General features: G+C 47.6%; 51 protein-coding genes (2 of these 51 cut by a window edge). 3 read left to right on the top strand and 48 right to left on the bottom strand.

Going from position 1 to position 57,671, the window contains the following annotated elements:
• Nucleotides 1–192, bottom strand: the beginning of a protein-coding gene (gene ftsE, locus BN3772_RS00760; protein ID WP_039877506.1) for a cell division ATP-binding protein FtsE. The gene continues 495 nt to the left of window position 1, outside the view; only the first 192 of its 687 coding nucleotides appear in the window; the start codon lies at nt 190–192; its stop codon lies off the left edge, out of view.
• A 352-nt stretch (nt 193–544) separates the two neighbouring features.
• Here ftsE and BN3772_RS00755 point away from each other — a divergent pair, with 352 nt between their 5' ends.
• The gene (locus BN3772_RS00755; protein WP_042195605.1) at nt 545–1,975 is read left to right on the top strand and encodes a VanW family protein; all 1,431 of its coding nucleotides are present in this window, start codon (nt 545–547) and stop codon (nt 1,973–1,975) included.
• Nucleotides 1,976–2,101: 126 nt separating this feature from the next.
• Here BN3772_RS00755 and BN3772_RS00750 read toward each other — a convergent pair whose 3' ends face one another.
• The 8 genes from BN3772_RS00750 to BN3772_RS00715 form a co-directional block, all read right to left on the bottom strand.
• Nucleotides 2,102–2,704 (bottom strand): DL-endopeptidase inhibitor IseA family protein, encoded by a 603-nt coding sequence (locus BN3772_RS00750; RefSeq protein ID WP_052380319.1) that lies wholly within the window; start codon nt 2,702–2,704, stop codon nt 2,102–2,104.
• 229 nt (nt 2,705–2,933) lie between these two features.
• Nucleotides 2,934–3,533 carry a type 4a pilus biogenesis protein PilO gene (locus tag BN3772_RS00745; RefSeq protein WP_042195603.1) on the bottom strand — a complete coding sequence of 200 codons (600 nt, stop codon included), beginning with the start codon at nt 3,531–3,533 and terminating at the stop codon, nt 2,934–2,936.
• The gene (gene pilM, locus BN3772_RS00740) at nt 3,520–5,163 is read right to left on the bottom strand and encodes a pilus assembly protein PilM (protein ID WP_042195600.1); all 1,644 of its coding nucleotides are present in this window, start codon (nt 5,161–5,163) and stop codon (nt 3,520–3,522) included. Before pilM ends, BN3772_RS00745 begins: the two co-directional genes overlap by 14 nt.
• 15 nt (nt 5,164–5,178) lie before the next feature.
• Nucleotides 5,179–5,928, bottom strand: coding sequence for a prepilin peptidase (locus BN3772_RS00735; RefSeq protein WP_042195597.1), 750 nt, complete (start codon nt 5,926–5,928; stop codon nt 5,179–5,181).
• Between the two features lie 118 nt (nt 5,929–6,046).
• On the bottom strand, nt 6,047–6,523 hold the full coding sequence (locus tag BN3772_RS00730; RefSeq protein ID WP_042195594.1) for a prepilin-type N-terminal cleavage/methylation domain-containing protein: 477 nt from the start codon (nt 6,521–6,523) through the stop codon (nt 6,047–6,049).
• 191 nt (nt 6,524–6,714) lie between these two features.
• Nucleotides 6,715–7,920, bottom strand: coding sequence for a type II secretion system F family protein (locus BN3772_RS00725; protein WP_042195592.1), 1,206 nt, complete (start codon nt 7,918–7,920; stop codon nt 6,715–6,717).
• Complete coding sequence (locus BN3772_RS00720; protein ID WP_280114370.1) at nt 7,920–8,969, bottom strand: type IV pilus twitching motility protein PilT; 1,050 nt, start codon at nt 8,967–8,969, stop codon at nt 7,920–7,922. Before BN3772_RS00720 ends, BN3772_RS00725 begins: the two co-directional genes overlap by 1 nt.
• Before the next feature lie 19 nt (nt 8,970–8,988).
• Nucleotides 8,989–10,653 (bottom strand): GspE/PulE family protein, encoded by a 1,665-nt coding sequence (locus BN3772_RS00715; protein WP_042195589.1) that lies wholly within the window; start codon nt 10,651–10,653, stop codon nt 8,989–8,991.
• A 308-nt stretch (nt 10,654–10,961) separates the two neighbouring features.
• Here BN3772_RS00715 and BN3772_RS00710 point away from each other — a divergent pair, with 308 nt between their 5' ends.
• Nucleotides 10,962–14,069, top strand: coding sequence for a collagen-binding domain-containing protein (locus BN3772_RS00710; RefSeq protein WP_052380318.1), 3,108 nt, complete (start codon nt 10,962–10,964; stop codon nt 14,067–14,069).
• Nucleotides 14,070–14,137: 68 nt separating this feature from the next.
• Here the strand turns inward: BN3772_RS00710 and BN3772_RS00705 are convergent, their stop codons facing one another.
• Genes BN3772_RS00705 through BN3772_RS00695 form a run of 3 tightly spaced genes read right to left on the bottom strand, consistent with a single transcriptional unit; the run spans nt 14,138 to nt 17,039 of the window.
• On the bottom strand, nt 14,138–15,994 hold the full coding sequence (locus tag BN3772_RS00705; protein WP_042195586.1) for a hypothetical protein: 1,857 nt from the start codon (nt 15,992–15,994) through the stop codon (nt 14,138–14,140).
• 12 nt (nt 15,995–16,006) lie between these two features.
• On the bottom strand, nt 16,007–16,513 hold the full coding sequence (locus BN3772_RS00700; RefSeq protein ID WP_042195583.1) for a prepilin-type N-terminal cleavage/methylation domain-containing protein: 507 nt from the start codon (nt 16,511–16,513) through the stop codon (nt 16,007–16,009).
• Nucleotides 16,497–17,039, bottom strand: a complete 543-nt coding sequence (locus BN3772_RS00695) for a type IV pilus modification PilV family protein (protein ID WP_042195580.1) — start codon at nt 17,037–17,039, stop codon at nt 16,497–16,499. The genes BN3772_RS00700 and BN3772_RS00695 overlap by 17 nt, the downstream gene beginning before the upstream one ends.
• A 189-nt stretch (nt 17,040–17,228) precedes the next feature.
• Here BN3772_RS00695 and BN3772_RS00690 point away from each other — a divergent pair, with 189 nt between their 5' ends.
• Nucleotides 17,229–18,038 carry an alpha/beta hydrolase gene (locus BN3772_RS00690; protein ID WP_042195579.1) on the top strand — a complete coding sequence of 270 codons (810 nt, stop codon included), beginning with the start codon at nt 17,229–17,231 and terminating at the stop codon, nt 18,036–18,038.
• Between the two features lie 183 nt (nt 18,039–18,221).
• Here the strand turns inward: BN3772_RS00690 and argH are convergent, their stop codons facing one another.
• The 36 genes from argH to BN3772_RS00510 form a co-directional block, all read right to left on the bottom strand.
• A complete protein-coding gene (gene argH / locus BN3772_RS00685; protein WP_042195577.1) occupies nt 18,222–19,637 on the bottom strand; it encodes an argininosuccinate lyase in 1,416 nt (471 codons plus the stop codon).
• A gap of 88 nt (nt 19,638–19,725) precedes the next feature.
• Nucleotides 19,726–20,961 (bottom strand): argininosuccinate synthase, encoded by a 1,236-nt coding sequence (locus BN3772_RS00680; RefSeq protein ID WP_042181237.1) that lies wholly within the window; start codon nt 20,959–20,961, stop codon nt 19,726–19,728.
• 485 nt (nt 20,962–21,446) lie between these two features.
• Nucleotides 21,447–22,415 (bottom strand): ornithine carbamoyltransferase, encoded by a 969-nt coding sequence (gene argF, locus BN3772_RS00675; protein WP_042195574.1) that lies wholly within the window; start codon nt 22,413–22,415, stop codon nt 21,447–21,449.
• On the bottom strand, nt 22,412–23,698 hold the full coding sequence (locus BN3772_RS00670) for an aspartate aminotransferase family protein (RefSeq protein ID WP_086074325.1): 1,287 nt from the start codon (nt 23,696–23,698) through the stop codon (nt 22,412–22,414). The genes argF and BN3772_RS00670 overlap by 4 nt, the downstream gene beginning before the upstream one ends.
• Before the next feature lie 102 nt (nt 23,699–23,800).
• The gene (gene argB / locus BN3772_RS00665) at nt 23,801–24,604 is read right to left on the bottom strand and encodes an acetylglutamate kinase (RefSeq protein ID WP_042195572.1); all 804 of its coding nucleotides are present in this window, start codon (nt 24,602–24,604) and stop codon (nt 23,801–23,803) included.
• A gap of 39 nt (nt 24,605–24,643) precedes the next feature.
• Entirely contained in the window at nt 24,644–25,876 is a 1,233-nt protein-coding gene (gene argJ / locus BN3772_RS00660; RefSeq protein ID WP_042195569.1) for a bifunctional ornithine acetyltransferase/N-acetylglutamate synthase, read from the bottom strand.
• A gap of 21 nt (nt 25,877–25,897) precedes the next feature.
• Nucleotides 25,898–26,953: an N-acetyl-gamma-glutamyl-phosphate reductase gene (gene argC, locus BN3772_RS00655; protein WP_042195565.1), complete on the bottom strand. Its 1,056-nt coding sequence runs from the start codon at nt 26,951–26,953 to the stop codon at nt 25,898–25,900.
• Between the two features lie 152 nt (nt 26,954–27,105).
• Nucleotides 27,106–27,990, bottom strand: coding sequence for a YitT family protein (locus tag BN3772_RS00650; RefSeq protein WP_042181247.1), 885 nt, complete (start codon nt 27,988–27,990; stop codon nt 27,106–27,108).
• A 52-nt stretch (nt 27,991–28,042) separates the two neighbouring features.
• A protein-coding gene (gene prfB, locus BN3772_RS00645) for a peptide chain release factor 2 (RefSeq protein ID WP_157643516.1) occupies nt 28,043–29,156 on the bottom strand; the annotation gives its coding sequence in 2 pieces (ribosomal slippage) (nt 28,043–29,083 and nt 29,085–29,156; 1,113 coding nt in all).
• Nucleotides 29,157–29,612: 456 nt separating this feature from the next.
• Nucleotides 29,613–32,120, bottom strand: a complete 2,508-nt coding sequence (gene secA, locus BN3772_RS00640; RefSeq protein ID WP_042195560.1) for a preprotein translocase subunit SecA — start codon at nt 32,118–32,120, stop codon at nt 29,613–29,615.
• A 296-nt stretch (nt 32,121–32,416) separates the two neighbouring features.
• Nucleotides 32,417–32,968 carry a ribosome hibernation-promoting factor, HPF/YfiA family gene (hpf, locus tag BN3772_RS00635; RefSeq protein ID WP_042181253.1) on the bottom strand — a complete coding sequence of 184 codons (552 nt, stop codon included), beginning with the start codon at nt 32,966–32,968 and terminating at the stop codon, nt 32,417–32,419.
• 249 nt (nt 32,969–33,217) lie between these two features.
• Nucleotides 33,218–34,633: an S-layer homology domain-containing protein gene (locus BN3772_RS00630; protein ID WP_052380317.1), complete on the bottom strand. Its 1,416-nt coding sequence runs from the start codon at nt 34,631–34,633 to the stop codon at nt 33,218–33,220.
• A gap of 509 nt (nt 34,634–35,142) precedes the next feature.
• Complete coding sequence (locus tag BN3772_RS00625) at nt 35,143–35,340, bottom strand: cold shock domain-containing protein (RefSeq protein ID WP_019915069.1); 198 nt, start codon at nt 35,338–35,340, stop codon at nt 35,143–35,145.
• A 313-nt stretch (nt 35,341–35,653) separates the two neighbouring features.
• Nucleotides 35,654–36,727, bottom strand: coding sequence for an acyltransferase (locus tag BN3772_RS00620; protein ID WP_042195557.1), 1,074 nt, complete (start codon nt 36,725–36,727; stop codon nt 35,654–35,656).
• Nucleotides 36,724–37,818: an NAD-dependent epimerase/dehydratase family protein gene (locus BN3772_RS00615; RefSeq protein WP_042195555.1), complete on the bottom strand. Its 1,095-nt coding sequence runs from the start codon at nt 37,816–37,818 to the stop codon at nt 36,724–36,726. Before BN3772_RS00615 ends, BN3772_RS00620 begins: the two co-directional genes overlap by 4 nt.
• Nucleotides 37,819–37,829: 11 nt before the next feature.
• On the bottom strand, nt 37,830–38,555 hold the full coding sequence (locus tag BN3772_RS00610) for an IspD/TarI family cytidylyltransferase (RefSeq protein ID WP_042195553.1): 726 nt from the start codon (nt 38,553–38,555) through the stop codon (nt 37,830–37,832).
• Nucleotides 38,556–38,581: 26 nt separating this feature from the next.
• Nucleotides 38,582–39,448 carry a LicD family protein gene (locus BN3772_RS00605; RefSeq protein WP_042195551.1) on the bottom strand — a complete coding sequence of 289 codons (867 nt, stop codon included), beginning with the start codon at nt 39,446–39,448 and terminating at the stop codon, nt 38,582–38,584.
• A 34-nt stretch (nt 39,449–39,482) separates the two neighbouring features.
• On the bottom strand, nt 39,483–40,775 hold the full coding sequence (locus BN3772_RS00600; protein WP_042195549.1) for a polysaccharide pyruvyl transferase family protein: 1,293 nt from the start codon (nt 40,773–40,775) through the stop codon (nt 39,483–39,485).
• 17 nt (nt 40,776–40,792) lie between these two features.
• A complete protein-coding gene (locus BN3772_RS00595; protein ID WP_052380316.1) occupies nt 40,793–41,734 on the bottom strand; it encodes a LicD family protein in 942 nt (313 codons plus the stop codon).
• A 4-nt stretch (nt 41,735–41,738) separates the two neighbouring features.
• On the bottom strand, nt 41,739–43,214 hold the full coding sequence (locus BN3772_RS00590) for a CDP-glycerol glycerophosphotransferase family protein (RefSeq protein ID WP_052380315.1): 1,476 nt from the start codon (nt 43,212–43,214) through the stop codon (nt 41,739–41,741).
• A gap of 277 nt (nt 43,215–43,491) precedes the next feature.
• On the bottom strand, nt 43,492–43,827 hold the full coding sequence (gene fliT / locus BN3772_RS00585; protein ID WP_042195547.1) for a flagellar protein FliT: 336 nt from the start codon (nt 43,825–43,827) through the stop codon (nt 43,492–43,494).
• Nucleotides 43,817–44,209, bottom strand: coding sequence for a flagellar export chaperone FliS (gene fliS, locus BN3772_RS00580; RefSeq protein ID WP_042195545.1), 393 nt, complete (start codon nt 44,207–44,209; stop codon nt 43,817–43,819). The genes fliT and fliS overlap by 11 nt, the downstream gene beginning before the upstream one ends.
• A gap of 34 nt (nt 44,210–44,243) precedes the next feature.
• Complete coding sequence (gene fliD, locus BN3772_RS00575) at nt 44,244–45,722, bottom strand: flagellar filament capping protein FliD (protein ID WP_244444644.1); 1,479 nt, start codon at nt 45,720–45,722, stop codon at nt 44,244–44,246.
• 20 nt (nt 45,723–45,742) lie between these two features.
• Nucleotides 45,743–46,132 (bottom strand): flagellar protein FlaG, encoded by a 390-nt coding sequence (locus BN3772_RS00570; protein ID WP_042195543.1) that lies wholly within the window; start codon nt 46,130–46,132, stop codon nt 45,743–45,745.
• Between the two features lie 159 nt (nt 46,133–46,291).
• Nucleotides 46,292–48,178 (bottom strand): glycosyltransferase, encoded by a 1,887-nt coding sequence (locus BN3772_RS00565; RefSeq protein ID WP_042195540.1) that lies wholly within the window; start codon nt 48,176–48,178, stop codon nt 46,292–46,294.
• Nucleotides 48,179–48,382: 204 nt separating this feature from the next.
• On the bottom strand, nt 48,383–49,285 hold the full coding sequence (hag, locus tag BN3772_RS00560; RefSeq protein WP_042195538.1) for a flagellin Hag: 903 nt from the start codon (nt 49,283–49,285) through the stop codon (nt 48,383–48,385).
• Between the two features lie 265 nt (nt 49,286–49,550).
• On the bottom strand, nt 49,551–49,793 hold the full coding sequence (gene csrA / locus BN3772_RS00555; RefSeq protein WP_042195662.1) for a carbon storage regulator CsrA: 243 nt from the start codon (nt 49,791–49,793) through the stop codon (nt 49,551–49,553).
• Nucleotide 49,794: 1 nt separating this feature from the next.
• Nucleotides 49,795–50,241 (bottom strand): flagellar assembly protein FliW, encoded by a 447-nt coding sequence (gene fliW, locus BN3772_RS00550; RefSeq protein ID WP_042195536.1) that lies wholly within the window; start codon nt 50,239–50,241, stop codon nt 49,795–49,797.
• 89 nt (nt 50,242–50,330) lie between these two features.
• Entirely contained in the window at nt 50,331–50,894 is a 564-nt protein-coding gene (locus BN3772_RS00545; RefSeq protein ID WP_042195534.1) for a DUF6470 family protein, read from the bottom strand.
• Between the two features lie 18 nt (nt 50,895–50,912).
• Nucleotides 50,913–51,830 (bottom strand): flagellar hook-associated protein FlgL, encoded by a 918-nt coding sequence (gene flgL, locus BN3772_RS00540; protein WP_042195532.1) that lies wholly within the window; start codon nt 51,828–51,830, stop codon nt 50,913–50,915.
• A 15-nt stretch (nt 51,831–51,845) separates the two neighbouring features.
• Entirely contained in the window at nt 51,846–53,441 is a 1,596-nt protein-coding gene (gene flgK / locus BN3772_RS00535; protein ID WP_042195530.1) for a flagellar hook-associated protein FlgK, read from the bottom strand.
• 54 nt (nt 53,442–53,495) lie between these two features.
• Complete coding sequence (locus BN3772_RS00530) at nt 53,496–53,996, bottom strand: flagellar protein FlgN (RefSeq protein WP_042195528.1); 501 nt, start codon at nt 53,994–53,996, stop codon at nt 53,496–53,498.
• A gap of 12 nt (nt 53,997–54,008) precedes the next feature.
• Nucleotides 54,009–54,296: a flagellar biosynthesis anti-sigma factor FlgM gene (gene flgM, locus BN3772_RS00525; RefSeq protein WP_042195525.1), complete on the bottom strand. Its 288-nt coding sequence runs from the start codon at nt 54,294–54,296 to the stop codon at nt 54,009–54,011.
• A gap of 106 nt (nt 54,297–54,402) precedes the next feature.
• On the bottom strand, nt 54,403–54,813 hold the full coding sequence (locus tag BN3772_RS00520) for a TIGR03826 family flagellar region protein (RefSeq protein ID WP_042195523.1): 411 nt from the start codon (nt 54,811–54,813) through the stop codon (nt 54,403–54,405).
• 205 nt (nt 54,814–55,018) lie between these two features.
• Nucleotides 55,019–55,888, bottom strand: a complete 870-nt coding sequence (locus tag BN3772_RS00515; RefSeq protein ID WP_042195521.1) for a ComF family protein — start codon at nt 55,886–55,888, stop codon at nt 55,019–55,021.
• Nucleotides 55,885–57,671 carry the 3' portion of a helicase-related protein gene (locus BN3772_RS00510; RefSeq protein WP_042195518.1) on the bottom strand. It continues 208 nt past the right edge of the window, so 1,787 of the gene's 1,995 nt are visible here — the last part of the coding sequence; the start codon falls outside the window, past its right edge — the gene reads right to left on this strand; it ends in the stop codon at nt 55,885–55,887. The genes BN3772_RS00515 and BN3772_RS00510 overlap by 4 nt, the downstream gene beginning before the upstream one ends.

Below are 57,671 nucleotides of genomic sequence, written 5' to 3'. Positions count from 1 at the left end.
GAACCCGCCTACTGATATCTGGCCTTTCGTCGGTGTTTCTTCTCTATAAATTAATTTCATGAATGTTGATTTTCCTGCGCCGGACGGTCCGACGACATACACGAATTCGTTACGGTCAATCTTGACGGATATCCCCTGAAGGGCATTGGTCCCGTTGGGGTACGTCTTCCATACATCCTGCATTTCGATCAAAATTATCACTTCCCGATTTTGTCATATTCCGCCGGCCGGCCGTCAGGTCAGGCACCAAACCGCAGAAGCTTCCATCAACTGCCCAAATACCACAGGCGTATCTATTGTAACAAATCTGTAACCGTTTGAGTACCCGAAAGTTTTACCCGGTCCGCTCATATACATAGAACAGGCCCTGTATTTCACTGGCTGCTGTTCATTCTGTAATACATTCGTGATTCCCGCAAAAAAATCCTGCCTGGACCAGCTCCCACGTTTATATATCGGCTGGACATTGCAATCCGTAAGCTTTTAACCCCGGCCTGCGCTGCTCCCTGCACGCAAATCTGCCGCTTTCGAAGGAGACTATCTGATGAAAAAAGCACATATCGTCCTCACCGCAGCCATCTCGCTGCTGCTGGCCGCTTCACTGCTGGCCGGCGGGCTTCATCTATATGGAGGACAGCACACCCTCCCGAAGGATACACGGCTGGCAGGCTGGGATATCGGTGAAATGGAGATTGCCGAGGTCCGCAGCGGCCTGGCCGCCCGGATTGACGCCCTTGAAGCCATTCCGCTCGTACTAAAAGCAGGCGCTAACACCGAACTGACCGTCACCCTGAAGCAGGCCGGAGCGGATTATGAAGCTGAACAATTCCTTCAGGGGCTGCAGCGCTTAACGGAAGGGCGGATGCTCGACCGGGCACAGGCCCGCCGCAGCTTCGCCGCCGGCTGGGAGCTCGGTATCCATCTGGATATAGCCCGGCTGCAGTCGAGCCTAAGCACCGCATGGGAAATTGAATCCTTCGGCATCCCGGTTGATGCCACCCGGCGTATTACCGAAGATGACCGGGTGGTCTATACAGCAGAGACCACCTCGTACGAAGTGGACTGGCACGGGCTGGAACTTGTCCTGCGGGCGGCACTGCCGGTAAAGCTTGCCGATCCGGCTGCCTTGCAGGGCAACAAGATTACTCTGGAGGTACCCTTGACTGTAAAAGAGCCTTCCATAACCTTAAAAGCGCTGAAGGATCAGGGAATTGAACGAAAAATCATGCAGTTCAGCACCTCACTAGGTTTAAGCGGGCCGGGGCGTACCCACAATGTAGACGCTGCCGCTAAAGCTGTGAACGGAACGATACTGCCGCCGGATGCTGTCTTTGATTACGGTAAAGCGATTGAAAAAGCCCAGCAGGAATCGGGGCTGCGCGAAGCGCCGGTCATCGTGAACGGCAAGCTGCAGCCCGGTACAGGCGGCGGTATTTGCCAGGTGTCCAGTACGCTCTATAATGCGGCAATCAGAGCCGGCCTGGAAATTGTCGAGCGGCGCAATCACTCCCTGCCCGTCAGCTATTTGCCAAAGGGGCAGGATGCTACGTTTGCCCAAGGCTATATTAATTTCCGGTTCCGCAATAATACGGGCAAGTACCTGATTATCAAGGCCGCTGTTGAAGGCCGGACCTTAACCATTAAGCTGTTTGGTACCTTCCCCAAAAATGTTTATTATAGCGTCCAATCCCAGACGGTTGAAATCCTGCAGCCTGCAGCGAGATATGTTAGCGATTCCTCGCTGCCCCGCGGAGGCACACGCGTTATCCAGAGCGGGAAGGCCGGGTATGTAGTAGAGACCTATATTACACGTTATGTAGACGGTAAGGCACTTGAAAAGAAACAGCTCTCCCGTGATATTTATCCGGCACAAAAGCAGGTAATCGCAATTAACCGGGGCGGTATGAGCAACGCAGTCCAGCCAGAGCCTGTAAAGAAGCCGCTTGTAGAGGACGGCGTACGCAGCAATGAGTGAACGGCTGTCTGTTCCTGTGCAGCAGACCCCCTTCTGTTCACCGCAAAAGACGGCCGGAATTCAATCCGGCCGTCTTTTTGCTGTGAAGCAGCTATGAAGCTTTGTCCCTTCATCCCTATAGTTTCATTAGAACAAGGTGTCCGGTGACATATCAATTCTCCAGTAGCCGTTTACTTTTTTCAGCTTGACCACAACATCGGCATTCTCTCCCTGTCCGCTTCCCTGAGGCACACTTAGCTCGAATACAGCTGTAGTTGCTGTTTTGGAAACCATCTTTGCAGTCGCTTTATCGAACTGGAGATGATTGCCCACGTCTGCGTTAACCTGAGCCATTCTGCCTTTCATTTCAAGAAACTGCGTCTGCGCATAAAAGGCTGCGGCGTTGTGCGTAAATCCTCTTTTTATATAATTCATCAGCTGCTGCTTGGTTCCGAGGTCACTGGTAAGATAGCGGTATTCCAGTCCGTTATAATCAAACTTCTCAGACCCGTAGGTATTGCCCGCGCCGCTGGCATATGTGTACAGCTTCTTGGCGTGGACGAGCAGCGGAATAATGCTTCGCTCTGTAAGATTGTTAATGGTAGCGGGACCTTCTTTTCCCGGCAATGATGCTGCTACTGTCTTAACTGCCGTGCTTCCTGTAACCGGCGCAGCCGCCAGGGCTCCGCTTCCCGCGGATACCAGACCGAGCGAAAGTGCCAGTGAACCGATCAACCATTTCTTTTTCATGTGAAAAGCCTCCTTATTCATCTTTTTCTGCTTATTCGGGTAGAACGAAACTGCTGCTGTTGCTGTAAAGGATACTTTATAACTTACGATAGCCTGTAAGCTAAAATACCCAATCTGCAGCCGGCTGAAAACGGATTGGCAGCTTCGCGGCGCACAAAAAAACTCCGTCCTCCCTGAGAAGGAAGACGAAGCTTTAATAGTGCCTGTAACAACCTGAATGATCTACTGATTACTCTGCCGCTTCAGCCTCGTAATAGGCTGTAAATGCCACATTGGCTGTCAGGATGCTGCCGGGATTCTGTGCAGTCGGAAATTCATACGGCTGCTGGAAGGCGAAAGAATCCACGGTGATCAGTCTCGGCATCTTGTTCAGCTGCTTCAGCCATTCATTAATCTCGATATAGCCGCCTTCAACAATAGCTGTCATTTTAATCTCCCGTAGTCCGGCCGAAGCGGCTGCTGTTTCGCCCGTCCAGGTTCCCGCGGTACTTGATCCGGTCAGGGAAAAGCCGATGTCCTTCAAGCGGGCATGAGAGCTGTCACCGATTGCCTTCAGGTCGCTGATCAGCGCTTCGCTTCCGTCACCTTGCGGAATAGCAGCCAGTGCCGTCTCTTCGTCTGCGCTCAGGCTATCTCCGGCGCCCTTGAGTTCATTAATTTTGTTCTGAAGCGCCGATCCCTCCCGTTCCAGCAGTGAGAGTTCACTGTTCTGCACAGCGATATCGCTGCTTACCGGGCGGACCGCCAGCATATAAAAGGCAAAAAGAATTAAAAACAGAATGAGTATTCCCATCACAATCGGCGAGCGGTACTTATTAATCTGTTCCATTGCTGTCCGCTCCCCCCTCCGCAGCAGCCTGCGCTTCCGCTGCTTGCTGATCAGCAGCTGCTGGTGCTGTATTCACCCGGTATACGGCTGAATAATTCATCAGATTAGATAAGCTTCCGGCTGCACCTGAGCTTGCTGAGCCTTCGGATAACTTCTCAATGACCGCTTCACGGGCAAACGGCATTCCCCGCAGCGAAGTCAGGTATACTCCGCTGTGCTCCATATCTGTAAAGTTCACAGTCAGCAGCAGATCCCCGCGGAAAGAATAGCTGATTTCCCGGATTACAGCGGCATACGGCAGCTTCGACTTCAGTTCATTAAGCAAGGCAGCGGCATTTACCCGGCTGGCTGACAAAGCTTCAATAATCGCCGTCCTGTCAAAGCTGCCGCTACCGGCTCCGCTGCTGTTCAGGCTGGCCAGTTCAAGCTGCAGGTTAGCATTCTGATCCTGAACTGCCTGAATCCTTGTGCTCTGATCCGCATACTCTCCGCGCACTGAAGTATACAAAATACCGGTCCCGGCTACGCCAAGCACCCACACCGCGGCAAGCGTCACTGCAACATAAGGGAATACGATCGTCTCGCGGTCCTCACGCGGCAGCAGGTTAATGTTGCGCAGCTTGGGATCACGCAGCGCCGCTCCGGCAGCTACCCGGTAATCATTGAGACTGTTGTCCGGCCGTACACCGGCAGCGAACTGGTCAACGGCAATCGGGGCAATGGCCAGCTCCGGCAGCGCCGCCTGCAGCTCCTGCTGCAGCTGGCTGCGCATATCGGGTGCGCCTGTAATCAGCAGCTCCGTAATCCGTGTAGTGCCGTCATGCAGGCTGTACTGGTAAAAGCTCAGCATACGCGAGATCTCCGCTGTAATCTCCACGATCTGTTCAGCCGACAAATGGTCCTGTGAGGCAGCAGAGGCGGCAGCTTCCGCCTCTGCCTCTGCTGCAAACGGAATTTCTTTGCTCAAATTGAAGGGCAGCGGCTGTGCCTGGGCCAGATCCACCAGATTAATCGTCCGCATAAACACCGGATTTCCGTTACGGAACATATAGATATCAAGCAGCGACTGCTCCAGATGAATTAGCATCGTCTCGTTAAAAGCATGTCCATAGCCTGCCACGATGCTGCGGGCCAGAGCGGTTGCCGAAACCTCAACGCTTTTTATTTTCAGCCCGGCATCTTCAAGTACATCCACGTAATCCTGGACAACCTTGCGCGGTGCGGCAAATATAATCAGTTGGCTCTCGTTCTCCTCCTGTCCGGTAACCACGTAATCGTACACCGGATTCTCAAAAGGGAGATGCAGGCTGGTCTCGACCTCCAGCTTCACCAGCTGGTCAATCTGCTTCTCTACCGTGCTTGGAATCGTCATCTTGCGGATGATCATCTGTGAAGGGGGGATTGACAGGTTAACTGCACTGCCGCGCAGCCCCTTCGTTTTCACCCATTGTCTCAGCCGGTCCAGCAGCGCCTCGCTGTCAGCCACCTGGTTCTCAACGATCATGCCCGGAAGCAGCGGCATGAATCTTTTTTTGTGGACCTGTTTGCCCTGATTGTTCTTGAAGCTGATATAGCGGATGCCCGTCTGCTCAATGGAGACACCGGCCGCTTTGTTACCTATTCCAAACATGCTATAAAGTTCCTCCTAACGGATGAGCGCGAGATAACCGCTGATAAGTTGTGAACCGTAAGAGAAAGCGATTAGTGAGCCTGCCGCCAGCCAAGGTCCGAACGGAATCGGCTGTCTGCGTTTCACCTTGCCGAGCAGTATCAGCGTACCGCCGGCAAGGCTTCCCAGTGTGCAGGCAATCAGAAAGGCCAGAATCACATTAGGAAAGCCGATTACCCAGCCCAGCAGCGCGAACAGCTTCACATCTCCCATGCCCATCCCCCCTAGCAGGGCTAGCAGCAGAATAATGAGACCGCCTGCCGAGCCTCCCAGCAGTTGAGACCATAGCGGACCTTCCGGAAACAGGATCACCAGCACCAGAAGCAGCGGCAGGAAAAACAGCAGCACCTTATTCGGGATCAGCATGTATTTCAGGTCAGCTACCGTTACGATGACCGCGAGGCTGACGAGCACAAACCCGGTAATGCCTTGCCCGGATAGGCCATACTGCAGGTATACCCACAGGAATAACAGCCCTGTCGCCATTTCACCAAGCATATACAGCGGCGACACCTTCGCCCCGCAGTGCCGGCACCTGCCCCAGGACAGAAGGTAACTTGCCACCGGCAGCAGATCCCGCGCTGTCAGCCGCGTCCCGCAGCTGGTACAATGCGACGGCGGCCGCACCAGCGACTCTCCCGCCGGCACCCGCAGCGCCACTACATTATAGAAGGAGCCCAGAATCAGCCCGACAAGCGTGATGTATCCTGCGATAACAATGGTCATGGGGTGATGGTTCCTGTTCTGTGGATTTTAAAAAAGGAATCGGGAATTCCGATTCCTTTAGAATAGTAAAATTCCATTATACTAGAATCAATTCCTATGCTAAGCTCAACACCTTCAGCTATCTCTTAACCTTGAGAATTTGATCTGGAGTAAATGTACCTGTTGTAGCATTTGCAGCTGATGAAATAGGTGCAATAGTTACTCCAGTCAGGGCACCAGTTGCATCAAAGGTTACTGTTCCTCCTGTAATTGCGTCTTTTGTACTTGGTAAGTAAATAGGGCTTTCAAGATAACCTTTATTTTGAAGTGTGTCTGCAGTTGCCTTCGGTCCAATAGTAATCGTCATACCTCCAGCTTCTGCAAAAACTCCACCCTTTTCATTAATCACATATAGTCTAGCAGCATCATAAATCTGTCTTGCCGTAGCCACATCAGAATCCTTTTTGGAATTATCTATAACATTACTAATCAACGGAACCGCAATTACTGCAATTACCCCCAAAATCACAATAACCGCCAATAACTCAATCAGCGTAAACCCTTTTTCCTCTTTACCCGCCTTGCCCAGCTTTTTACGAATCGCCTGTGCTAACATTCTTTTTCCCCCTCATAATTAATTGATGATATTGAATAAGACCGATACTCCGTTATCTGTGTAATTCCCCGTTGTCCTGTTGCTGTCATCCAAGTGTACTTGTCCTATTCCAGCAGGTTCTGGAGACTGCCTCTGCTCCCGGTTCACCTGCTTGGCGTCACCCCTCTCAATCTATGCAAGGAGCACCAGGCTCACATGTTGCTATACAGGCTGAACATCGGCAGCATAATCGCTGCCACAATGACACCGACCACACCGGCCAAAAAAGCGATCAGTAGTGGCTCAAGCAGTGATTTCAACCGGTCCACCGTGTTCTCGACATCCATCTCATAAAAATCTGCTACTTTTGACAGCATCTCATCAAGCGCTCCGGTCTCCTCACCAATTGCAATCATCTGTGTGACCAGCGGCGGGAATACCCACGCTTTCTTAAGCGGCTCTGAGAGCGGCTTTCCTTGTCTGAGGGAGTCAGCGGAACTGCGGATATATCCGCCTATCACCTTATTGCCTGCTACCTCTTCCAAGATAGACAACGCCTGCAGAATCGGTACCGAGCTGGCGTATAAAGATGCAAAGGTACGTGTGAACTGGGCAATTGAGCCCTTTTGATTCAGCTTGCCGAACACAGGAATCTTGAGCTTTGCATAATCAAGTGCGTATGCACCCTGCTCCGTGCGCTTAGCAACCTGGAAACCAACCACAATAAGAATAATGGCGATTAGCCAGAAATACCATTGTCCTTGAATGCTTTTACTGAGGGCCAATACCAGCCTGGTTATCGCCGGAAGCTCAGCGTCCATCGATTCAAACATCGTCACAAACTGCGGCACAATCGCCCACAGCAAGTACACAACAGCGGCAAGTGCCATTATACCAACCGTAACCGGATAGGTCAGGGCAGATTTGATTTTCTCAGAAGTGACATGCCGCTTCTCAAAATAAACAGCCAGCCGCTCAAGCGTCCCTTCCAGATCACCGGACTCTTCCCCTGCACGGATCATACTGATGAACAGCGGCGGAAAAATCTTTTTGTGATCCTGAATCGCCTGTGACAACGCAATACCGCGCAGCAGGCTGGAATTCACATCATTCAGCGCTTTGCTCAGCGCCTTACTCTCAGTCTGCTCTGCCAGAATTCGTGTAGCGCCAACTATCGAGACGCCTGCACGCATCAAGGTAGCGAACTGGCGGCAATAAATAATGAAATCAATCGTCTTAACCGGGTTACCAATATAAATCTCCATCGACAGAATAGAGGATTTCTGTTCAGCCAGCGAAAATACAGTAAGCCCCCGCTTGCGCAGCTCCTCCATCGCCGATCCTTTATCTGAAGCTGTCAGCTTGCCTTTGAGCTGCTTCCCGGCGCTTGTCCGGACCTGGTATTCAAACTGCGGCATCAGTTAGTCACCTCCGTGAGGTAACCTCTGGCTGCCTCTGGTTGAATCAGCCCCAGCTGCAATTGCTCGCGTATATTCATCTCCAGCGTATGCATCCCGAGCGCGCGGCTGGTCTGCATCACATTTTTGAGCTGGTGGGTCTTCTCGGTCCGGATCAGGTTAGCCACCGCCGGTGTGTTGATCAGCAGCTCGGTAGCGCATAGGCGCCCTTTACCGCCAGCCCGCGGGAATAAACGCTGCGACAGGACTGCCAGCAGCACTGAAGCCAGCTGCGAACGAATCTGCCCCTGCTGATGCCCCGGAAATGTGTCGATGATCCGGTCAATTGTCTGCGGTGCATCGGTTGTATGCAGCGTAGCCATAACCAGATGTCCCGTTTCAGCTGCAGTAACTGCGGCGGAGATCGTCTCCAAATCGCGCATTTCCCCGACCAGAATAACATCCGGGTCCTGGCGGAGGACCGCCCTTAACCCGCTGGCAAAACTTCCGGTATCACTGCCCACCTCACGCTGATCAATCAGGCAGGTTCCGTGGGTATGCAGAAACTCTATCGGATCTTCCAGTGTAACGATATGCTTGCTGGCTGTCCGGTTAATATAATTCAGCATAGCGGCAAGCGTTGAAGATTTTCCGCTGCCTGTAGGTCCTGTTACCAGAATCAGGCCTTGGGGCTTCATTGCCAGACCGGACAGCACCCCAGGAAGGGACAGCTGCTCCATGCTGGGAATCTGAGCCGGTATAGACCGCGCCGCAATACTCACCTCACCGCGCTGCCGGTACACGTTCACACGGTATCTTACTCCATCGTCCAGAGGATAAGAGAAATCAAATTCCCCTTTATTACGGAACTCCAAGCTTCTCTCGCTGCCAAGCAGCATATCAGCCATGTGAGCTGACTCCTCAGAGCTGATCCGTTCACCTTCCAGCGGCTGCAGCTTGCCGTCAATCCGCATAACCGGAGGAGAGCCTACCGAAATGTGCAGGTCCGAAGCCTTGGAAGCAAAGGCCATATATAACAATTGATCAATATCCCATGAAAAGGCTGGCACTTTTGTCTCCCCCTAAACTCTAATGCGAAACTGTCTCGCGCATAACCTCCTGCAGGGTAGTTATACCTCTGGAGACCTTGAGGAATCCATCCTCCATCAAATGCACCATTCCTTGAGCTTTACCGGCTGCACGCAGCTCCTCAATAGATGCGGAATCGGTAATCATCTGACGCAGATGGTCGTTAATGGTCAATACCTCATGAATCGCAATCCGGCCTTTATATCCGGTATTATTACAGCTGCCGCAGCCATGGCCCCGGTAAATAACCCTGTCAGGCAGACCGTAACGGCGCAGCATGATCGACTCCTGCTCGGTTGGTGTATGCTCTTCACGGCAATCCGGGCAGATTTTGCGGACGAGCCGCTGTGCCACTACTCCAAGCAGGGAGGAAGCAATCAGGTAGGGCTCCACACCCATATCCCGCAGCCGCAAAATCGTGCTTACCGCATCATTCGTATGAAGCGTGGACAATACCAGATGCCCGGTAAGCGAGGCCCGCACGGCAATCTCAGCGGTATCGGTATCGCGGATCTCTCCCACCATGACAATGTTCGGGTCCTGCCGGAGAATCGAGCGCAGGCCAGCGGCAAAGGTCAGTCCAATTGCCGGATTCACGTGCACCTGATTAACTCCTTCCAGCTGGTACTCTACCGGATCTTCGATTGTAATAATATTGGCGCTCTCGGTATTCAGCTGATTAAGGGCCGCATACAGCGTGGTAGATTTACCGCTGCCAGTAGGACCGGTAATCAGGATAATGCCGTAAGGCTTGCTGATCATGTCCTGAAAAGCTCCGGCGTTCCAGTCGCTGAATCCGAGACTCTCGACTGTCTTCACCCCGGTGCTCAGATCGAGCAGCCGGAGAACAATTTTCTCACCGTGCATCGTCGGCAGCGAGGATACGCGGATGTCGACCATTTTGTAATCAAACTGCATCTTGATCCGGCCGTCCTGCGGCAGGCGCCGCTCGGCTATATTAAGCTTAGCCATAATCTTAAGTCTCGCCGTGATGAACCCCTGCATCTGCTTCGGGATAATCCGCTCCGTGCGCAATGTTCCGTCGATCCGGAAGCGGATGGACAGGTTATTTTCACCCGGGTCCACATGGATATCCGACGCTCTGAGCGAAACCGCCTGCTGAATCATCTGGTTCACAAGCCGGACAATCGGCGAATCCTCATCCGTAATCTCCGTTTCTTCAATCTCTTCCTGTGTCGGCAGCTCGACCATCATCTGACTCATCGAATCGCGCATGCCATAGTGGCGGGCAATTGCCCGGGTGAGCTCGTCCCGGCTGGAAATCGCAGGCTCAATGCGGAAGCCGGTGCTCATGCGCAGATCCTCAATCGCAAAATAATCAAGCGGATCAGCCATAGCAACCATCAGCTTACCGCCCTCTTTCATGAACGGAAGTACCTGATAACGTTTGGCCATGCTCTCAGGAATGATCTGAGTGATAGCCGGATCTATCTGATATTTGAACAGGCTGACGTGGGGAATTCCAAGCTGAAACTCAAGAACCTCAATAAGCTGCTGCTCGGTAATATAGCCCTGGGTAATCAGCAGATCGCCCAGCTTGCGCTTGGATTTACGCTGTTCAACCAGCGCCTCTTCAAGCTGCTCCTGAGAGATAATCCCGTTTTCTACAAGCAGGTCTCCCAGCCTCTTCTTCATGATGGCCATCTCTTTTTCACTCCAGAGCGCTAAATTTTGTCGTAGGCAGCCTCTCCCGGACCAGTCCGGCAGTCCTGCTTAATTCAACCTATGTATATTGTAAGAATATTTAAATTTTAATAGTTATTTAGACTCATAAACCAGCAGAATACGCATATCTTTTAATTGCCTATCTACTAAATATGTCCTAGAATGATATATAGCATAGATTGGTACTTTTTACAACGAAAACCCCCTACAGGGAATTCCAATATATGAAACAATGCATTTACTTTTGACAGGAAGCATGATTATATATCGGCCAGGGAGCGATGATGATGAAGCGTATCAAGAAGAAAAGGTTGTATTTTGTTTCAGGCTTGGCCCTGGTGATGCTGCTTGTACTGCCTGTGTGGAAGCTGATGACTTATGTGGTCGCTGATCAGACTATCGGTTATGTTGTAAAGGCTAATATGACATTGAACCGCACAATCACAAATGAAAATGGAACGATAGTTACTGAAAATGACAATCTCCAGATCAACAAGAATATTGTTCTTAATTACACCATTACACCTCTGGCTGTACCGGACAGCAATACTGCGGGAATCCAGCAGCAGGCTGTCACGAATCTTGTGTTCACTGAGAAGCTTCCGCCAAATCTTAATATTCAGGATACTTCCCTCCCCGCCGGCTTTACTAAAACCGGTAATCTTTCTACCGGGTATACTTTAACCGGAACTCTCCCGGATCTTACTTATTCATGGAATCAGTCCAAACAGGCCTTTGTTGCAAATGCTGATACTGGACAGACCAGTAAAGTTATCAGCTTCTCTGTGCCCGCTCAAGTAACTAATACGGGAAGCTATATTTTTAATAAGGCTGGTTTGAATTTTAATGATATTCACAGCTCAGTAACAGCGACACCGTCGCCTTCTCCGGCAGCGGCCTTCAACCCGGATGTCTCCTCCACCGGATCACTGCTTGGTGTAGCCGGGGATTATAATGTATTCGTCTTTGAAGGAGCCAAAATAACCGCTTCGGTTGCCGGCAATATCGCTGCTGGAGGAAACGTCACAACCGGCGGCGTTTCTATTAATGAAGGCTATAGACTCACTGTTCCTTATGCATTAGTCACTGGCGGCGATCTGAATTTCACCAATGGTACGGTTTACGGCAACATTCTCCACCAGGGCGAATATCTCAAGAATTACCCGGGTAATATCGTAGGCGGCACATATAAGAAGGGAAGCCTGATTGATTTTGCTTCCGCCCGCAGCTATTACGAGGCTTATTCCAGTAAGCTTGCCGCTATTCAGGCAGCCGGAACAACTACAGAGCTAAAATACGGAGGCCTTTATGCTACAGCAACCCAGCCGGTAAGTGTATTCGACTTTACTTCAGATTATTATAATCAGGCAAGTTGGACCAATCTAACAGCCCCAGCGGGATCTTCCCTGATCTTTAATGTCCGGGGTGCCAACGTGAATTTCACCAAGGCCTTCGCCTTGCCAAATGGAGTCAGCGGAAACAATGTTATCTATAATTTCCCTGATGCCACTTCTGTCAGTATTTCAAGTGGTGAATACAGAGGCTCTATTCTTGCTCCGAAAGCAGCTATCACCTTCACTAACGGCCAAATTCACGGCAATATCATTGGTAAATCAATCGATTCTTCATCAACGGTCGGCATCCTTCCTTATACAGGACAAATGCCGCCGACAACGACACCGACGCCTACTCCAGCAGTAACGGCTTCGCCAACACCTGCACCATCGCGGGCAACTCTGGAGTTTGTAGCAATAAGTATAAAGGTTATACGCCCGGTTACAGAAATCCGGATGGAAGGCGCCACTCTAGTAGTGGGAGAAACTAAGCTGTTGAATCCGACGGTGATGCCTTCTAATGCCAGCATTACTGCTCTGCGGTGGAGTTCAGCTGATCCAACTATTGCTACTGTAAGTCAAAGTGGTCAGGTTACTGGAGTTAAAGAGGGTACTGCCCGGATAACGGTAAGTGCAACGGATGGAAGCGGAGTGAGCCGTACTGTAGATGTCATAGTAAAAAAAGTCCCGGTAACAGAGATTCAATTGGAAGGAACTATTCTAATTCTAGGTGAGAGCAAGGCATTAACTGCAACTGTTATTCCATCAAACGCCACCTCATCCACACTACAATGGAGCTCAGCTAATTCTGGTATTGTTACTGTGGATCAGACCGGACAGGTAACAGGTATAACTGTAGGAAAAACCCAAATTACCGCAAGTGCAACGGATGGAAGCAACGTAAGCCGCACTGTAGATGTTATAGTAAAAAAAGTTGCTGTGGAGGTAACAGACATTCAGCTTGAGGGGACTACGCTGACGGTAAACGAGACTAAACTGCTTAATGCAACAATTAGTCCTTCTAATGCGAGTATACCTGTACTGGAATGGAGTTCAAATAATACAAGCATTGTGACTGTAGATCAAAACGGAAGAGTCACTGGCGTCGCTGAAGGAACTGCCCAAATCACCGCAAAAGCAACAGATGGCAGCGATATTAGTAAAACAGTCAATGTTACGGTTACTGCTCCCAGAGCATTAGAGATAGGTGGAGGCACTTCTACACAAATCAACAAAGCTTTAGATCTCAAAGCTATTTATACTGGACCTGCTGGAGAAACCGGAATCAACTATACTTGGACAATTGTATCAGGTCCTCCCGGCGCTACGTTAGCTCCTGCAACTGGTGAAGATACAACATTTAAGGCCCCATCATTGGGTGAATATATAATAAAGTTAAGTTTCACTAGCCATAGCCTTGCTGCTCCAATAGAAGTATTAAAACAAATTTCTGTTACCAAAATCCCCCTCACTGATTTTAATATCAGCGGAGCAAATCAGGTCTATGCTGGTAGAAATCTGAGCTTGTCATTAGGGCTGGATCCCGTAAATGCCGGAATTGAAGCAAGCGATATTATCTGGAGTATCACTGGTGATGACAACGGTACGTATGCTTCTCTTAGCAACACCGATATTACGAAATTGGGCAATACACTAGTGGCCAAGACATTTAAGAAAGATCCAACAACTGGAGCAGCACTGGAAACCAAAGTGACAGTTACAGCACGAATCGGCTCCATTGAAAAAAGCCTTGTCGTCGATATTCTGCCAATGGTACTCCGCTTTTCAAAAAGCACACATGTGTTATCCGCTGGTGAAAACAGCAACTTAGCAGACTTGTTATATTTGTACCCTTATGATATTCCTCTTAACAAACTGGAATGGACAAGTTCAAATAATGCTATTGCATCCTTTACCAATATCCATGATGGCACTATTACCGCCCATGCTCCCGGTATCGTAAAAGTTACGGTTACTTATAAACCATCCGAGTATACTGATCCTGTTAGTGCAACTATCGTGATACAGGTTAAATTACCGGACAATAAGGATAAATATTAATTCCAGCAACTAAAAAATCCGGGTACAGTGGGATTATTAACCCTTCTGCACCCGGATTTTTTAGTATTCTAATCTGCAAATTCAACGGGTCCAACAGTAAGACTTACATTACTTACACGCGGCAGGCTGGATTGCTGATGGCCGTAGACCTCATCGTTGTATGTCACTTCAAAACGCCTCATTTCGCCATCCACCTGCGTGGCAAAATCACTATTGGGAGTGTATGCAGAGAGGCTCTTAACTTCACCTACAACCGCATTCACCGTCAAATCCCCTTTAGCAAAAAATCCTCCTTCTAATGAGAATCTTGATCCGACTCCGTACAGTTCTCCTGTAGAATCGGTATAGAAGAATGCCTTCATCGTAACCGGATTATTAGAAAAGGCAGCCAGCCGGTTAATAAGTACCTTGCCTTTAGAAATCAGCACCAGCTCTTTACCCTCAAGCCCCTGTATGGTTGCATCTTCAACCGTAGTACTTCCCAGGACAAACATCGTGGAATCAAAAGCTACATTCCCCTTAATCGTAACATTACCGGCTACAAGAACATTGCCCTTAACATTCATTAATGTATCGGTATTATTTACAATATCCAGATCTCCGGCAACGACTAGCCATTTAGGGCTTTCCTTTGCCGTTTGGGTAAATGTAAGGTTCTTATATCCGATTGAATTGATCGAAAGATTTCCGTTATATACTGCTGATTCCGTTCTGTTCTCCATCTTAGCTAGTTCAGAAATGTAATCTGATTCTTTTTTTGCGTTTTTCTTATCAATATCCTCTTTATCTTTTAGCGTGTAGTTTTCAGGATAGGGATCAAGCAAATACGGTTCAGGTATTTTTAGATGCTCACCTTTCGTTTTGGTTCCATCTTGAAGCATAGCGGCTAATTCTTCTACATGGTCTGCGGTACCGTCACTATTCAGGCCATTTTCGTCGAGCTTATATTCCTCGAGCTTCTGTTTGAAGCTTTTCTGAATTTCGTTCCCATCAGCTATTACTCCGGCTTCCAGCAGCTTATCCCAGAAGGATTCCAGAACATCGATTTGTACAAATTTCTTTTGCTCTTTAATCTTTACCTTAGACGGTGTGATTCCCAGCACATCGTTCCACTTCTGGGTATCCCCCGGGTCTATAGTCTGAAGTGAACTCTCATTGATATATTCCGGAGCATATTTCACACTATCAAAAGACTGGACATATAATTCACCAGACTCCGTTTTGCTGGCAGTATTCTCTAAAATTTTTGGATACACAGTTAATTTATCCATCGAGGTATTTTGGTATAAATACTCAGCAGTCTGAGTAACAATCAGCTCATTTCCCGCATAGATATTTCCTTTTAGCAGCGGCGCTCCGTTTAATCTTAAATCATGTTCCGAACCAAAAGCGTATTTGAGGAATTCGGGATAACTGTCCAGCGTAATTCGCTGTTTCAATTTCCGGTCAACGCCGTTTACAAAAGCAGAGGTAAAAATATCGATATAATAGCGTCTGGCCTGCAGAGTCGAGTTGGTTGTGTCAGCAGTATACTTAATTTCATCAATCGTTCCGCTGGCGCTGTTACCGATTATTCCCGGCTCTGTAGTGATATTCCGGTTGTCATCATTCAACTCACTAAGCGACTGGATTACACTCTCCAGCTTATCAGGGTCTATTGCATTTTGAACAGCAAGCTGAGCTTGAATATAGGCTGTAGCTTCATCAAGACCCTTTTGTGCTAAATGTAGACTTTGTACGTCATTCTCCCTTGTTTCTGTGCGTTGTGCCCCGCCAATCGTCGCTCCTAGTACAGCCATTCCCAGAATAGTGAGCATCAGCACAAGAAACATGACAAGTACAAGTGCCGAGCCCTGCTCGCTTGTTAAAACCTTGCTCACCCTATTATTTGTGTGGTATGGCACAGCTCTGTCACGCTCTATCAAAACGTTCTCCCCCTAAAAGCCGAATGTGCTCTCTAAAGACAACTCAAACGGTTTTCCCCCATAATCCTTATGCAAATTCAATTTGATCTGGATAAGGCCGCTCTCACATGGTGCTCCTGTACTGCAGGTCAGGGTGAAGCCTGAATCCTCAACCAAATCAGCTGTAATATCCGTCCTTATATCCGAAATCCCGTTAAACTTCATTTTTCCGTCTGCAATACTGATTTGTTCGGTTATCTGGCTGCCGTCATCCTTAATCGTTGATAATGTCAGAGCTTTACCTGTAGCTGAGACTACAGTAGGTCCAAAAGTATACATTTCGGTTATGATTGCCGACATCAGCAGATCTCCTTCATCCCTCAGCTTGTTCTCAACGGATACCTGGTTATAGCTGCGGATACCGAACAACATCACTCCATAGATTAACCCTGCTACCATTGAAAAAAGAGCAATACCTGCTATTAATTCAATCAGCGTCAGCCCTTGCTCCCTGCGGAGAAGCTTAACGAATCTCTTCATTTCTGATATATCCCTCCACAACGGTCTGGGCTGCATTTCCGCCATTTTTCTCCGGACTTTTAACAGTGATAAGCACAGGGATAAGATAATCTGCTGATTTTTGTTTGACCAGATCCTGAGAATCCTTCATCTTATTATAGATTTCAGCCTGGTAGGCGATATTAATGGTGTAGTTAATGCCATTGATACTGGGATTTAGTACTTTATCCAGTACCTGCACATCCTTAACAAGGCTATTGTAGCTGCAGGGGGCGTCAGGCTCATCCACTGTTCGCACATCAGAATATCCGATATTCCCCTTGCTATCCAAGTAACACTTCCACTTATCAAAATCCTGCTTCTCCGCATAAAACAGCGCATTGCGCGCCAGGTTGACCATGATCGTCTTGTTCTGGTTGGCTTTGGCGTATGACATGGCGTTGGTAAAATAAGACGTTAGCACCAGGGAGACGATCGACAAAATGATAATTGCCGCCAGCACTTCGATCAGTGTAAATCCTTGTTCCTGCTTAAGACGATCTTTCATCCTGCCTTTTCGCCCCTCACTCTGTAAATCTTTCGCAATTGCACATTCCTCATCTATTTATCCTGCTTCCATTATATTCTTTCCCCTCTTAACCCAGCAATCCTATTAGACATAATAATTCCAGCGATTTCTACTCTATATATCGGCCATGCGCTATGCTATCATTTGTGCTAAAAGGAGGAAACAACAATGGCTCTGATCGAATGCAAATTTTATTCGGATGTGCTCGGCCTCAGTACTTCAATGACGGTGATTCTGCCGCAGCAGACGACTACGCAAATCGGACTTAATAATGTGAAAAGAGGGAATCTTCACCCGACGCTTTACCTGCTGCACGGTCTCTCGGATGATGATTCAATCTGGCTGCGCCGGACCTCGATTGAACGCTATGTAGCTGAACTGGGGATTGCGGTGGTGATGCCGCAGGTGCACCGGAGCTTTTATACGGATATGGCCGAAGGGGGCCGGTACTGGACCTTCATCAGCGAGGAGCTGCCCGCGCTTGCCCGCTCGTTCTTTCCGCTCTCTCATAAACGTGAAGATAACTTCGTGGCCGGACTTTCCATGGGCGGTTATGGGGCGATGAAGCTGGGACTGCGTAAGCCGGAGGCTTTTGCCGCTGCTGCCAGCCTGTCAGGAGCACTTGATATGGCGCATCATTTCATGAACCGGGACGACGCGTCCAAAAGATCCATCGAATACGAGTTAATCTTCGGCAAGGAGGATATCGCCGGCACTCCAAATGATCTGCTATGGCTGCTCCAGCAAGCCGACGAATCTAACGGCCCTAAGCCGCTTCTCTACCAATGCTGTGGCACAGAGGACTTCTTGTATGAGGACAATCAGGTGTTCCGCGCTGCCTGCGACAAAACCTCACTATCGTTAACCTATGAAGAAGGCCCCGGGGAGCATGAGTGGGGTTATTGGGACGCCAAAATCCAGGATGTGCTGAAGTGGCTGCCGCTGGGCAAATCCTCTTCTGATTCGTGGAGCATATAGCGCGGACTCCATTAATTCTGGTAGCGGATACAGTGATTCATAAGCAGCAAGGACCTGTCACCAGATTCGGTTAACCTGCGCATAGTAAAAGACTGCCCTTCCCGCATATCGTTACTGCGGTGAGGACAGTCTTTTGTTATTTAGTCTGATTGCGCCTGTTGTGCTAAGCCTTAGACAAGCTGCTTATTCAGCACTGCCTGCATGCTGCGCTACCCACTTGCCCGCTTCAAGCAGGGAGGCCTCGGCACGCTCAATCGCCGCTTTGACCTGTACAGTGGCGGTACCGCCGTACACGTTACGGGCATTCACTACAGCCTCAGGCTGCAGAACAGCATAGATCTGGTCGTCGAACAGCGGAGAGAACTGCTTGAATTCATCCAGCGTCAGATCAAGCAGGAATTTACCTTCGTTGATGCAGTATAGCACCGTTTTGCCGATGACCTCATGCGCCTGGCGGAAAGGCAAGCCTTTACCAACCAGGAAGTCCGCAATGTCAGTGGCGTTGGAGAAGTCAGTGTTAACCGCTTCACGCATCCGGCCCTTATTCACCTTCATGGTAGCGATCATTGGAGCGAACAGCTGCAAGGCGCCTGTCAGCGTAGCTACTGTATCAAACATACCTTCCTTGTCTTCCTGCATGTCCTTGTTATATGCCAGCGGCAGAGATTTCAGCACGGTCAGGAGACCGATCAGGTTGCCGTAGACACGGCCTGTTTTGCCGCGTACCAGCTCAGGTACGTCAGGGTTTTTCTTCTGCGGCATAATGCTGCTGCCGGTGCAGAACGCATCATCCAGCTCTACGAAGCTGAACTCGGTGCTGCTCCACAGCACCAGCTCTTCGCTGAGCCGGGACAGGTGGGTCATGATCAGCGCGGCGTTAGCCAGGAACTCGACGATAAAGTCGCGGTCGCTGACAGCGTCCAGGCTATTCTCATACACACTGTCGAAGCCAAGCTGCTCCGCCACAAAATGACGGTCAATCGGGAACGTTGTTCCGGCCAGTGCCCCGGCGCCCAGCGGCAGCACGTTGATCCGCTTGTAGCTGTCTGTCAGGCGCTCCGCGTCCCGGCGGAACATCGACACGTATGCCAGCAGGTGATGGGCGAACAGAATCGGCTGTGCGCGCTGCAGATGCGTATAGCCCGGCACAATCGTGTCCACATTGTCTTTAGCCTGTTCAATCAGGGCTTCCTGCAGCTCATGCAGCAGGCCGACGAACTCGACCACCCGGTTACGGAGATACAGATGCATATCTGTCGCTACCTGGTCGTTACGGCTGCGTCCGGTATGCAGCTTGCCGCCGACAGGTCCGATTTCTTCGATCAGATTCTTCTCAATATTCATATGAATGTCTTCATCCGCTACGGAGAATTCGATCTCACCTGCACGGACCTTGTCCAGCACCTTGTTCAAGCCGGCTTTGATCGTCTCAACATCCTCCTGCGGAAGGATACCGCATTTGCCCAGCATCGTGACATGGGCCAGACTGCCCTGCACATCCTCTTCGGCCAGTGCCTTATCGAATCCGATGGATGCTGTATACTCCTCCACCAGCTTGTTTGTACCTTTTGTAAACCGACCGCCCCAAAGCTTGCTCACCTGATGTGTCCTCCTCTAATGGACGATAGAAGGGCCGCTCCTGTCCTGTCGGAGGAACGGCCTTCTGGTATCCATATTTTAAAATATTCTACTTATTAGATTCTGCTACGCCGGAGGAAACCTTCAGACGCAGTGCATTCAGGCGGATGAAGCCTGTTGCATCCCCCTGATCATAGGCCTGAGTCGGGTCTGCTTCCATTGTCGCAATGTCCGGATTGTACAGGCTGACCGGTGATTTCACGCCGGCGCCGATGATGTTGCCTTTGTACAGCTTCACGCGAACCGTACCGGTTACGTTCTTCTGGCTCTCGTTCACCAGTGCCTGCAGTGCAAGGCGCTCAGGCGCGAACCAGAATCCGTTATACACCAGAGTGCTGTAACGGGTAATCAGGCTGTCGCGCAGGTTCATCACTTCACGGTCCATAGTGATGGATTCCATTTTGCGGTGTGCGGTGAACAGGATGGTTCCGCCTGGAGTCTCATAGACGCCGCGGCTCTTCATGCCGACAAAACGGTTCTCCACCATATCGACGCGTCCGATCCCGTGCTTGCCGCCGAGCTCATTCAGCTTCTCCATTACCTGCAGCGGAGTCAAGGCTTCACCGTTCAGCGCTACACAGTCGCCCTTAAGGAAATCCAGCTCCAGATACTCAGCTTCATCCGGTGCGTCTTCCGGGGCATTGCTGAGCAGGAACATTTCTTTGTTCTCCGGTGCACTTGGATCGAACCAGGGATCTTCCAGTACGCCGCTCTCATAGCTGATGTGCAGCAGGTTGCGGTCCATCGAATACGGCTTAGCAGCCGAAGCCTGTACCGGAATACCGTTAGCCTCAGCGTAGGCGATCATTTCCGCGCGGCCCGGGAACTGGTTGCGGAACTCTTCCAGCCGCCAAGGCGCAATCACCTTGATGCTTGGCGACAAGGCCGCCGCGTTCAGCTCGAAGCGGACCTGGTCATTACCTTTGCCGGTTGCGCCGTGGGCAATTGCAGTAGCGCCTTCGGCGATTGCAATGTCCACCATACGCTTGGCAATCAGCGGACGGGCAATGCTTGTCCCCAGCAGGTATTGGCCTTCATACAAAGCACCCGACTGGAACATCGGGTAGATGAAGTCATTCGCAAACTCGTCGCGCAAATCGTCGATATAGACCTTTGATGCGCCGGTGGCCAGCGCTTTTTCCTCCAGACCGTCCAGCTCTTCCTTCTGGCCGATATCGGCAGTGAAGGCGATAATCTCCGCATCATAGGTTTCTTTCAGCCATTTCAGAATGACTGAGGTATCCAGCCCGCCGGAATAGGCGAGTACAATTTTTTCTTTAGGCATGGGGGTGCAACTTCCTTTCAGTGTGGGGGTATAGGATGGACGCTGGCAAAAGAGTTAAGCTCCGGTGCCCGGACGCAAGCTGCAACTATATAGATTGAATTAGAGGCCCCTATTTTGGGTTAAGCCGTGACTCCAGAGAATATTTGGACTTCCAGCCGCTGTTGTCTGCAGATTTCCTGATTTGTACCGCGTTCGCGGTTGAAATCCGCAGACAAAGGCGGACGCTGCCGCTCTTACAGTTCCAAAATTCCCCTCCGCCACTTTTCCCTTAATATTCATTCTAAATTCAAGTTAATTTCTGCAGAATACTTTCATCCTTAACACCGGATCACAACTCTAAAAGCCAAGTCCATCCTATATAGTGTTTTATATAGTATAAGACCTCTAAGTCCTTTGCAGATTCAAAACTGCAATTTCTTAAATAATGACTCTGGCAGATGCAGGCGATTCTCGGCCTATCCGGGCTTCGCCCTGGATTAAAAACATTAGCCCATCAAAGCAGCCATCAGCGCCTTCTGCGCATGCAGGCGGTTCTCGGCCTGGTCGAAGATGACCGAGTTCGGGCCGTCGATTACGCCGGTGCTGACCTCTTCCTCGCGGTGGGCCGGCAGGCAGTGTAGGAACAGGTAATCACTCTTCGCGCCTTTTACCAGATCCTCGTTGACCTGGTAGTCCTTGAACGCCGCTTCACGTGCCAGCTGCTCGGCTTCAAAGCCCATGCTCGCCCACACGTCGGTGTAGATCACGTCAGCATCCTGAACCGCTTCCTGCGGGCTGCGGGTGACTACGATGTTAGCGCCTGTCCCCTTGGCGATCTCACGCGCTTCAGCAACGACAGCCGGGTCAGGCTCATAGCCTTCCGGTCCGGCAACTGAGACATGCACGCCCAGCTTGGCGCCGCCGATCAGCAGGGAGTGAGCCATGTTGTTGCCGTCGCCGATGTAAGCGAGCTTGAGGCCCTTCAGCTTGCCTTTGTGCTCATATACGGTCTGATAGTCCGCCAGCACCTGACAAGGGTGTGCCAGGTCGCTCAGGCCGTTGATTACAGGCACAGAAGCGTAACGCGCCAGGTCCTCAACCTTATCATGGCCGAAGGTACGGATCATGATGCCGTCAAGATAGCGTGACATCACCTGAGCCGTATCGCCCACAGTCTCGCCGCGGCCGAGCTGGATGTCATTTTTGCTTAGGAACAGTGCATGGCCGCCGAGCTGATACATGCCGACCTCGAAGGACACGCGTGTGCGGGTCGAGGATTTTTCAAAAATAAGTCCGATCGTTTTGCCTTTCAGCGGCTGGTAAACCTCGCCGTTCTTTTGCTTCTTCTTCAGCTCGATAGCCAGATCAATCAGATACGTGATTTCCTCCGGGCTGTAATCGTTCAGCTCCAGCAGATCACGGCCTTTGAGCTGCTCTGCGATCGCCAGCTTCCCGCTTTGTACACTCTGGCTCATGAATGTGCCTCCCCGCTTTCTTTGTTAGCATAAGTATGAATGAGCGGAACAAGAATGTCCACCGCCTGGCGGATCTCCTCAGTGCTCACATATAGATTAGGCAGCAGCCGGATTACATTCGGTCCGGCCTGCACGAACAGCAGCCCCTGCTTCTGTCCGGCCTGTACAATATCGCCTACGGCCTCTGTGCATTCGATTCCGATCAAGAGACCCTTGCCGCGTACTTCCTTCACGAACGGCGTATCCGCCAGCTTCTCTCTCAGCAGGCTGCGCAGGAACTCGCCCATCTCCCCGGCGCGCTGCGGCAGCTCGTCTTCGAGCATCGTCTCGATCGTCGCTTCCATCACCGCTGCCGCCAGCGGCGTTCCCCCGAAGGTACTTGCATGGCTGCCGGGGCTGAATGCTTCACGCAAATAACCTTTGCCCAGCATAACGCCTGCCGGGAACCCGCTGGCTACGCCTTTTGCCAGTGTGAAAATATCCGGCTCAATCCCGTAATGCTGATGCGCAAACAGCTTACCCGTACGGCCCATGCCGGTCTGCACTTCATCTACGATCAGCAGCAGGCCGTGCTCGTTGCACAGCTCAACCACAGCGTTCAAGAACTCCTGCTCTACCTCCAGCACACCGCCTTCGGCCAGGATCATCTCCAGCATGATAGCTGCAGTATGGTCCGTAATGGCTGCCTTCAGCGCCGGCAGATCATGCAGAGGCACCGTCTTGAATCCGCCCGGCAGCGGCAGGAAGCCTTCTTTTACCTTTTGCTGGCCCGTTGCGGTCAGTGTCGCCAAGGTGCGTCCATGGAAGGACTGCTCAAACGTAATAATTTCATAGCGGCCTGTGCCCTTCACCTTCTGGTGATAGCGGCGGGCCAGCTTAATCGCAGCTTCATTCGCTTCCGCCCCGCTGTTGCAAAAGAACACCTGATCCGCACAGCTGTTATCCGTAAGCAGCGCCGCTACCCGGTCCTGCCCCGGAATGTGAAACAGGTTCGAGACATGCCATAACGTATCAATCTGTGCCTTCAGCTTCTCGCCGACCTTCTCGGGAGCGTGTCCCAGGCTGGTTACCGCCAGCCCGCACATGAAGTCGAGGTACTTGTTGCCCTGGTCATCCCAGACCCAGCTGCCTTTGCCCTTAACCAGACTCAGATCATATCTGGCATAGGACGGGAATACCGCACTCAGCTTGGCAGGAGCAGCCTCCTGAACCTCCGTTTTCCCTGAACGGGTATCCGCAGCCCCTGTTAAAGAATTGTTTTCCGCCTGTGTAAGCTCACTCATTCTTAGTCACTCTCCCACCATGCTGCTTCCGGTAAACCGGCAGCGCTATATTTTGGCAACACATATTGACTTCCGGCTTGTCTCCACTCCATCTTACCAATACTATGAACGGATAATTCTCGTCCCCAGCTTCTCCCCGCCCAGCACCCTGCTCAGCACCTGCGGCTCCTTGCCGTCTACAATAACCACCTCAGACACACTGCCCTGGATGCAGTCCATCGCCGCACGCACTTTCGGAATCATCCCGCCGTAAATCTCACCGCCGGCAATCAGCTCTTCGATCTCTGTCACAGTGACTGACGGCAGCACGACCTTTTCACCGTCCATTACGCGCATAATCCCGGGAACATCCGTGACCACAATCATCGAAGGCGACTTCACAAAAGAAGCCACCGCCCCAGCCGCCGTATCCGCATTGATATTGTAACGCTGCCCCCCGGCATCTACACCAATAGGTGCAATAACCGGAATGTAGCCGAGTGCGAGAATTCCTTGAACGATCTCCGCCTTAACCCCGGTCACCTCGCCGACCTGCCCTACTTCATCGCTGTTGGCTACAGGCTGTGCCAGTATCAGATTGCCGTCCACACCGGACAAGCCTAGAGCCTGCCCGCCGCTGCCCTGGATTCTGCGGACAATCGCCTTGTTGATGCTGCCTGCCAGCGTCATCTCTACAACATCCAGTACTTCCTCCGTCGTCACCCGCAGTCCGTTCACAAAACGGCTCTCAATCCCCAGCTTCGCCAGATTCTCCGAGATCGCCGGTCCGCCGCCGTGTACAATCACAGGCTGAACCCCGCTGTCCTGCAGCTCACGCAAATCCTCAAAAAAAGAATCCGGCAGCGCAGCCAGCGTACTCCCGCCGCATTTCATCACAAACAGCCTTTCTATCTTCTGGTCACTCATTATCCGTTACCCTCCCTATGGTTGTATGCCAGCCGCCCGTCAGGTACGGTATGCAGCATTAATCCGCACATAATCATAAGTGAGGTCACAGCCCCAGGCTGTAGCTTTGCCTTCGCCGTCAGCCAGAGCTACGGTAATCAGCACCGTATCGGTCTTTTGCAGATAGTGAAGAGCCTGTTCCTCATCAAAAGCCACCGGGCGCGACTGGCGCAGCACTTCGATCTCACCAAGTGAAAAATCTACCTTCTCGGGCGACACCGGAACACCGGCGCGTCCAACGGCGGCAATAATCCGGCCCCAGTTGGCATCCGCCCCAAAAATCGCCGATTTCACCAGACTTGAACCTACCACCGTCTTCGCAATCGCTCCGGCAGCCTCATCATGCACTGCACCGCTGATCTGTACCTCAATCAGTTTGGTCGCACCCTCACCGTCTCTCGCAATCGCCATCGCCAGATGCCGGCACACATGGGTAAACGCTGCGGCAAAAGCATCCCAGTCCGCATGCAGCCGCGTCAGCTTCTCATTACCGGCCAGACCGCTGGCCATCGTTACCAGCATATCGTTCGTGCTTGTATCCCCGTCAACTGTGATCATATTAAAAGTAGCATTAGTAGCGGTACGCAGCAGGCTCTGCAGATCTTCCCCGTCAATCAGGGCATCCGTCGTCATGAAGCCCAGCATCGTGGCCATATTCGGATGGATCATCCCCGAGCCCTTGGCCGCACCGGCAATCGTTACTTCTTCTCCGCCGACTGACACTGTGACACAGCATTCTTTTTTCACCAGATCGGTTGTTAAAATAGCCTGACTGAACTCCTCCGCTCCGGAGGCGCCTCCATCCAGCTTCTCCTGAATGCCGGCAATCCCGGTACGCACACGGTCCATCTTCAGCAGCTCACCGATCACTCCAGTTGAAGCTACTGCAACATTCTGCTCACTCACGCCAAGCGCGTTGGCCGCAGCTGCACGCATCTCATAAGCATCGGCTTCGCCCTGCTCACCTGTACATGCGTTGGCATTTCCGCTGTTCACGATAACCGCCTGCAGGATACCATCCGCAAGACTTTCCCGGGTTACTTTAAGCGGTGCAGCCTGAAATACATTCGTTGTATACACAGCCGCAGCCGTTGCCGGAACCTCACAGAGGATGACTCCCAGATCGTTGCGGGTTGTTTTTTTGAGGCCGCAGTGCAGTCCTGCAGAGGTAAAACCCTTTGGCGCGGTAATGCTTCCGCCTTCCACGACGGTATATGGCTGATTTATGCTCATTGTATGTTTGACCGCTGAACCTTACGGATACACTGGTGTGTAACCAAGGCCACGGGTTTCCTCCCATCCCATCATCAAATTCAGATTCTGAATCGCTTGCCCTGCTGCACCTTTAACAATATTGTCGATCACAGACACAATCGTTACCCGTCCTGTACGTGCATCTGCGGAGAAGCCGATGTCGCAGTAGTTCGAGCCGCTGACCTCTTTGGTCGCCGGAAGCACTCCGGCCTCACGGACACGCACAAAAGACCGCCCTGCATAATACTTACGGTATAGTTCCACAAAATCCTGCTCGCTATAAGTCCCGTTCATTCCTGCATACATCGTGCTCATAATTCCCCGGGTCATCGGCACCAGATGCGTTGTGAAGGTCACGGTTACCTTTTCACCGGAAATATCGGTAAGTACCTGCTCAATCTCCGGAATATGCTGATGCTTGTTGACCTTATAGGCCTTGAAGTTCTCATTGACCTCGGCATAATGAACGCCCAGATTCACGCCGCGTCCCGCTCCCGAAATACCCGACTTCGCATCAATAATGATACTCTCCGGCTTGATCCAGCCTGCCTCTACCGCAGGAATCAGTCCCAGCAGCGTAGCGGTAGGGTAACATCCCGGATTGGAGATAAAATCAACTCCTGCAGCACGCTCACCATACACCTCGCATAACCCGTATACAGCCTGCTCCAGATATTCAGCGGGCGGAGCCGTATGCTTATACCACTGCTCATACTCCGCTCCGTCCTTCAGCCGGAAATCCCCGGACAGATCTACAACCTTCAGGCCTGCCTCCAGCAGCTGCGGCACCAGCCTGGCACTCACACCTGACGGTGTTGCCGTGAATACTACATCTGCCCTGCCCGCGATCTCCGCCGGATCAACACCGTCCAGCTTCCGCTCCACAATTCCCGTCAAATGCGGAAAACCCTGCTCAATCGGCTCTCCGGCACTTGATGAAGAGATTACTGATGTAATTTCTATATCCGGATGGTTCTGCAAAAGCCTGATCAGCTCCACGCCCCCGTATCCCGTTGACCCCACTATCGCCGCTCTCAGCTTGCCTGCCACTGTCATCCCCGCTTTCTAACTGTTGATATCCATACATACCGTCCTGCAAATATGTATTATTATACGACCGAATTAATATAAATACAACATCTTACGTTAACTTTATTGGTAGGTTTGATATATAAAAAAGAGAAGTGCAGACTTCTCTCTTGGAGATTCTACGCTTCTCTTTTAAATCCTTCACCAAGCACCTCATGGGCCTCAGTAATGATTACAAATGCACCCGGATCAACGGACCGGACAATCGCTTTTAGCCGGGTAATCTCGTTCTGGCCTACAACTGCCATCAGCACCACCCGGTTATCACCGGTATAGCCGCCCTGTGCGTTCAGCTTGGTCAGCCCGCGGTCCAGGTCATTCAGAATCGCCTGGGAGATCGCCTCTGTGTGATCAGAGATGATATAGGCCACCTTGGTCACACTGAAGCCCATCTCCAGCGCGTTGATCACTCTCCCGGTCACGAACAGGCCAATCAATGCATACATCGCCTGCTCCATCCCCAGCACAAATGCGGCTAATGTAATAACTGTACCGTCCAGCAGCACGACTGACAGCGAAAAGCTGAAGCCGGTGATCTTCTGGATAATCTGCGCTGCAATCGTCAGCCCGCCTGTTGACCCGCGTCCGCGGAATACCAGACCCAGCCCGAGCCCTACTGCAATCCCTCCATAAATGGAGGCAAGCAGCGGATTGGTCGTCGGAACCGGACCGTCCTTGGTCAGGTAGATAAACAACGGCAGCACGAAGCTGCCCAGCAGGGAGCGCATACCGTATTGCTTGCCGAGGAAAATAACCCCGAGAATAAATAACGGAATGTTCAGCGCCCACTGGGTAAAAGCCGGCTCAGCGCCGAACCACTCGTCGGCAAGCACCGACAAGCCCGATACTCCCCCCGAAGCGATCTGGTTCGGCAGAAAAAACAGATTGAACCCGAGACCGGTAATGAATGAACCAATCAAAATTAAAGCTATATCCACCGTATGGCGCAGCGGCCCGTTCAGCGGAATCAGCGGCGGTTTGTTGCGTGAATTTACTTTTTGCATGCTCTAGCTTCTCCTTACTACACTCCACGGACGCGTAGAAATCCAGTTATACTTATTCAACTTCTGTCTTGATCTGGCTGCGCAGATAGCCGTCAATGAACAGGTTAATATCCCCGTCCATAACCGCACCCACGTTCCCGGTTTCCACGGATGTCCGGTGATCCTTCACCATGCTGTATGGATGGAACACATATGAACGGATCTGGCTGCCCCAGGCAATGTCCGACTGCTCGCCGCGGATCTCATCCAGATGCTTCTGCTGCTCCTGCAGCTTCAGCTCATAGAGCTTAGAGCGCAGCATCTTCATCGCCTGCTCCCGGTTCTTGATCTGTGAGCGCTCATTCTGACAGGTTACCACTACACCTGAAGGAATATGCGTAATCCGCACCGCCGAGTCCGTCGTATTGATGTGCTGACCGCCTGCACCGCTGGCCCGGTAGGTATCAATCTTCAGATCTTCTGTACGGATTTCTACCTCTACATCATCCGAAATTTCCGGAACTACATCACAAGAAACAAAGGAGGTGTGCCGTCTGCCGGAGGAATCGAACGGGGATATACGCACTAGCCGGTGCACCCCCTTCTCCGTCTTCAGGTAGCCGTAAGCGTTAAAGCCTTTAATCAGCAGTGTAACGCTCTTGATTCCCGCCTCGTCACCCGGCAGATAGTCAAGCACTTCAACCTTGAAGCCGCTTTTCTCCGCCCAGCGTGTATACATACGCAGCAGCATCTGGCCCCAGTCCTGGGATTCCGTTCCGCCTGCACCCGGATGAAGCTCCAGAATGGCATTCAGCTTATCATACGGCTGGTTCAGCAGCAGCTGAAGCTCGAACTCATCTACCTTGCCGGCAACTGCACGGATCGTTACAGCCACTTCTGCTGCCAGCTCCTCGTCGCCTTCCTCATCAGCCAGCTCAGCCATCATTGCCGCATCATCATATTCCTGCTGCAGCTTCTCAAACTGATCTACTACGGATTTGACCGCGTTCATCTCACCAATGACCGCCTGGGCTTTCTCATTGTCATTCCAGAAATCCGGCGCTGCCATCTTCTCTTCAAAGTTCGCAATGACTTCCAGCTTCAGGTCTAAGTCAAAGAGACCCCCTAAGGTTGGTTAATTTCTTGCCTATTTCACGCAGGTCCTGCTTCACGGTAAAATCGATCATGGGATCACTACACCTTTCAAAATAAAAGTTTGCGCGGGGCCGCTGATTGGAGGTTTTGTGGATCCGCTCAACAATGCTGCTCCTTAGAGCTGGCACTGCAAAACCTCTAACCCGGTTAGTACGCAGCTCCGAGGAATGTTTGGACTTTCGGCCGCTGTTGTCTTCAGATTTCCTGATTTGAACCGCTGTTCGCGGTAGAAATCTGAAGACAGCATATGCTTCCGAAGTAAGCTTTTCTGCGAAAAGCTTTCAGGCGGACGCGTTCGCTCCTACAGTTCCAAACTTCCTCTCCACCGCTTCCACCTTGGTTTTAGATTTTTCGAGAACTCAGCTCATCCTCTGCAGCTAATTCGCCGACCCTCAAAACTCCAAAAAAGCGGCCGGGCCGCAAACGGGGGGATACCCCGGGCCCAGCCGCCTTTATTGTCATTATAAGCCTGAAACGATCAGGATATCCTAAGCGTTCTGGCCATGGCAGTTCTTGTATTTCTTGCCGCTGCCGCACGGGCAAGGATCGTTACGGCCAATCGCTGCCTCAACGTGCACCGGACGTTTCTCAGCCGGCTCAGCGTTGGTCGAGATTTTATCTTCCTCGATTACGGACTGGCGTTCCTGGTTAGCTTCGATGTGCGCCTTCATAATATACGTAGCGACTTCCTCCTGAATGGCGGCAGTCATGGCGTTGAACATCTCAAAGCCTTCAAACTGATATTCGCGCAGCGGATCTGTACCGCCGTATGCACGCAGGTGAATCCCTTGACGAAGCTGATCCATTGCATCAATATGATCCATCCATTTGCTGTCTACAGAACGGAGCACGATAACCTTCTCGAATTCACGAACCAGCTCAGCGCCAAGACGCTCTTCGCGTGCATCGTATTTCTGCATAACACGGTCAAAGATGAAATCAACGATTTCCTCTACTTCCTTACCCCAGAGATCATCACGGGTAATGGAACCTTCATCCAGCAGCTTGCTGTTAACATAGTCAGCAACCTCCTGCAGCTCCCAGTTCTCCGGAATATCATCACTGCAATGCGCACGGACTACGCGGTCAATAACCGGCTTGATCATTTCGGTTACAACGCCTTTAATATTCTCGGATTCGAGAATTTCACGGCGCTGCTTATAGATAATCTCACGCTGCTGATTCATGACATCATCATACTGCAGCACGACTTTACGGATATCGAAGTTGTTCCCCTCAACCCGTTTCTGGGCTGATTCGATGGCACGGGTAATCATGCGGCTCTCAATCGGCTGATCCTCTTCAAAGCCCAGACGGTCCATCATATTCAGGACATTGTCTGCACCGAAGCGCTTCATGAGCTCATCACCGAGAGACAGATAGAATTGGGTAGAGCCCGGGTCGCCCTGGCGTCCGGCACGTCCGCGAAGCTGGTTATCGATACGGCGGGATTCATGACGCTCTGTACCAATAATATGCAGACCGCCAACATCTCTAACGCCTTCACCAAGCGTAATATCCGTACCACGGCCGGCCATATTCGTAGCAATTGTTACGGTGCCCGGCTGTCCAGCCTGTGAAATAATCTCCGCTTCGGATTCATGATGCTTGGCATTCAGTACCTGATGCTTGATGCCCTTACGCTTGAGCATTTCAGATACACGTTCGGAATTCTCAATGGAGACTGTACCTACCAGCACCGGCTGGTTCTTTTTATGGCGCTCTACAATCTCTGCTACCACCGCATTAAACTTGCCGGTCTCGCTTTTATAGACGACGTCAGGCATATCCTCACGCTGGTTTGGTTTATTCGTCGGTACCTGCAGAACTTCCAGGCCGTAAATTTTCTTGAATTCCTCTTCTTCCGTCTTGGCTGTACCTGTCATACCGCCTAATTTGCGGTACATCCGGAAGTAGTTCTGGAAGGTGATCGTTGCCAGGGTCATGCTCTCATTCTGTACCTGGATCTCTTCCTTCGCTTCAATCGCCTGGTGCAGCCCGTCGCTGTAGCGGCGGCCAGCCATCAGACGGCCGGTGAATTCATCGACAATGACAACCTCATCACCGTTCACCACATAATCAACATCACGGCGCATGATAACATTTGCCTTGAGCGCCTGGACGATATGATGGTTCAGGGTAACATGGCTGTGGTCATACAGGTTCTCAATGCCAAAAGCGCGTTCAGCTGTAGCCACACCCTTCTCAGTCAAGGCTACCGATTTCACTTTTATATCAACTGTGTAATCTTCTTCAGCCGTTAACTTCTTAACAAAACGGTCTGCAGCATAGTACAGCTCTGTCGATTTCTCAGCCTGGCCGGAAATAATCAGCGGAGTACGCGCTTCGTCAACCAGAATAGAGTCTACTTCATCAATAATACAGAAATATAGCGGGCGTTGTACCATCTGCTCTTTGTAGAGCACCATGTTATCACGCAGATAGTCAAAACCAAATTCATTATTCGTGCCATACGTAATATCGCAGGCATACGCTTCTTGTTTATCAGCATGGTCCATGCCGTTCAGGTTGACCCCGACCGTCATGCCCAGGAAGTTATAGATTTGTGCCATTTGCGCGCTGTCACGCTGAGCCAGATAATCATTAACCGTTACGACATGCACACCCTTGCTGAGCAGCGCATTCAGATAGACCGGCAATGTACCCACAAGCGTCTTACCTTCACCTGTCTTCATTTCGGAGATCCGGCCTTCATGCAGCGCCATGCCTCCAACCAGCTGTACGTCAAAATGCCGCATGCCCAGCGTCCGTTTGGAAGCTTCGCGTACGGTTGCAAATGCTTCTGGAAGAATCTCTTCCAGGGTCTCGCCTTTTTCAATCCGGGCCCGGAATTCTTCAGTCTTCGCCTTAAGCGCCTCATCCGAGAGGGCTACGAATTCAGGTTCCAGTCCATTAATAACTTCGACCGTCTTCATTAGACGCTTGACATCACGTTCATTGGTGTCGCCGAATATTTTCTTTACAAGTCCTAGCATGGTTAACCCCTTTCATGCAACACAGATGGTGGAACCGAGCCCATCCTTAACTAAAATTGAAAGGGCCATATATTATTTCGATTCCGCTGCTTCATAAATTGTAACAGTTTGTAAGACAAGCCGCAATACGAGTAGCCGCAACCTTATTTTGCAAAATAGAAGAAGCGGTGAATTGTCACTCTTTTTATACGAATAAGAGCCCTATTCGCTTCAAGCGAATAGGGACTCGGCTGATTTTTGTAATTAGTACTGGCTATCTTACCCCGCCAGCATATTGCTTTACCTGAGGTTTCAGATCAATCCTGTTCGATCAGGCCGTACTTGCCATCATTGCGTTTGTAAACAACGCTCACTTCGGAAGTCTCAATGTTGGAGAATACAAAGAAATTATGTCCAACCATATTCATCTGCAGAATAGCTTCCTCAACATCCATCGGCTTCAAGGTGAAGCGCTTGTTCCGCACTACTTCCAAATCATCGTAATCCTGTTCCTCAACGGCAACAGCGCTGGAAGGCTCTTCTACAAAAATTGTCTTCAGGCTGCCTTCCTGACGGAACTTACGGTTAAGTTTGGTTTTGTGCTTGCGGATTTGCCGTTCCAGCTTGTCCACAACCGCATCAATAGAGGCGTACATGTCGTCGCTGCGGTCTTCTGCACGAAGGGTTACACCTGCGAGCGGAATTGTGACTTCCACCGTGTGGATGCCGCGGACTACGCTAAGCGTCACATATCCTTCTGAGGTAGGGGGTGCATCGAAATACTTCTCAAGTCTGCTGAGCTTCTTATCAACATAATCTCTTAAAGCATCTGTCACTTCAATTTGTTGACCTCGAATGCTGAATTGCATAGGGCACTCCTCCTTTGTCTACGTTCCCATTATACCAAATTGTCAGCGCTAAGTAAAAAGCAATTCATTACAGACTTTACATTTACCTTACACAATTTGCAGCTTTCATTAATTAGAATAAAACAAAGTCCGGGAAGGGCAATCATTTCGCCCTTATCCGGACCATGTCTAGCCGATCATATTATTCCTGTTTCAGCTGAAATTATAAGAGCCATTCCCTTAAACATTCCTCGCCTTAAGCCGTATGCTTCACAGCTGTTTCGTATGAATCCGCAAGAGCTCTACGGGTGATACGGATGTTCCGCTGCCTGCAATGACATATACTTTATAAGCAGTATTAGCCGTCAGACCGCTCAGTGTCAGTGTCTGCCTTGCTCCAGGAACTGGTGTAAAGCCTCCGCTCCAGGGTGCAGCCAGCTGTGTTCCTGAGCTGTTTTGCCCTGCCAGAACCTGTGCTGCTGTTGGGTTAACAGCATCTGCAGGGAGCACCACATACCGTACAGGCGCGGACGCGTCCCCTGTCTGGCCATAGGCTACATAAACATCGGCTGTCACTGTACCCATTGAACCCGGGCTGAGCTCAGTAATTGCCCCTTGGCCCGCTGAAGCTGTAGCCAACCTCAGAGTATACACTCCAGACCAGCTGCCTGCTGTATCAGACAACGCTATATAAGCCGCGTATTCCGTATCAGGCTGCAATCCATAAACCGAGAATGACACTGTGCTGCCAGCAGCAGCTGCCGTAGACCCGGCATTCACACCTGCTGTTCCTGCAGCGGTCAGACCATCACGTACCTGCACGTAATTCGGTACAGCGGCTGTGCTGCTGTAAGGGGCAACAACATAGTAAACAGCGCCTGTCACTGATGAAGTCAGATACACATCTGCCGTAACAGAACCTACATGTCCATATGTTACACCACTAACCGTTGGAGCGGTGCTGCCACCGCCACCGCCGCTACCTCCGCCAGCAGGACTTGTAGGGGTTGCTGTCGGAGCTGGGGTTGCCGTTGCAGATGGTGTAGCTGTAGGAGTAGGAGTTGGTGTGACTGAACCGCCTGGCTTGTTGGCCGCCGAGTTACCGATAATGCCTACTGCCTCAGCTCTGGTCAGGGCCTTTTTGGGCCCGAAGGTCCCGTCCGGATAACCATTAATAATACTCTTGGCCGCTGCAGCTGCGACTGCTCCTTTAGCCCATGGAGCAATTTGCGCGCTATCCTTGAACGCCAGCGTTGTATTGTTTGTGTTCAAGCTGAGAAGCTTTGCGGTAATGACCGCAGCTTCTTGGCGGGTAATTGGACTGGTGGCGCGGAACGTATTGTTCTCATATCCGCCAATATATCCGGCTCTTACAGCCTTGGCCACTTCACTGTAGGCCCAGTTGGAGCTTCGAAGATCTGTAAACGTTATGGCTGCCGTGTCTGTAAATCCAAATAAACGGTTTACTAGTGCAACATATTCTCCGCGGGTAATCGCATTATTCGGCTTCACCGTCCCGTCAGCATAGCCCTGCAGGTAGCCTTTATCGAGCCAATCCTGCAACTGGCTCTGCGCCCAGTGTCCCTGAATATCCTTGGCCGTTGCTGCAGAGACACTTCCCAGAGCGCCGAACAACATGCTGATTCCAAGTACTCCAGTCATCAAACCTCGCCACATTTTCTTCATTCTGTTGTCCATCCTCCTAAAAAGTTTTTACGCGCCTCCCTCCATCATTAGCCGCTATTCAACTAAATCCGGAAGCATACGCTTACATTCGTTGGCCTCCGCTCATATAAACCGCACAATACAGCGCCTGCTTCAGAAGCATCCCGTACGTTCCCTCACTTAGGCAGTATGATGTCATTCCTTCGTTCACACTTTTGTTTATCATTCTTCTTTACCGCCGGTGGGCATTAGCTCCGAGAGTATCGTTTTCACACCTTTCTCCAACCATACGCCTAAGCATGAATAGTCTGCATCGAGGCAAAATCGTAGGCCCAACGTCTGTTATTACCCATTATTTTCATTGCTCTAACAGAAAAATGGAAATCGATGTTAGCTATTGAGCTGTGGATAGCAAATTAGCGCTTACAATACAACAAAAAAAGACCCTGGGAGTATCCCAGGGTCCCTGCTAGCGTTGTCTAAATTGCTAACCATCTACCATATATATGTAGGTCGGCTGCGCCGGATGATTATAATTTGATGACGTTAGCTGCTTGTGGTCCGCGTGCGCCTTCAACGATGTCAAACTCTACGGATTGACCTTCATCCAAAGTCTTAAAGCCATCAGTCTGGATCGCGGAGAAGTGTACGAATACGTCGCCACCATCGGCAGTTTCGATGAAGCCATAACCTTTTTCTGCGTTAAACCATTTAACTTTACCTTCCATTGATTAAACATTCCCTTCGTCATCAGATGAACGTGAGCCTTGCCCACAACTCGACTATACCACCGCAGCTTCTTCATTGTCAATTGGAAAAGTAAATGTTTACTTGCAATTATTTGGTTATTTATATCGTATTATCTATACTCAATCAATTGACTAAACATTGTATAGATTTAGACCTTGAATAAACAATAGCTCATTACCCCGTTTAGACAAATTCCAAACATCTTCAAACTATTTTTGTTGCTAAAAAGCCGATCCCTATGGTTAAAGAACAACTTTCTGCAATATGAAACTTATTTAAGAGAAAAGCTAGTCAATTTCTTGTATATCCAACATACTTTTCGTTTATTGAACTTATATCATCATTGTTATTCTCGTTTGACCAAGCAACATCTCTTCTGATTACTTTTGAGGGCGTACCTGCAATAATACAATTATTCGGATATTTATCTTTGACTAAACTGTGGGCGCCGACAATACTTCCAGTCCCTATATTTGTATTGTATAGACAGCTACATTTATTACCGATCCAAACGTGATCATGAATTATAATATTTTTATTATGTTGTTCATCTAATGCTGAATTAATATTGTGCCCGCTACTGACATCAAAAATAGAGTGTCCATCATTTGTACGCATCATTACATCGCTACTAATCCGGCAATCCTCCCCGATGTTCACAAAAGTTCTTGTATGAGCAACTATCCAATATCGTGAGCCTATAGCTGTTCCAGAGCCAAGTGAAATCTTTGCCCGTCTACCGCATGTCATTTCACCATCATACCCAAAACGGCAGTTATCCCCTATTTCAACCAAACAATCTGGGCGAAATCTCCATTTTGTATTTTGGTCAATGAATAAGCCACTACCAATCAAAACATTTACATTGTCATCTACATATATTTCGACGTTATCTTTAATGTGTGCTGTTTGTCCGATAGTAATTGTCGAATTATAACCCATTAAAATGATTTTAGAGCCACTAATGTCTCCTATAATTTTATTGCCGTATATATCAGCGTAGTATGACCCATCCATTTGGTGTTGTGTAATAACAATGGGTTTATGAGAATGGTAGGTATAATCATTATTTGCCTTATAACCATAATCACTTAATTTATCAGATATTGATTTGTAGTACTTTAAAGGTATGATTACATATAACTCTTCACTCTTGTCTTTTATTTCCGTTATGCTTCTTATAGTAGTTCCATTAATCAACTTATCATTAGTATCAATCACATATTCTGTTACAATTCCGTGTTGCTCATAAAGGGCTTTTGATACGATGTCACTCGATTTACATTTGCCCCAGATTACCACTTTTCTATTTTTGAAATTATTGACCGTGCTTTCTACTATAGCTTGTACTTTGTACTCTTTCATGTCCCCTCCATAATCTCTATCATCTCCGTAAAATACCCTTTTTTAGTTTTCATACTTGTCATTAGATTTTGATACATCTTTAGTAGTCCCACTTCTGCTGACCAGCCTAATTTATTCAAGTTAGAGGTATCAAGACATATTTTCATCACCGGATTATACCCATGATTTATGTTATTATTCAAATCAAATACAATTTCTGTGTTTGACCCCAATGAGGCTGCTAGTTTAGCCATATCACTAATAGATATTGAAGTTTCCATGTTGGCTACATTAAAAGCCTTGCCAGATTCACCTTTTAATAAAATATAGAATAGCGCCCTAACTGCATCGCTTGTATAACAATAGTTTCTAACAGTTGTTCCCTCTGTATGCAAAACAATATTTTTCTTTTCAATCACACTTCTTGCAAATTGAGCAAACACTCGGTTATCATCATAAGAAACCCCTGCTCCAAATGTCTGGGTAAGTCTGGCAATTTTAACAGGCACCTTGTATTCCGCACAAAAAGCACTACATAAGTTTTCTGCCATACGCTTGCTTTCGGAGTAACTACTTCTGACAGAAAGCGAATCAATATACCCGCCGCATTCTTCAGTTATAGGGACGTCTGAGTTCAGTGTTCCGTACACTTCAAGTGAAGATAAATAAACCATACTTGATACCTGCTTCATTTTTGCAAGCTCTAGCACATTAAATGTCCCATTAATTGCAGTTGCAATCGTCTCGACTGGCTGTTTAACAAAACTTGTAGATGAGGTTACACTAGCTCCGTGAATAATATAATCAATTTCCCCGTCTATCTGAGGGATATCCTGAATATCACCTACAATAACGATTAGCCTTTCATTTTCAAGCAGTTCTCCAAAAACTGCTTCAGCTTTCTCTATACTCCTTACTAATGCATATACTGAAATGTTATATTCATCTCTGCTATTGAGGTGCAACAAGGCTTTAACAACTAAAGACCCTAATAAACCGCTTGCACCCGTGATAAAAAAGTTTTTATTCTTAATTTCAGGGAATTTTTGTAAATCAAAAGAAACTTTTGCTATATCTTGTTGCAGAATATTATCCTTAGAATTAAAGGGCATTTAATATCACCTCACAATCCAAATATTTGCGAATTTTCTCGTGCTTCATAAATTGCTCTAAAAATGTAATAATCTGAAGCAGTAGTTATCTTAATATTTTCCACAGGTCCGTCGACAGTATGCAATTTGTATCCATAATGCATCATTAAAGAAGCTGAATCTACCATGTTATAATTCTGATCGGCTATAGCCTTTTCATGGGCAGACATTATGTCGCTAAGAAAGAAGCTTTGAGGGGCTTTTGCAATCTTCGCGTAATTCCGGTTTTGAATGCTTGAAATCTCATTATTGTCATTAGTGTTAATTATTGTTTCCGATGCCTTAGTTACAGTAATTCCTGAACGATATTGTTTCACTGCGAATATATTATCAGATATTAGTTTATCATTAATTAGTGGCCTTACTCCGTCATGAATCAATACGATTGTATCTTCAGGATTAGAACATGATTCATGAATTACTTTTAGACCATTGTAAATAGATTGTTGTCCAGTCTCCCCCCCAGGGACAATCCAACGAACCTTTTCAAAAAAATTATGTTTTAACTGCTCTTGGAGATAAGGAATCCAGTTCTCGCGGCAGACCACCGCTATGTTTTCAATCTCTTCGTTAAATTCAAAGTGTTCCAGAGTATGAATAATTATTGGTTTCCCATGCAAGTCAAGAAATTGTTTAGGCTTTGACTTACTATTCATTCTTGAACCCGTACCACCGGCAAATATTAACGCTGTTGCCATCTAGGAAGCCACCCTTCTAGAGAAATTTATATGCTTGATTCAGATAGTTCACTTGGCTCTATAAACTTATAACTCGAGCATGGAATGTGACTATTTCTTTTATTTTCAGGAGGAAGAGTCATATAATCATCATAGATCGATTTTAAATACCAATCATAATCAGCAAATCCCCAAAATTTACGCCCCTCAAAATTATATTCCTTCATAGAGTTAAACAATGCTCGCGGAAAACCATATGAATGTTTTGGGGGATGAGGTGAACACATATGACGCACAAGGATCGAGTTGTTATCTTTATTGCATTTGGCTGCAAGCCAATCTCTCACTCGAAAGATACGATACTTATCGATCCGTGATATTAGCCTAAATAAAGTCCGCATCGCAACTTTAGGATGGACAATTTTCCCTACCTCTGACCATAGTGACTTACGAATACAGTAGCACATGAATTTATGTACTACACGTTTTATATAGGAATCAGGAACACTGTCCAGAGTAAAAATATCTACAAAAACACCATTTCTCGCCTTGATGTGTTCATGACCAGCCCGTACATATTCTGTACCTATTCGAAGAATTCTCGCATAACCCCACCGGTAAAAATGATCTGTCTTATAATCCTGTAAAAAGAAACTAGAGTGATCCATCTCTTCTTTGCATGCTTGTTTAAAGCGATTATAATCCTCCCGAAGAATTACAATATCTGCATCTGGATCCCAAGGAATGAAACCCTGATGACGTATTGCACCCAAAAAGGTGCCTCCATCCAAAGAGTATTTAATATCATGCTTTCGACAGATACGATCAAATTCTATTAGGATCTCCAACATATTCATTTGCATATTCCGCAATTCATGAGGAGAAAGATCAATTTCCTTTACTTCCTTTCTCATTACATATCTCATTTATACCTCGTTAGGTTTGGCGTTATATTTCAATTAAGTGCGTTTGATTTTGAACTAAAATACACTTTAAATTATGCCTTTTCAAAAAATCGGAAGCAAACTCATGCGCTATTTCAGGAATAACAATAAATGTAATATCTTTATCCAAGTCAGGGATGTCATCGGAAGTTAAAATTTTATAACCTTCATAAAAACCACTAGAATTTTGGTCTATTACAGCCGCAAGTTCCCAATCAGGCATGTAATCTTCTATTACATGATGAAGATTTAATGTATCTGCACGTAAACCCCACAGGGCATATTTGAGGTGTTTCATTTTGTTATTGTTATTAATTTTACTCAGTGAATCAATCAAATCTTTATTGTACATAGATTTCACTCGATCTTCATAAATACTACTGCAATCATATAGTAATGCATTATCTTCATATGCCTTTTTGAGTCTATATATAAAATGCTCTTTTAGGAGTTTCTTTTCCTTTTCGTATTCAACAGGTGCTGGATTCCAATTAATCTTATCGAAATCTTTTGGCGTATATAGCGGTAAATACTTATCAATCCAGGAAAATCTACCATCAAAATTCTCACTAACTAAAATTACAGGGATTCCCATAGCCATACACGGTGCAGCAACATGCAATCTTGAGGTAATAACCAAACATGCATTAGTTTCGTAATCTTCCAACTGTTTGACACCGAGTTGATAATAATTACGTTCCTCTTCATCCGTAAGGTACACATCATCAGAAACCCGTGGAATATAAGGGAGATGGGTACTATATTCAGCTTTATCCAAAATATGTTTAGGAATATACTTATCAAGGCTTTTAGGGTAATCAACAAAATAAACTTTTCCCTTTAACGGAGATTCTTTCCTCTTAGGAAGTGTTGCTGTTACACAACCGGATAAATATGCCCTTACGTTATTTTTCCGTAACATCTGCATTGTTTCTTCATCTCTACAACCAATAGGCTCAAAATTTTTCAACTGCTGCAGAAGGGTCTTATCGAGACTACGTGAATGCAAATGAAAACTCACATAAACAGGAATTATATTATCGGATACCGGGAGAGAATTAAATTCATGTTTATATTGATTAAAAACCATATTATAACAATTGTATGGAAGAATTACATACTCACCATTGTAGGAACTTGTACTATATCTATCTATCTTAAGCAGTTCCTCTTCTGTTACGCCCATCTCCTCATAGATTTTGACCATTGCATATGATTGAATAGGATCTCCTAAATTACTCCAGTTTTTACTTTCAGGTCTGACAGATTTCTTATAGGCCAGTATGCCGTATTTCATAATATCCTCCTACCAAATCATTCGGTATAAAGCTTTTTCATTAAAAGATCAAATTCAGGAATTTCAGGTCTTATCAGCTTTAAGCGAGCACAGGGTATATGGCTATTTCTTTGTTCTTGAGGGGGCATTTTCATATAATCACCAAACGTGCTTCTTAAGCCTTCTTCGTAGAATTTTGTTGCCATTAATTTATATCCTTCAAAAATCAGGTCTGTTGAATGGAAATCCCATGGAAGTTCACCAGTTAGAATCCGTAGCCCGTCTTCGATCGGAATCTTTCTAGGGTAACCCCATCTGGACGGACTTTTCGCAGATACCTTATGCGCCATATTACGAGTTAATTGAGTAGGCTTATCCCCTGTCCAAGTTATAACCCAATCTCTAAATTTAAATATTGCATCTCTAGGAACTAAGGAGAGTATCGTATACCATGTTCTCAATAAACGCTTGGGGTGTAACTCTTTCCCAACTTTAGACCATAACGTTTTACGAATTACATAGCATGAAAAACAATGTAATGGTCTAAGCACTTTAGAGTCGGGCACCCGATCAGCACAAATGATATCCACGAAAACGCCATTCTTTGCCTCTATGTTCTCATGTCCTGCTCTTACAAATTCAGTATTATTTCTAAGCATTCTAGCATAATTCCATCTATACTTCGGGTCAGTACGCCACTCTTGAAGAAAAAACTTATCTTTGTCTAATTCATCCTTACATACTTCAAAAAACAGATTGTAGTCTATTCTATTCATTGAAATGTCAGCATCCGGATCCCAAGGTATGAAGCCCTGGTGCCTCACAGCTCCAATTAGGCTCCCTCCAATCAGCCTATAAGGAATCTGATATTTGCGACAGATTCGATCTATTTCAAGCAGCATTTCTAATTGAATTAGCTGAATATGCCTACGCTGTTCAGGAGTAATTACAATTTCCGTTTTCACTCGCAGTTCTTTCACATTGTCACCCCAGTAAGCGGATTATGCGTTCATTAATTTTTTCCCCGCAGGAACCATCATTATTAAGTACTGATTTTTTCAAATCATTCATGCGAGCTTCTTTTTGGTAATCCGTTCCTTTAATAACTAACTCACAGTACTCTTCAATACTGAACCCATCATAAACAAAGTAACATGAAAAATGATCAAATAAACAAATTCTTTCTCTACGCAATTTACTTCTCCCGTTCAACATTAAAACAGGCTTGCCTGTTGCTATATATTGACGCGCCCAGGAGCTCATATCGCTAATCATTCCATCAGATACTATAGTAGCCGGCATGGTACTTGCAGAATAGTCAATTATCGCATGACCGCAATTTTCAACTATATGCACAATTTCCTTATAATTATCATGCCACTCTGGTTTCATAGAAGTTATTGCACTCTCTAAAAGCGGATGTGGCCGCCATATAAGTGCCAATTCCTGATAGGATAACATAGTTGAAATTCTACGTTTTAATTTAATTAGGTAATTAGGGTCGTTTAAGAGTGCACCAATGCTGCTGTTTAGAACAATTACCTTTTTCCCGTCTAACTTCTGTACCCAGTCTGTTGGAATCTCCACATTGTCTTTATTTTTATTAACGATAAAATCTAATTTGGGAGAACCCAGAGCAAGAATTTTATTTTCAGCAATGCCGCTTTCAACGTACATTTTTTTATGAGCGCTGGATTGTGCAATAATTTTATCAACATGTTCTATACAGGAGGCAATATGTTTCTGGGCAAAGGTCTGCGTATTGAGATACGCGCCGGAAATAAAATACGGAACGTAGACAAGCATAGGTGTAAACTTCTTAAGTTCTAATGAATAATACTGAGGATCAACGGTAGTGATAAAATTAGTATCGTCATATGGATTATGAATGTATATCACATCAGGCATGCGAGCACTTACGTCGTAATCCTTATAATGAACAACTGGTACATAGTCTGGATACTGTTCACCTTCATAATGAAATTCGCCTAAGCTATGATCAGGGTTTCTATCATAATAGGGGATAGGCATAACAATTGCATTACAACGCTCATCTGCTTGTGCGGCAAGCCAAATACTTTCGAATGAATCCCACATACTAGACTTATAGGGCATGAATACAATTTCTATCTTTACCTCTGATTCATTCAATAGTTCCTTTTTCAGTACTGCAAGGTAGTTCTTGATGTTTTTGGGAATTTCAGAAGCTGGGCGGCCACTGAGTAAACTATCGTCAAGTGCCTCAAGTGTATCCTTAAGTGGAATGAGTATATCTCTATAAAAAGCAAACCGTTCCTCTGTAAGCCCGGATTCAAGATTGTTAGAAATGGAATTCACAGCATCATAACAGTCTCCCAGAATAAGAGATGCCTGTTCTGGCTGGGCACCTTTAGCATATTTCACGCCTTCCCATATTGTCGGGAGCAGCTCAATCATTAGATCTCGAACACGCTTTCTCATATTAACCTCTTTCCATTTCTATTAGTAATAATCGAAAAGTCATACTAATTCAAAGTAATTCCTCTTAGTATATCTAATATATTTTATCATTTTTTGTAATTTTGTGTAGAATAATAATTCCACCCTTTCTAACTACTATCGACTAAAAATACTAGAAAGTTAAGAGTAAAATAATACCTTGGCTTTGATAAACAGACAAAAAAAATACGACCCCTTTTGACTATGGATGAAGCTTATTTAAGCCTTCCATAGTCAGGTGTCGTTATGTTAAAGACATTTATTCTTTCCGGTCCATTAGAATACTTTCATAAGTGTAGCTTGTATCGTAGGCAGTTCGCTGCATCTTAGCCTGGTTACGGGTTATCAGCCATTGAGAAGCTTCGGTTTTCATATTCTGCATATGAACAGTGATTTGATTATCGCAGGAAAGTATTTCCCTCAGTTTCACTTGTTCATCAGCATCAGGCGGATTTTGGTTAAAAGACTGTATAAGCTGATCCGTTAACAATTCACGCTGGTTCACAAAATCAGCAGCCTTTTCGTAGTCCATATCTGCCAGCTGACTTAACATAGCCTGGGCAAGCGCCTCTAAAGCACTGAGCCTATCCACCATTACTATGCTCCTGCATACTTGGGGATTTAGAAGCTTCCAGCCAAGTCATACGTAACTCAGTCAAATGCTCTAACGCTTCTTCAGCAAGCTTCTTATCTTTTTTCACGTTGGCTTGAATTAGTAGATGTCTAATATATTCATAGAGGCCAAATAGACTATTCGAGATTTCATAGCTAGCATCCAAGCTACCCATCAGTTCACTCATAATTGCCTGTGCTTTGACAAGATTTAGATTGGACTTTTGAATATCCGCTGTAGTTATTCCTTCAGCACCGGCCTTTGTAAACCGAATGGCTCCATCGAAAAGCATAATCAGCAATTGCCCCGGTGTTGAAGTTTTAACCGACGATTGCCGGTATTTTTCATATGGAGAAATCATCATTGTTCTCACCCTTTACTCATCCTAAATCTCAGCCTTACAGATAGCTGGACAAACTACTAGACTGTGAATTATATTTAGACATTGCGGTTTCCATCGCAGTGAACTGTTTATAATAGCGTGTCTCAATATCTGTTAACCGGTCTGTCAGCGAGTCAATTCTAGAGTTATAATCCTTTAGCAATCTCCCCATAACACTTTCAGTTTTATAGGTTGCGCTCAGGTCAGTAGTGAATTTGGAAGTCCCTGCTTTAGTAACAATATTGTTGAGCGCCTTTTCTACCGAAGTAGACATCTGGGTAAAGATACCGCCATCCGGATTTACCGAGCTGCCTTGAAACAACTCTGTGACCTTCTGCGGATCAGTAGAGAGTGCCTGCCTTAACTTAGATTCATCCAGATAAATTTTACCACCCTCATAGTACTGCCCTGCTGTAATCCCCATACCGCTTAGACTACCCATGTTCTTAGAAATAACTGATCGGAGATCAGAGATTACCGTTTGAAGAATGGAGTCATTTTTAAGAAGGCCGCTTTTAGCCTTGGACTCCCAAAGAGTAATATCGGCTTCCTTCATTCCAGACTTTTGTTCATCCGTCAGAGGCTGATAATCGCGATATTTTTCTTCACCGACTTTGGTAGACATTGTACTTATCAAGGAGTTATAGGTTTCGATAAATGACTTAATTGTCTCCACTGTCTTATCTGCCGAAGGTATAGTTGAAATTGTTGAGGGATTGGATGCGTCCGACTTAGCAAGAAGGGTGAGCGTAACACCATTTACAGTCAATGAATTAGTTGCTGATTTATACTCTACTGCAGTATCCGCACTTCCCTGCTTACTGCTTTTTATTGATACTATCGCTTCCTTAGCACCCTCGAACGTGGTAAGATTCAAAAGCGATTTTATAGAATTATCCATTTTGCTCGAATCGAGATACTCATTTTTCCCATCCAGTGTAGAGGTAATAGTTAACTTACCGCTGACCTCGTCAAAAGTTGCCTTAACCTTTGCATCACTGTTATTAATTTTGCCCATCAGTGTGGAGATAGTATCTTTATTAGTTAATTCAATTTCCACATTGTTAATTTTGATTTTATTGGTAAACGTACTTCCGTTTAAGTCAGTTAACTTCGTAGAAGTGGTAGCTTTCTTATTACTTGTATCTACAAGACTGCTCGATTCAGCACTGGATCTGGTGGCAAGCTGAGTTACGGTTACGCTCATCTCTACACCGTTCGCATTTGCAGAAGCTTCAGCTTTGACTGCTGAAGTATTACCGCTCACTACAGCCTGTTGTGAATTCATCTGCGCACCCTTGTTCCAGTCACTCAATTTATTCATCTTAAAATCAACCAGTTTGCTGTTAATATCCCGGTAGCTGTCACGCTGCCACTGCAAAAGAGTTTTTGACTGATTCAGTTTATCAAGTGGCTGTCGTTTAGCTGTCATTAATTCCTTTACAATACTATCGATATCCATGCCTGATGTTAGCCCGTTGACCCGCAAGACCATAAGTTTACCTCAGCTCCTTCCTATATACGCTCATCAATTAGAATACCTGCAATCTCCATCATGTTCGCAACCAAATCCAGTGTTTTCTCCGGGGGCACTTCACGAATTAATTCTCCTGTGTCTTTGTTAAGCACTTTGACCATCAACTCATGTGTCTTCTCATGAATACTTATCTCAAGTGTTGTTGACGGACCTTCTAAAGCCTTAACAGCTTTATCAATCGCCTTGATTAATTGCTCTTGACCGATAGATACATTGATTCCCTGCTTATTTGCCTTTTGCAGCTTGTTACTGTTATCAATTTCTACAGTAGACTTTTGTTGCTCAGTACTTTTAGTCATAGCTTCATACTTCGCGTTCTGTTTGCTAGGATCAATAGTTACCGCAGACAAGGAGAATTGAACTTCCATGCGCAAAACCTCCGAAAAACAATTATTTACTATATATATCGGAAGAATTAGATTCATTATGAAGAATATCTTTTGAATAGTTCCATCTTTATCCTTGTGTCAATTCCTATAACAGTTATCTTATTGACTATAGTTAATTCCCGGAAATGTGAAGACGCTTTACTTTTTTAATGATATTTGCCACTGTGACAGCGGGAATTGCTGTTGAATCTTCTGCCATATCCTTCTCATGCCTGTGATGTTATTTCGGCTCTCAAACAAATCATAGCATTTCTCGTATGAGCTATAAACCGGCTTTAGCTCCATTAACCTGGCATACAGCACCTCAGCATCATCGGTATATCCCATTTTACAGCACAGGTCTCCAAGCAATTCTATAACCGGAATGGACAGCGGTTTCTCTCCATACAATTTTACCAATAAGTCAAATGCTACATTCTCATACCCGTAGTCAACCAACAAAACTGCAAGCTTACACTGGGTTTCAAGCTTCGTTCCCAACAGCTCTTTGGTAATAGCCTCAAACTGTTCCGGCTCCTGAAGAATAATAAGTTGCTTCGCGATCTCCAACAGGAGCGCTTCCCCTGCATTAGTCAGCTGCGCAGGGTTAATCTCTTCCCGGCAGACCAGCTTACTAAGTAGTTTGGATTCCCGCTGGCTCAAATTGAGAACTTGAACAGCCTGCTTCAATAGTAGTGAATCCTTTAATAAATATGCTAACAGAAGCATATCCGGGCCGTTATCTAATGAGGTTATACGCTCTACTGTCATCATACCCGTTCGAGCATCTTCATACCGCTTGTCGAACAAACTTGCAACAGCTTCAATATTTACCGGCACTGTAATCCGGTAATCCATAAGGAGACGTGAGAGCAGCGGATGTCTCAGGTCATACATTACATCCACCAGCAACTGGAGGTCTCCGATATTTTTGATGTCATATAGCTGTCTGATGGTTTCGTATACTTCGTTCAAAGGAATTCTTGCTTTCAAGGTTATATTGAAATATCTTCTTAGTGCAGGAATATAGTTCTTTTTTATCTGAAGAGATTGTAGTACAGCCTCAAAAGCAAGAGACAGCTTTCTTTGTGATTCGTAAATCTCCCCTATGAATTCCATTGCTCTATAGCTTCCTGAACCTTCAGTAACCAAGGTTCCGCTATCACCAAGCTTCAGACATTGTTGAAAAGCCGCAATAGCGTCTTTTTGATATCCGGCCTTGTGAAGCAATGTTCCTTGTATAAAGAGCATCTCTGTTTCCTCAGGGAATAGAGGTACGGCATCTATTAATATTTGCAGGCCTTCCTCATATCTGGCAAGCTCACCAAGAGAAAAAGCTAACTTAGTTAAAAGTTCAGGAAGAAACACGCGATTTGTACTTAATGGATATGCTTTCTTAAAGTAATCAGCTGCCTTTAGATGTTCATTCAGAGAGAGATACGTCTTGCCCATATTGTATAAGTTATACGCATCTGGATTTTCTCTCACCGCTTTTTGCATAAGCGATAGATTCCGTTTTAGCTTATCTTTATCATCCATGGTTTTCTGGCTATACCCGGTATGATGAATCAGGCTGTCGGCTTCCCCTCCTTGAAAGGTAGGATTGCCTACAATATTCAAATGCTCATGCAGCCGATTTTCATAGAATAAGTTCTCGTTATTCACGAACAGGCGGACTGCCCTGTGCATAAAGCTCTCACTGGAGGAATAGTAGTTTTTGATATTGAAAAGATAATAATCCAATCCCGAAGATATATCCTGCTGCAAGTCTACATTCTTATCCAGGTATTCATCTGCATCAAGCACTAGAATATAATCTTTGGTTGCCTTGCGAATAGAGTAGTTACGAGCCTCTGCAAAATGCTGATTCCACGTAAAGGAATGAACCTCGGAAGTGAATTTCTTGGCAATATTTATTGTATCGTCACTGGATCCGGTATCTACAATAATGATCTCATCCACTTGGCCCTTTACACTCTCTAGACAACGTTCCAGGTCCTTCTCTTCATTCTTAACAATCATACATAATGTGATGGAGGCATTCATAAGCAAAATCTCCTCTGGTTTATAGTGATAACATGTATATCGGCATTCTTTTTACCTTTGGTTAGGTTCTGTCTCTTATTAACAAACACAGAGGATCCCTCTCCTTTCGCGTTAATACAAAAAAAGAATGTCTGAAACCCTTAAGGTTCACAGACATTCTTCTTTACTACATTACTCTAAATCTATTCAGCCTTGTGCTAAATATTAACGAAGGAGTTGCAGAACGCCTTGCGGCTGTTGGTTAGCTTGCGCCAACATTGCTTGAGCAGCCTGAGCAAGAATGTTATTCTTCGTCTGTTCCATCATTTCTTTCGCCATGTCTACATCACGAATACGGGATTCAGCTGCAGTCAGGTTCTCAGAAGATGTGTTCAGGTTGTTGATAGTGTGTTCCAGACGGTTCTGGTAAGCACCCAGCTTAGCGCGTTCTGTAGATACAGTTTCGATTGCAGTATTAATCTTTGTAATTGCTGCATTCGCAGAAGCCTGGCTGGAAATGCTGATACCGGATGTTGCAGTAGCTGCAGTAGCACCAGATGCGGAAGCACCGCCTGTTCCAGCTACACCAAGAGATGCTGCGTCCATTGCGTTAATTTCAAGTTCAATGTTTTGGCCAGCATTCGCACCAATGTGGAAGGTCAGGTTAGCTGCAGTTGCTCCGCCAGTTGTTACGCCAGTACCATTTTTTGCTGAACCATCAAGCAATTTCTTAGTATTGAATTCAGTGGTGTTAGCGATACGTGTAATTTCCTTCGCCAATTCGTCCACTTCTTTTTGCAGAGATGCACGGTCTGTATCAGTATTAGTATCATTTGAAGATTGAACTGCGAGTTCACGCATACGTTGCAGAATGCTGTGAGTTTCGTTCAGTGCACCTTCAGCAGTCTGAATCAGGGAAATGCCGTCTTGCGAGTTCTTGGCAGCCATGTCCAAACCGCGGATTTGACCGCGCATTTTTTCGGAGATTGCCAGACCAGCTGCGTCATCACCTGCACGGTTGATGCGAAGACCGGAAGACAGCTTCTCGATGGATTTGTTTGTGTTAGCTGTGTTTACAGCCAATTGACGGTGAGTGTTCAATGCAGCAATATTGTGATTGATAATCATTTGATATTTCCTCCCTGAAATTAAGTTAGTTCCACATCCATGTGGTAAACGCCAATCCGTTAAGGTCGGCCGCCCTGCCGGATCAGCGTCTAAATAATATATCGACGGCAGGTCCCTAACTGTTTAGAGCATTTTTGAATTTTCCCAAAAAAATATTGCATTTCTCTCAAACTGCTGATTTTGACTGTAAATAGGTTAGCTGTACACTACAAAACCCGGGACTCTCACACAGCCCCGGGCGCTCAATACCTCTATATGTGATTTATTAATCTTGCTTACCTAATCCTCTCAGCCGGTGAATCAAGGCATTAAGATCAGATTGCTGAGGGGCAGCAGATTCACGATTTGCCTCTTGAATGGAAAGATAGACCTCTTTACGAAAGATATCCACATGCTTGGGCGCCGAAATACCTACTTTAACTGTATCACCATCCACACTAAGAATCGTGATCTCAATCTGATCCTGAATGACTATAGTTTCACCTTTTTTACGGGAAAGCACTAGCACATCAGCCACCATCCTTTCCGTCTGCTGCCGGCTGCTCCTGAAGCAGAATATGCTTGGTATGATAAGTTCGGCTATGAATCACAATCTGTTTACCTATCCGGTTAGCCGGATTGAACACGATTGGAGCCAACAGATTAATCGTTGATTGATCTGTTTTTTCATGCAAAGTAATAATGGACCGAATAATAACCTCTGATTCAATCTTCAGCTCTGCAGCCTCTTCGTCCGGCAGTTCAAACTCATAGCCCGGATAAAAGTTAAACGGATCCGTGAGCAAGAAGGAAATCCCTTGTTCTTTAAGTGATTGCAAGACCCAGAACGGCGTATCTTTAAGTGTGATTAATGCAAAATCTGTTTCTTCGTCAAAACCTGGAATGCCTTTGGGGAAATGATACAATTCTTCTTCACTCACTTCAAGTCTGCCCATCGACAATGTTTCTATAATCAATTGACTCAACTCCTAAACATTTTATGAAATTGGAGTGATATAGAAAAATGGCTATAGACGCGCACTTAGGCACATCTATAGCTCAAATACTATATCTGCATATTAATGTCCGGCGGAATAAATTCCACAGAATTATACTGCTGCATATAGATATCCAGTTTTCCGCGGGTGTACTCGATCTCCGGTTCATGCTGAGTAACCTGTATATCTACATTGGCGGCACGATAACTGATTCGCGGTGCCTGTGATTCGAAACGGACCTTCACATTATCGTAAGAAGCGGGGCCGCACGGATTAGGAAAGGAGTTAGGCTTTGTATCAAAACCATAAACTTCACCAATAGAATTACCGGGCTTAAAAAACTCAGACATCCGGTTGCCCTGCTCGACCCTTCTGGCAATTGCCTGCAAGTATAATTGCTTGATGCCCGAATAGATGCGCCCGTTCATTTCAAGCACCGTACCTCCGTTATAGGCGGCGTGAGCCTGCTTCTGATCTATTAGAAGCTGTGGCCGCGACGACTCCACACTTAATTTCCCGGGTGTAGTTGTAATAGAAACTTCAGCTTTGGGCTGGGAAATGGAATATTGACCGGGATCAGCATCAATACCAATAACCGCTGGTGTCTGTCGAATTTGCAGAATACCCTGCATCAGCGAGTAGCACCTCCGTTATCTGATGAAATCTACGAGTGTAGTCGAAATAATCTTGGCTCCTACAGAAAGTGAAGCATTATATATATTCTCTTGTATCTTCGAATTCATAATCAGTTCTTCGTAACTTGCATCCTCAGTTTTAGCCTGAAGCTCACTAAGGTTGGTATTAAGATCACTAAGCCTTTCCTGCATCAGCTCTACCCGGTTAGTTTTTGCACCAACCTCAGAACGCGCAGTAAGGAACTTGTCCAAACGGGTATCAACATTAGCTAATTGATCCGATACCGCAGTAATGTCACCTGACTTCAATGCGCTAGAAATACTATTAATGATATTAAAAATATTATCCGCATCTGAGGAGTAGCCAAATACATCATTTCCGTTTTGGCTAATCGTTAGCTGAACCCCTTCACCGACAACATATTGGATCTGGCCTGGATCTGTAGTAATAGCCTTCGTTGTGTCAAAGGTTCCGTCTGGGCCCTTAACAAAATCAAACGGCTTAGCATCATATTGCTCACCGTTAAAAATATATTTTCCGTTAAGCTTGCTGTTTGCAATATCAACAAGCTGCTCTTTAAGCTGCAGTACTTCTTCATTAATACTATCTAAGGCTGACTGAGGATTACTTCCGGTCCCTGCCTGTACAGTAAGCTCTCTTAGCCGCTGAACCACATCGCCGGCCTGTCCCAACACCGTATCATTATAATCAAGCCAGGAGAGCGCACTATCCACATTTTTGGTATACTGCTCGTTAGATGATATTTCAGCACGATAGCGTAAGGAATAGGTAATACCTACAGGGTCATCCGAAGGCTTGTTAATTTTGCGTCCTGTCGACAGCTGCAGCTGCGTATCATTCATCGTACGGGCATTTCTGTTCAAATTAAGCAGCAACTGTGAGTTCATCATATTGGAGGTTACCCTCAACATCAGTTATTCCTCCTTTTATCTGCCGACTGTGCCGGTACCGTTAATGAGTTTATCAAGCATTTCGTCGTAAGTAGTCATGAAACGTGCAGCTGCGCTATAAGCATGCTGAAATACAAGCATATTCGACATTTCTTCATCAAGGGATACGCCGCTCACCGATTGGCGCCGCGAGTTTACTTGTTCAACCAGATAATCTGAATTAGTAGCTTGCCGTGTAGCTTCTTGTGACTGAATCCCAAGCTGCCCCACCATAGAAGTGAGATAAGAACCAACCGAACCTTTCTTGGTACCATCCGGCGAAACAAATGTCGTGTTATCCTTCATATTACTGAATAGAGTGGCCAGAAAGTTATTCCCTTTAACTACTGCACTATTACCAGCACTATCCGTGGTAATCCGGAGGGATGTTGCAAACAAATTAGGGTTAGCAACAATTTCTGAGTTCAGTCTGATATTACTTGCAGTAATTGTCTCCCCAGCCACAGAAGGTGTAAAAAAGGCACGTCCTGAACTGCCATCCAATGCATAACCCAGCTGATGCAGCCCGTTAAGTCCCTTTACGGTGGTCTTTAGATCACCAGTTAGCGGGATAGGAACTGCTGAACCGGCAAGCAGAAGTGTCTTGGTTCCATCTGAGTTTAGAATTTCAGAATCCTTAAGTACCGTTGTGCCTGCTGGAAGTGTGGCACCGGAAGGAATTGTAACTTCAACCTCGCCATTAGCAATGGTATTGGCCATATCATCCAGCTGTTTTTTGTAGTCTGCGACATAATTTTTACTTGAAAAGATCATACCGTACGCTTCGCCTGCTTTTAGATCTCCGGAGGCATAAGCATTATTGAGAAACGCACTGTCAACCGTTGCAGCTACTGCACCACCCTGAACAAGAGGCTGCCCGCCAAGGGAAATCGTGTATCCTGCATCAGTATCAAGAACCGTGACATTAATAATTTTTGAGAGCTTATCTGTCAACAGATCCAGTTGATCACGCAGATCGTTAGCTTGGTCTCCCATACCTTCGATTTTGTAAATGGACTGGTTTAAGTCTGCAATAGAGTTGAGGTAGCTCTGAATCTCTTTTCCCTTAACATCAATGTTGGTATTAAGGTCTTTGTCCAGGTTCTCTAACTGGGTGCTCATATAGTTAATGGCATCTGTAAGGGATTGTGCGGTCTGTACCACAATCTTCCGGGCTGTAGGGTCCTCTGGATTCTTACTTAGATCAGACCAGGATTTCCAGAAGTTATCAAGAACTGTTCTGATCCCTGTATCCGAAGGCTCATTAACAATTGCTTCAAGTTTATCCAAAGTATCTGATTGAATGAGCCAGTTACCGCTAGAGGCATTCTCGCCGCGATACTGATCATCAAGAAACATTTCCCTGATCCGTTGAATCGAGGTGAACTCCACCCCTGTCCCCATTTGGCCGGGTAATGTAGAGTTATTGAGTCCATATGCTTCAATAGGTATAGCTGCTTTCATATTCACACGCTGGCGGGTATAGCCTTCTGTATTCGCATTAGCGATATTATGTCCTGTTGTATTAAGTGCAGCCGTCTGGGTGAACAGGCTCCGTCTTGCCGTCTCGATTGAATGAAATGTGGATGTCACTGCTTATTCCTCCCTATGATTGCTCCGGCACAACGGACTGCAGGCATGCTGCACCTATCCGCGTGCGTCAAAAAGACCTGGCCGATTGCTGCTGTATCCTTTATCGGCTGGATGATGATACGTAAAATCCTGGTTCGGTCTTCCGACAAGCAAATCCAGGGAATAGTCTATAAATGTAAGCGACTGCTCGATCAGTTTCTGATTCAGTTCATTAGCTTTCTTTAAGCGGTGAAGCGTGTCAGAAAGCTTATGCTGGATCTGCTGCAGACGCGATTTGTCTTCGGGATCAAATACAAGCCGGGACAGCTCAGTCAGATTCAGGTTTAGGTTGGAGCGTATGCCCACCCCCTGCAAAAAAGCAAAAGCTGCCTCTCCGCGCTGCTCTTCGAGCTGTCCTATCAGCTTCATCAGCTTAGACTCTCGGTTCATAATATCGATCAAACCGTCTACCTTGTTGTCCATAATCGTCTGTTTCTTGACAGCGGCCAGATCGAGCATCTGCAGATGCGTGTCGTCCAGCCGCTCAAGGAGTTCTAGTAAGTGTGTTAATGCCATGGATGGGTTCACCTAATTCCCGGAGGTTTGCTTGAAATAGGGGGCGAGTGTGTCTGCGAGTTTGGCTGCGTCAACCTGGTAGGTACCTGCGGATACTTGCTGTTTCAGGCTCTCAATCTTGCTGGCACGGTCAGTGTCAACTTTACCGCTGTTCTGCGCCTGCAAAAGCTTAATTGCTTCATCAGAAATGGAAACCTCATCCTTACGTGTGCTCTTCTTGACTTGATCCAGCCGCTGAGCTTCCGCACTGCGCTGATATGGGTTAATGGGGTTGATTCGTCCGGTCTCGTTAATTTTCATAACTTCCACCTTCCTTTTAAAATAAAAAAGCCGATAATCTTTACTAAGTTTATCGGCCTTTATTGAATCAATCTTTATAGCTGAAAACGTTTTTTCCAAGTTTTTATTAATTCCGGAACTTATCGACGGCCCGGTAAGCGGATTTATTTCCACTTTTAGGCGTTTCATTAGCAGCAGCAGCTTCGGCTGCCGCCCTATTCAGGTCCTTGCTTAAACGGGACCGGCAGTTGTCACACATATGTCCTTCGCGGATCAGGGTTCCGCACACTTCACAAGGCAGCATCATATTGGGTGCATTCGCTATAGAGATCCGGCCTTCACGGATAAACCGGGTGATCTCTTTAATAGAAATTTCAGTAGCATCGGACAGCTCCTGAATATTGGTCCCCCGATTCTTGCGCAGATATTCTACACATATCTCATATTGGTGCTCAAGCTCTTTAATACAGGGCTGGCAAAGCTCCATAAGATTTTTGACATATAAACGGCCGCATCTCGGACAATTGTCTACATTCATTTCACCCGCGGCTCCTTCCCTAACATTTTGTGCATTGCTTAATCAACTTATGCTTAGATTACATGATTGCAAACGCTTAGTCTATGATTAGTATCGGCGGGAGAAGTAATTTGATTATATTGTAAGATCAAAAAAGTGAAATCACTCTTAAGTGTTATACTATTTATCCCCTTAACGGATAAACAGAACTTACGTAGATTGAATATCATGAACGTGCCCAGGTCAGGCTGTATATATCAGCCTCTATTCCATAACCTGCACACAGAAGCCGCACCGCTCCGGCGCAGGCACGGATGGTACTTCCGGTAGTGTAAATATCATCGATAATGATAATCTGCAGAGGCCGGCCGGAAGCTTTTACTGTAGACAACCGGCTGCTGAATTGTATGTTAACCTGCTCATCCGGGCTTACGGCAAAAGCATCCTTCATATCCGCAATACGCTCGGCCCTGCTTTTAAAGCTCTGTTTCGCAGTGTGCTGCGTACGGATGAGCAGCGGAAGCTGCGGAATTCCTCTTAGCCTGCTCAATATATCTGCCAGACGCTCGGCCTGATTAAACCCCCGCTCTGTAAGACGCGAATCCGAGACAGGTACAGGGACCAGCAGATCAGCCTGCCATTCAATGGTTAGATTGGCTGTCTTTCGCCGGAGAAAATGATATTTGTTCTGCTTTTCCGTTGGGACCTGTGGAGGGTACTGAAGATGTTCTATGTAAGCTTTCAGCTGCAGGTATGCGCTATCCAGCATCTGCCCCAGCAGGGGCGCAAGCCGTTCGTGGCCCCTATACTTATAACGGCCAAGCAAATCCCGCATAACCGGCGTATAGGCGACGGCACTCCGGTTACACACAATCGGGGCGGATTGTCCGCTCCGGCTGCAGTCCGGGCAGCCGACGTGGCGGCCGCATTTGTGGCAGCGGGGACGGCTGATCCACGGAATACCGGCTTCACAGCCGGCACAAATACCGGGCAGTCTTGCTGAAGGCCGGCTGTTATGGCCGCAGATTAAACAATGGATGCCGGCCGGGGCTAACAAGGAGCGGATACCTGCTAACCAGCCGCTTAACGGAGTCACTGATGTCCTTCCCCCTTCAAATAGCCCTGTCTGCGGGCAATGGTATTCATGTTACGGATCTGGGCAATCGCCTTGCGCTGGGAGCGGGTCCATTGCGGGGACAGGAACATCACCGTACCCGCAGGATCCTCCTTGGAGCGGCCTGCACGGCCGGCCATCTGCACGAGTGAAGCCTCATCAAACAAGCCGCTGTCGGCATCGAGAATATAAACATCGCTGCGCGGAACCGTCACTCCCCGTTCAAGAATGGTTGTCGTAACCAGTATTCTAATCTCCCGCTCACGGAAGGCTACTACTTTGGCAGACCGGAACGGATCTTGGGAAGAGGTGCCTTCAATGCAGACTTCAGGAAAAACCTGGCGAAGCAGCACCAGCACCGGCTCAATGTGAGCAATACGCGCCGCAAACAGAAATATCTGCGCGCCCCGCGCCAGCGATCTGCGCAGCGCCTGCAGTAATCCTCCCGGCAGGCTTCCGCGTCTAATACATAAATGTACCGGATTCATAGCCAGGTGCTTCGGCACAGGCAGCGGATGTCCGTGAAAGCGCACCGGCACTCTGGCATGAGGCAGCCTGCCGAAGCTGGCCTGCCGCTGCAGCTTGCGCGGCGGCGTTGCTGACAGGAGGATAAACACGCCGTCCCGCTTGCAGGCTTGTCCGGCCGCAAAAGCCAGCATTGGATCGTTGTGATACGGAAACGCATCAAGCTCGTCGATAATTACCAGATCAAAGGCCTGGTAGAAACGCAGCAGCTGATGTGTTGTTGCAATGGTCAGCTGTCCCGGTATCCACCGGCCGGGACTGCCGCCGTAGAGCACGGCCTGGGCTGCTGCAGGGAAGGCCCGCGCCAGCCGCGGGGCCAGCTCCAGCACGACGTCGCGCCGCGGCGTCGCCACCAGTGCCCGCCCTCCGGCGGATAGCACTGCATCCAGGAGCGGGAAGGTGATCTCCGTCTTCCCCGCTCCTGTCACCGCCCAGAGCAGGAACCGCTCTGGGCCCCGACCGGCTGCGCGCTTTCCCCGCGCAGCCAGAAACCCCAGTGCAGCCCCGGCGGCTCCCGCCTGGGCCGCACTTAGCCCCCACCGGCGTGCCGCTACGGTGGGGCTGGCACCGGCCGCTGCGGCGCGCACGGCCGGAGAAGCCGCGCTGCGGATCAGCAGCGCGCAAGCCCGGCTGCGCCCGAGTGCGAGGCAGGCCTCGCAATAGGCGCAGCAGGCAAGGCCGCACGCAGCGCAGGGCGTGCGGCCCGTGGGGGCGCTGCCGCAGCGCAGGCAGCGCATATCTGCGCGGCGGCGGGCAGCGCCGCGCCGGAGCAGCTGCGGCAGGCGAAGCGCTGTCCGCACCACGCCCAAGCGGGCGCCCGCCCAGCCCTCAGTCCGGCTGCCTAAACCGGATGCTACTGCCGCCCCAAGCGTAAGCCTTCCCTGCAGATAAGCAAGCTGGGCAGCAGCCATCCATTGTTGTACTGCATCTGCCGCCTGTTCCTCCAACAGTGCTTCTACCTCATTCTGCAGGAGTGAACGGCCGGACAACATGGATACCAGAAGATCCGCTGCCCTGCTGAGATTGTCCAGGTATACCGGGGTTCCGGCGTTTTCCCCTGTTAAATGCATCCTTCCAGCCCGCCCTTCGCCGTCCTGCAGATCAGTAAATCCAGGCACCTCGGCTACTTCCTTAAACCAATCCCCGATCAGCATACCTCCGGCGATCTCCTCTTCCCGCAGCTCCGGGTTAAGTACAGCCTTCATACAAGCATGCCAGCTTCTGGCTGTCCACTTCTCCA

The sequence above is a fragment of the Paenibacillus camerounensis genome (genome assembly GCF_000723885.1).
GTDB classification, from domain to species: Bacteria; Bacillota; Bacilli; order Paenibacillales; family Paenibacillaceae; genus Paenibacillus_AQ; species Paenibacillus_AQ camerounensis.
Note: the sequence above shows the minus strand (reverse complement) of the source record. Positions and strands in the feature narration are given on the sequence as shown.

Excerpts from the sequence above, each read along its gene's own strand:
- hpf (WP_042181253.1), bottom strand. The coding sequence starts at position 32,968 with ATGCAATTCAGCATTCGAGGTCAACAAATTGAAGTGACAGATGCTTTA.
- BN3772_RS00680 (WP_042181237.1), bottom strand. The coding sequence starts at position 20,961 with ATGCCTAAAGAAAAAATTGTACTCGCCTATTCCGGCGGGCTGGATACC.
- hag (WP_042195538.1), bottom strand. The coding sequence starts at position 49,285 with ATGATTATCAATCACAATATTGCTGCATTGAACACTCACCGTCAATTG.
- BN3772_RS00670 (WP_086074325.1), bottom strand. The coding sequence starts at position 23,698 with ATGAGTGAGCTTACACAGGCGGAAAACAATTCTTTAACAGGGGCTGCG.
- argC (WP_042195565.1), bottom strand. The coding sequence starts at position 26,953 with ATGACAGTGGCAGGCAAGCTGAGAGCGGCGATAGTGGGGTCAACGGGA.
- BN3772_RS00625 (WP_019915069.1), bottom strand. The coding sequence starts at position 35,340 with ATGGAAGGTAAAGTTAAATGGTTTAACGCAGAAAAAGGTTATGGCTTC.
- BN3772_RS00610 (WP_042195553.1), bottom strand. The coding sequence starts at position 38,555 with ATGGCAACAGCGTTAATATTTGCCGGTGGTACGGGTTCAAGAATGAAT.
- BN3772_RS00725 (WP_042195592.1), bottom strand. The coding sequence starts at position 7,920 with ATGCCGCAGTTTGAATACCAGGTCCGGACAAGCGCCGGGAAGCAGCTC.
- argF (WP_042195574.1), bottom strand. The coding sequence starts at position 22,415 with ATGAGCCAGAGTGTACAAAGCGGGAAGCTGGCGATCGCAGAGCAGCTC.
- flgL (WP_042195532.1), bottom strand. The coding sequence starts at position 51,830 with ATGTTGAGGGTAACCTCCAATATGATGAACTCACAGTTGCTGCTTAAT.
- BN3772_RS00570 (WP_042195543.1), bottom strand. The coding sequence starts at position 46,132 with ATGGAAGTTCAATTCTCCTTGTCTGCGGTAACTATTGATCCTAGCAAA.
- BN3772_RS00695 (WP_042195580.1), bottom strand. The coding sequence starts at position 17,039 with ATGAAAGATCGTCTTAAGCAGGAACAAGGATTTACACTGATCGAAGTG.
- fliD (WP_244444644.1), bottom strand. The coding sequence starts at position 45,722 with ATGGTCTTGCGGGTCAACGGGCTAACATCAGGCATGGATATCGATAGT.
- BN3772_RS00600 (WP_042195549.1), bottom strand. The coding sequence starts at position 40,775 with ATGAAATACGGCATACTGGCCTATAAGAAATCTGTCAGACCTGAAAGT.
- BN3772_RS00745 (WP_042195603.1), bottom strand. The coding sequence starts at position 3,533 with ATGGAACAGATTAATAAGTACCGCTCGCCGATTGTGATGGGAATACTC.
- BN3772_RS00735 (WP_042195597.1), bottom strand. The coding sequence starts at position 5,928 with ATGACCATTGTTATCGCAGGATACATCACGCTTGTCGGGCTGATTCTG.
- fliT (WP_042195547.1), bottom strand. The coding sequence starts at position 43,827 with ATGGTGGATAGGCTCAGTGCTTTAGAGGCGCTTGCCCAGGCTATGTTA.
- BN3772_RS00630 (WP_052380317.1), bottom strand. The coding sequence starts at position 34,633 with ATGAAGAAAATGTGGCGAGGTTTGATGACTGGAGTACTTGGAATCAGC.
- BN3772_RS00730 (WP_042195594.1), bottom strand. The coding sequence starts at position 6,523 with ATGTTAGCACAGGCGATTCGTAAAAAGCTGGGCAAGGCGGGTAAAGAG.
- BN3772_RS00545 (WP_042195534.1), bottom strand. The coding sequence starts at position 50,894 with ATGCAGGGTATTCTGCAAATTCGACAGACACCAGCGGTTATTGGTATT.
- BN3772_RS00620 (WP_042195557.1), bottom strand. The coding sequence starts at position 36,727 with ATGAAAGAGTACAAAGTACAAGCTATAGTAGAAAGCACGGTCAATAAT.
- BN3772_RS00710 (WP_052380318.1), top strand. The coding sequence starts at position 10,962 with ATGAAGCGTATCAAGAAGAAAAGGTTGTATTTTGTTTCAGGCTTGGCC.
- BN3772_RS00530 (WP_042195528.1), bottom strand. The coding sequence starts at position 53,996 with ATGGCATTAACACACTTACTAGAACTCCTTGAGCGGCTGGACGACACG.
- BN3772_RS00615 (WP_042195555.1), bottom strand. The coding sequence starts at position 37,818 with ATGCCCTTTAATTCTAAGGATAATATTCTGCAACAAGATATAGCAAAA.
- fliS (WP_042195545.1), bottom strand. The coding sequence starts at position 44,209 with ATGATGATTTCTCCATATGAAAAATACCGGCAATCGTCGGTTAAAACT.
- flgM (WP_042195525.1), bottom strand. The coding sequence starts at position 54,296 with ATGAAAATTAACGAGACCGGACGAATCAACCCCATTAACCCATATCAG.
- argJ (WP_042195569.1), bottom strand. The coding sequence starts at position 25,876 with ATGAGCATAAATCAGCCATATACCGTCGTGGAAGGCGGAAGCATTACC.
- BN3772_RS00590 (WP_052380315.1), bottom strand. The coding sequence starts at position 43,214 with ATGAGAAAGCGTGTTCGAGATCTAATGATTGAGCTGCTCCCGACAATA.
- pilM (WP_042195600.1), bottom strand. The coding sequence starts at position 5,163 with ATGTTTGGAATAGGTAACAAAGCGGCCGGTGTCTCCATTGAGCAGACG.
- BN3772_RS00605 (WP_042195551.1), bottom strand. The coding sequence starts at position 39,448 with ATGAGAAAGGAAGTAAAGGAAATTGATCTTTCTCCTCATGAATTGCGG.
- argB (WP_042195572.1), bottom strand. The coding sequence starts at position 24,604 with ATGAGTGACCAGAAGATAGAAAGGCTGTTTGTGATGAAATGCGGCGGG.
- BN3772_RS00520 (WP_042195523.1), bottom strand. The coding sequence starts at position 54,813 with ATGAATGTAGACAATTGTCCGAGATGCGGCCGTTTATATGTCAAAAAT.
- BN3772_RS00755 (WP_042195605.1), top strand. The coding sequence starts at position 545 with ATGAAAAAAGCACATATCGTCCTCACCGCAGCCATCTCGCTGCTGCTG.
- BN3772_RS00750 (WP_052380319.1), bottom strand. The coding sequence starts at position 2,704 with ATGAAAAAGAAATGGTTGATCGGTTCACTGGCACTTTCGCTCGGTCTG.
- BN3772_RS00700 (WP_042195583.1), bottom strand. The coding sequence starts at position 16,513 with ATGAAGAGATTCGTTAAGCTTCTCCGCAGGGAGCAAGGGCTGACGCTG.
- BN3772_RS00650 (WP_042181247.1), bottom strand. The coding sequence starts at position 27,990 with ATGCAAAAAGTAAATTCACGCAACAAACCGCCGCTGATTCCGCTGAAC.
- secA (WP_042195560.1), bottom strand. The coding sequence starts at position 32,120 with ATGCTAGGACTTGTAAAGAAAATATTCGGCGACACCAATGAACGTGAT.
- BN3772_RS00715 (WP_042195589.1), bottom strand. The coding sequence starts at position 10,653 with ATGGCCATCATGAAGAAGAGGCTGGGAGACCTGCTTGTAGAAAACGGG.
- BN3772_RS00565 (WP_042195540.1), bottom strand. The coding sequence starts at position 48,178 with ATGAATGCCTCCATCACATTATGTATGATTGTTAAGAATGAAGAGAAG.
- BN3772_RS00690 (WP_042195579.1), top strand. The coding sequence starts at position 17,229 with ATGGCTCTGATCGAATGCAAATTTTATTCGGATGTGCTCGGCCTCAGT.